Source organism: Pseudomonas sp. 13B_3.2_Bac1 (assembly GCF_025466205.1).
GTDB lineage: Bacteria > Pseudomonadota > Gammaproteobacteria > Pseudomonadales > Pseudomonadaceae > Aquipseudomonas > Aquipseudomonas fluorescens_H.
Genome location: NZ_JANLOG010000073.1, coordinates 1 through 50,609, shown reverse-complemented (window position 1 = coordinate 50,609; position 50,609 = coordinate 1). Strand labels below are relative to the sequence as shown.

45 protein-coding genes are annotated in these 50,609 nt (G+C 60.1%); 22 read left to right on the top strand and 23 right to left on the bottom strand.

The genetic code is table 11. The annotated features are described in order from the left end of the window. Positions 1-35 precede the first annotated feature (35 nt). From NTD85_RS11420 to NTD85_RS11410, 3 genes are all read right to left on the bottom strand, one after another. Positions 36-653, bottom strand: a complete 618-nt coding sequence (locus tag NTD85_RS11420) for an FKBP-type peptidyl-prolyl cis-trans isomerase (protein WP_003228367.1) — start codon at positions 651-653, stop codon at positions 36-38. A gap of 121 nt (positions 654-774) precedes the next feature. Further along, positions 775-1,080, bottom strand: coding sequence for a DUF6482 family protein (locus NTD85_RS11415; protein ID WP_262142186.1), 306 nt, complete (start codon positions 1,078-1,080; stop codon positions 775-777). Between the two features lie 135 nt (positions 1,081-1,215). After that, positions 1,216-1,704, bottom strand: coding sequence for a TIGR00645 family protein (locus tag NTD85_RS11410; protein WP_003228371.1), 489 nt, complete (start codon positions 1,702-1,704; stop codon positions 1,216-1,218). A 175-nt stretch (positions 1,705-1,879) separates the two neighbouring features. Between NTD85_RS11410 and NTD85_RS11405 the strand changes: the two genes are divergently transcribed. Further along, positions 1,880-3,712 (top strand): hypothetical protein, encoded by a 1,833-nt coding sequence (locus NTD85_RS11405; RefSeq protein ID WP_262142185.1) that lies wholly within the window; start codon positions 1,880-1,882, stop codon positions 3,710-3,712. Positions 3,713-3,718: 6 nt separating this feature from the next. Here the strand turns inward: NTD85_RS11405 and NTD85_RS11400 are convergent, their stop codons facing one another. Continuing rightward, positions 3,719-4,048: a hypothetical protein gene (locus NTD85_RS11400; RefSeq protein ID WP_003228378.1), complete on the bottom strand. Its 330-nt coding sequence runs from the start codon at positions 4,046-4,048 to the stop codon at positions 3,719-3,721. A gap of 262 nt (positions 4,049-4,310) precedes the next feature. After that, positions 4,311-6,749: a Lon protease family protein gene (locus NTD85_RS11395; protein WP_003228380.1), complete on the bottom strand. Its 2,439-nt coding sequence runs from the start codon at positions 6,747-6,749 to the stop codon at positions 4,311-4,313. 300 nt (positions 6,750-7,049) lie between these two features. Between NTD85_RS11395 and NTD85_RS11390 the strand changes: the two genes are divergently transcribed. The 4 genes from NTD85_RS11390 (at position 7,050) to NTD85_RS11375 (ending at position 10,801) form a co-directional block, all read left to right on the top strand. After that, positions 7,050-7,538, top strand: coding sequence for a DUF3015 domain-containing protein (locus NTD85_RS11390; protein ID WP_003228382.1), 489 nt, complete (start codon positions 7,050-7,052; stop codon positions 7,536-7,538). A gap of 269 nt (positions 7,539-7,807) precedes the next feature. Further along, a complete protein-coding gene (locus NTD85_RS11385; protein WP_103521671.1) occupies positions 7,808-9,661 on the top strand; it encodes a DUF4105 domain-containing protein in 1,854 nt (617 codons plus the stop codon). A gap of 218 nt (positions 9,662-9,879) precedes the next feature. After that, entirely contained in the window at positions 9,880-10,236 is a 357-nt protein-coding gene (locus tag NTD85_RS11380; protein WP_007963787.1) for a hypothetical protein, read from the top strand. A gap of 70 nt (positions 10,237-10,306) precedes the next feature. Next, entirely contained in the window at positions 10,307-10,801 is a 495-nt protein-coding gene (locus NTD85_RS11375; protein ID WP_226501097.1) for a GreA/GreB family elongation factor, read from the top strand. Here the strand turns inward: NTD85_RS11375 and gdhA are convergent. After that, the gene (gdhA, locus tag NTD85_RS11370) at positions 10,798-12,135 is read right to left on the bottom strand and encodes an NADP-specific glutamate dehydrogenase (RefSeq protein WP_003228389.1); all 1,338 of its coding nucleotides are present in this window, start codon (positions 12,133-12,135) and stop codon (positions 10,798-10,800) included. The two genes, NTD85_RS11375 and gdhA, sit on opposite strands and share 4 nt — an antisense overlap. 353 nt (positions 12,136-12,488) lie before the next feature. Beyond that, positions 12,489-14,153: an energy-dependent translational throttle protein EttA gene (gene ettA, locus NTD85_RS11365; protein WP_226501095.1), complete on the bottom strand. Its 1,665-nt coding sequence runs from the start codon at positions 14,151-14,153 to the stop codon at positions 12,489-12,491. Between the two features lie 295 nt (positions 14,154-14,448). Between ettA and morA the strand changes: the two genes are divergently transcribed. From morA to NTD85_RS11340, 5 genes are all read left to right on the top strand, one after another. Continuing rightward, positions 14,449-18,297, top strand: coding sequence for a cyclic di-GMP receptor MorA (gene morA, locus NTD85_RS11360; RefSeq protein WP_103485420.1), 3,849 nt, complete (start codon positions 14,449-14,451; stop codon positions 18,295-18,297). Between the two features lie 351 nt (positions 18,298-18,648). Next, on the top strand, positions 18,649-19,902 hold the full coding sequence (gene glyA / locus NTD85_RS11355; RefSeq protein WP_003228394.1) for a serine hydroxymethyltransferase: 1,254 nt from the start codon (positions 18,649-18,651) through the stop codon (positions 19,900-19,902). A gap of 326 nt (positions 19,903-20,228) precedes the next feature. Next, positions 20,229-21,542, top strand: coding sequence for a C4-dicarboxylate transporter DctA (locus NTD85_RS11350; RefSeq protein ID WP_003228396.1), 1,314 nt, complete (start codon positions 20,229-20,231; stop codon positions 21,540-21,542). Positions 21,543-21,626: 84 nt separating this feature from the next. After that, entirely contained in the window at positions 21,627-22,331 is a 705-nt protein-coding gene (locus NTD85_RS11345; protein WP_262142184.1) for a FadR/GntR family transcriptional regulator, read from the top strand. A 24-nt stretch (positions 22,332-22,355) separates the two neighbouring features. Next, on the top strand, positions 22,356-23,066 hold the full coding sequence (locus NTD85_RS11340) for a GntR family transcriptional regulator (RefSeq protein ID WP_262142183.1): 711 nt from the start codon (positions 22,356-22,358) through the stop codon (positions 23,064-23,066). Positions 23,067-23,182: 116 nt separating this feature from the next. Here NTD85_RS11340 and yjiA read toward each other — a convergent pair whose 3' ends face one another. The 3 genes from yjiA to NTD85_RS11325 form a co-directional block, all read right to left on the bottom strand. Further along, positions 23,183-24,154: a GTPase gene (yjiA, locus tag NTD85_RS11335; RefSeq protein ID WP_262142182.1), complete on the bottom strand. Its 972-nt coding sequence runs from the start codon at positions 24,152-24,154 to the stop codon at positions 23,183-23,185. A 153-nt stretch (positions 24,155-24,307) separates the two neighbouring features. Then, entirely contained in the window at positions 24,308-24,505 is a 198-nt protein-coding gene (locus NTD85_RS11330; RefSeq protein ID WP_003228401.1) for a YbdD/YjiX family protein, read from the bottom strand. Positions 24,506-24,520: 15 nt separating this feature from the next. Next, positions 24,521-26,587 carry a carbon starvation CstA family protein gene (locus tag NTD85_RS11325; RefSeq protein WP_003228403.1) on the bottom strand — a complete coding sequence of 689 codons (2,067 nt, stop codon included), beginning with the start codon at positions 26,585-26,587 and terminating at the stop codon, positions 24,521-24,523. A gap of 159 nt (positions 26,588-26,746) precedes the next feature. On the opposite strand from NTD85_RS11325, the gene NTD85_RS11320 reads away from it, so the two are divergent. Next, positions 26,747-27,115 (top strand): PilZ domain-containing protein, encoded by a 369-nt coding sequence (locus NTD85_RS11320; protein ID WP_103521675.1) that lies wholly within the window; start codon positions 26,747-26,749, stop codon positions 27,113-27,115. Positions 27,116-27,307: 192 nt separating this feature from the next. Here the strand turns inward: NTD85_RS11320 and radA are convergent, their stop codons facing one another. The 3 genes from radA to katB are packed head-to-tail and all read right to left on the bottom strand — an operon-like array spanning position 27,308 to position 30,857. Then, positions 27,308-28,675 carry a DNA repair protein RadA gene (gene radA / locus NTD85_RS11315; protein ID WP_007963764.1) on the bottom strand — a complete coding sequence of 456 codons (1,368 nt, stop codon included), beginning with the start codon at positions 28,673-28,675 and terminating at the stop codon, positions 27,308-27,310. 43 nt (positions 28,676-28,718) lie between these two features. Further along, entirely contained in the window at positions 28,719-29,255 is a 537-nt protein-coding gene (locus NTD85_RS11310; protein WP_262142181.1) for an ankyrin repeat domain-containing protein, read from the bottom strand. A gap of 60 nt (positions 29,256-29,315) precedes the next feature. Then, a complete protein-coding gene (gene katB / locus NTD85_RS11305) occupies positions 29,316-30,857 on the bottom strand; it encodes a catalase KatB (protein WP_262142180.1) in 1,542 nt (513 codons plus the stop codon). 286 nt (positions 30,858-31,143) lie between these two features. Between katB and mscL the strand changes: the two genes are divergently transcribed. Then, complete coding sequence (mscL, locus tag NTD85_RS11300; protein ID WP_003228412.1) at positions 31,144-31,557, top strand: large-conductance mechanosensitive channel protein MscL; 414 nt, start codon at positions 31,144-31,146, stop codon at positions 31,555-31,557. Between the two features lie 41 nt (positions 31,558-31,598). Here the strand turns inward: mscL and NTD85_RS11295 are convergent, their stop codons facing one another. Next, positions 31,599-32,375: a ferredoxin--NADP reductase gene (locus tag NTD85_RS11295; RefSeq protein ID WP_262142179.1), complete on the bottom strand. Its 777-nt coding sequence runs from the start codon at positions 32,373-32,375 to the stop codon at positions 31,599-31,601. Between the two features lie 320 nt (positions 32,376-32,695). Between NTD85_RS11295 and NTD85_RS11290 the strand changes: the two genes are divergently transcribed. Both NTD85_RS11290 and NTD85_RS11285 read left to right on the top strand, forming a co-directional pair. Continuing rightward, complete coding sequence (locus NTD85_RS11290) at positions 32,696-33,418, top strand: autoinducer binding domain-containing protein (RefSeq protein ID WP_262142178.1); 723 nt, start codon at positions 32,696-32,698, stop codon at positions 33,416-33,418. A 158-nt stretch (positions 33,419-33,576) separates the two neighbouring features. Continuing rightward, the gene (locus tag NTD85_RS11285) at positions 33,577-34,701 is read left to right on the top strand and encodes a methyltransferase (RefSeq protein WP_262142177.1); all 1,125 of its coding nucleotides are present in this window, start codon (positions 33,577-33,579) and stop codon (positions 34,699-34,701) included. Between the two features lie 74 nt (positions 34,702-34,775). On the opposite strand, the gene NTD85_RS11280 is transcribed toward NTD85_RS11285, so the two are convergent. The 3 genes from NTD85_RS11280 to NTD85_RS11270 form a co-directional block, all read right to left on the bottom strand. Continuing rightward, positions 34,776-34,943 carry a DUF2474 domain-containing protein gene (locus NTD85_RS11280; RefSeq protein ID WP_080963309.1) on the bottom strand — a complete coding sequence of 56 codons (168 nt, stop codon included), beginning with the start codon at positions 34,941-34,943 and terminating at the stop codon, positions 34,776-34,778. A gap of 83 nt (positions 34,944-35,026) precedes the next feature. Next, a complete protein-coding gene (gene cydB, locus NTD85_RS11275) occupies positions 35,027-36,034 on the bottom strand; it encodes a cytochrome d ubiquinol oxidase subunit II (protein ID WP_262142176.1) in 1,008 nt (335 codons plus the stop codon). A 3-nt stretch (positions 36,035-36,037) separates the two neighbouring features. Beyond that, the gene (locus tag NTD85_RS11270; RefSeq protein ID WP_003228422.1) at positions 36,038-37,480 is read right to left on the bottom strand and encodes a cytochrome ubiquinol oxidase subunit I; all 1,443 of its coding nucleotides are present in this window, start codon (positions 37,478-37,480) and stop codon (positions 36,038-36,040) included. 538 nt (positions 37,481-38,018) lie between these two features. Between NTD85_RS11270 and NTD85_RS11265 the strand changes: the two genes are divergently transcribed. The 3 genes from NTD85_RS11265 (at position 38,019) to NTD85_RS11255 (ending at position 39,938) form a co-directional block, all read left to right on the top strand. Then, positions 38,019-39,257, top strand: a complete 1,239-nt coding sequence (locus NTD85_RS11265) for an MFS transporter (protein WP_262142175.1) — start codon at positions 38,019-38,021, stop codon at positions 39,255-39,257. A 100-nt stretch (positions 39,258-39,357) separates the two neighbouring features. Next, positions 39,358-39,636 (top strand): type II toxin-antitoxin system RelE/ParE family toxin, encoded by a 279-nt coding sequence (locus NTD85_RS11260; protein WP_262142187.1) that lies wholly within the window; start codon positions 39,358-39,360, stop codon positions 39,634-39,636. A gap of 14 nt (positions 39,637-39,650) precedes the next feature. Further along, complete coding sequence (locus tag NTD85_RS11255; RefSeq protein WP_003228428.1) at positions 39,651-39,938, top strand: HigA family addiction module antitoxin; 288 nt, start codon at positions 39,651-39,653, stop codon at positions 39,936-39,938. Between the two features lie 5 nt (positions 39,939-39,943). On the opposite strand, the gene NTD85_RS11250 is transcribed toward NTD85_RS11255, so the two are convergent. After that, a complete protein-coding gene (locus NTD85_RS11250) occupies positions 39,944-40,495 on the bottom strand; it encodes a DJ-1 family glyoxalase III (protein WP_262142174.1) in 552 nt (183 codons plus the stop codon). A 67-nt stretch (positions 40,496-40,562) separates the two neighbouring features. Further along, positions 40,563-41,012, bottom strand: coding sequence for a YolA family protein (locus NTD85_RS11245; protein WP_262142173.1), 450 nt, complete (start codon positions 41,010-41,012; stop codon positions 40,563-40,565). 224 nt (positions 41,013-41,236) lie between these two features. Between NTD85_RS11245 and NTD85_RS11240 the strand changes: the two genes are divergently transcribed. Both NTD85_RS11240 and trmA read left to right on the top strand, forming a co-directional pair. Then, positions 41,237-42,532 carry an NCS2 family permease gene (locus tag NTD85_RS11240; RefSeq protein ID WP_003228434.1) on the top strand — a complete coding sequence of 432 codons (1,296 nt, stop codon included), beginning with the start codon at positions 41,237-41,239 and terminating at the stop codon, positions 42,530-42,532. Beyond that, positions 42,529-43,608, top strand: coding sequence for a tRNA (uridine(54)-C5)-methyltransferase TrmA (gene trmA / locus NTD85_RS11235; protein ID WP_262142172.1), 1,080 nt, complete (start codon positions 42,529-42,531; stop codon positions 43,606-43,608). Before NTD85_RS11240 ends, trmA begins: the two co-directional genes overlap by 4 nt. Positions 43,609-43,663: 55 nt before the next feature. Here trmA and NTD85_RS11230 read toward each other — a convergent pair whose 3' ends face one another. Further along, positions 43,664-44,110: a DUF2442 domain-containing protein gene (locus NTD85_RS11230; RefSeq protein ID WP_262142171.1), complete on the bottom strand. Its 447-nt coding sequence runs from the start codon at positions 44,108-44,110 to the stop codon at positions 43,664-43,666. Next, entirely contained in the window at positions 44,107-44,535 is a 429-nt protein-coding gene (locus NTD85_RS11225) for a DUF4160 domain-containing protein (protein ID WP_262142170.1), read from the bottom strand. Before NTD85_RS11225 ends, NTD85_RS11230 begins: the two co-directional genes overlap by 4 nt. Before the next feature lie 329 nt (positions 44,536-44,864). On the opposite strand from NTD85_RS11225, the gene aroQ reads away from it, so the two are divergent. Both aroQ and NTD85_RS11215 read left to right on the top strand, forming a co-directional pair. Continuing rightward, positions 44,865-45,314: a type II 3-dehydroquinate dehydratase gene (gene aroQ, locus NTD85_RS11220; RefSeq protein ID WP_003228440.1), complete on the top strand. Its 450-nt coding sequence runs from the start codon at positions 44,865-44,867 to the stop codon at positions 45,312-45,314. After that, complete coding sequence (locus NTD85_RS11215) at positions 45,311-46,165, top strand: shikimate dehydrogenase (protein WP_262142169.1); 855 nt, start codon at positions 45,311-45,313, stop codon at positions 46,163-46,165. The genes aroQ and NTD85_RS11215 overlap by 4 nt, the downstream gene beginning before the upstream one ends. Before the next feature lie 116 nt (positions 46,166-46,281). On the opposite strand, the gene NTD85_RS11210 is transcribed toward NTD85_RS11215, so the two are convergent. Further along, the gene (locus NTD85_RS11210) at positions 46,282-46,959 is read right to left on the bottom strand and encodes a TetR family transcriptional regulator (protein WP_201136521.1); all 678 of its coding nucleotides are present in this window, start codon (positions 46,957-46,959) and stop codon (positions 46,282-46,284) included. Positions 46,960-47,061: 102 nt separating this feature from the next. Beyond that, positions 47,062-48,963, bottom strand: a complete 1,902-nt coding sequence (gene quiC, locus NTD85_RS11205; protein WP_262142168.1) for a 3-dehydroshikimate dehydratase QuiC — start codon at positions 48,961-48,963, stop codon at positions 47,062-47,064. A 267-nt stretch (positions 48,964-49,230) separates the two neighbouring features. Here quiC and NTD85_RS11200 point away from each other — a divergent pair, with 267 nt between their 5' ends. After that, positions 49,231-50,568, top strand: coding sequence for an MFS transporter (locus NTD85_RS11200; protein WP_003228447.1), 1,338 nt, complete (start codon positions 49,231-49,233; stop codon positions 50,566-50,568). Positions 50,569-50,609: the final 41 nt, after the last annotated feature.

The following is a 50,609-nucleotide window of genomic DNA, read 5'->3' as shown; positions in this document are numbered from 1 at the left end:
TCCTACATTAGCCCGCCTTGTAGGCAGGCCAGGTCTTACAGAACGTCCAGCAGCTCGACGTCGAATACCAGAACGCTGTGCGGCGGGATGCTGCCAACGCCTTGAGCGCCGTAAGCCAGTTCGCTCGGCACGTACAGGCGCCATTTGCTGCCGGCATTCATCAGTTGCAGAGCTTCGGTCCAGCCAGCGATCACGCCGCCAACCGGGAATTCTGCTGGCTGGCCACGATCGTAGGAGCTGTCAAACACGGTGCCGTCGATCAGCATGCCGTGGTAGTGAGTACGCACGGTGTCTTCACGGGATGGCTTGGCGCCTTCACCCTGGGTCAGCACTTCGAATTGCAGACCGGAGGCCAGCGTGGTGATGCCTTCTTTCTTGGCGTTTTCAGCCAGGAAAGCACGGCCTTCGCCGGCAGCGGCTTCAGCTTTGGCGGCGGCTTCGGCTTGCATGATCTCGCGGATCACCTTGAAGCTGGCGGACATGGCTTCCTGATCGACACGGCTTGGCTTGCCGGCGAATGCGTCGGTCAGACCGGCCAGGATGGCGTCCAGGCTGACACCCGGTGGCGGGTTGTCGCGCAGCTGGTCACCCAACTGACGGCCGATGCCGTAGCTGACGCGAGTTTCGTCGGTGGACAGATTTACTTCGGACATGACACTGCTCCGCTGTGCGGACGGCCATCAGACTTGCCGTGCGTGCACAGCGCGTCCCGGCGCGCCCGGAACCAAAAGGGCGAGCAGACTAGCACAGATGCCCAGCGATGGCGCGCAAGGCCTACAGGGCCGAGCGCCAGGCCAGCGGTACTTTCAGGCTTTCATCGGCACTGGCGACCAGTCCGCACATTTCATCGTGCACCGAGGTGTGTACGAGGTTGAACGGCAGCACCGGAAAGTTATGCAATAGATCCCGCGCATGCTCCACCGAACGCAGCATCAGCATGTTGCCCTTGGGATCACTCAGCGGATACGCCGCCCCATGCATCCGCGCCTCGAGCAGATAAAGCCCGCCCTCCATGGAGATCAGGTTCAGCTCATCGACCTTCCTGGCGATGGCAAACGCATTCAACTCTTGCAGGTTCATGAACGCACCTCACACGGTGGCGAGCCAAGACCTCTACAGGGATATGCCCGGACGCACCAAAGCACAAGCCACAAACGACACCGCCCGTCTGTTTCGCAACAGACGGGCGGTGTTTTTGCAGCGATCAACCAATGATCAGTGCTTGGTGACCTTGTCCAGGTAACCCATGGCGAACGCCGAGATCACGAAGGTCATGTGGATGATCACGTACCACATCAGGTGCTCGGGATCGACGTTCTTGGCGTCCATGAAGATGCGCAGCAGATGGATCGAAGAAATCGCCACGATCGATGCCGCCACTTTCATCTTCAGCGACGAAGAGTCCATGGTGCCCAGCCAGTTGAGCTTTTCCTTGTTGTCGTCGATGTCCAGCTGCGAGACGAAGTTTTCATAGCCGGAAATCATCACCATCACCAGCAGGCCGCCAACCAGTGCCATGTCGATCAGCGACAGCAGCACCAGGATCAGATCCGATTCGGCCATCGAGAACACGTTGGGGATGACGTGGAAGACTTCCTGGAAAAATTTCAGTGCCAGCGCCAGCAGCCCGAGGGACAGGCCGAAATAGATCGGCGCCAGCAGCCAGCGCGAGGCGTACATTGCGTTTTCGAAAAAGCGTTCCATTGAATCTCACACAAGGGGGGGTTGTAATCGGAGGCGAGTATACCAGCCCCCTGTGACAGCCAGAAACCGCCCGGCTCGCACCTCCAATCACCGCCACCTGCGTGTGTATGTGATTTTTTTTCTGCTACTGTCCAAACCATTGAACACCTAGCGAAAGTGGACAGGACGACTGGAAATGGATGTGCGATTGCCGTTTAAGACTGCCGGGATTTGCCTCGCTCTGCTGCTGGGAGGCTGCTCTCCGGGTGATGAGAAAAAACCATCGGTCAGCCTCGAAGCAAAGACGGCAACGTTCGAACATTCACTGGACGCCATCGCCGACCCGAAGCTCAAGGAGGCCGTGACCGAGCTCGGCGGATCGTTGCTGCTGCTCGAACGCGCGCAGCTCAAACTTGACGGCGCACCGCTGAAAACCGTGTACGGCGAAGACATTCTCGGCGTCCTCAAGCATTACCCTTCACCGCAGGCGCTGGTCGATACCTTCATCAATGGCCTGTTCGTGCTGCACAAGGACGCCAGCTCCGACTACCTCACCGACCTGCAACCGGTGTTCCCCTTCAACCTGAACATTCCAGGCGGCTTCCTGTTCCCGCATGGTGTGGAATGGCAGTCAGTCACGCTGAGCAACAAACGCGTGATTGCCTATCAGCAGGAGTGGTCGGAAACCGATCCCGGCATTCAGCTGAGCCCGTCCAGCTCCAACGTCACCAACCCCGAAGACCTGACCGTGACCTACCCGTTCATCGAGGGTCTGGACGTGGACAGGAAGAGCCAGCCGCAGCCGGTGAGCCTGCAAGGCAAAGTGGAAGTGATTGCGCCGCGACGCTTGTTCAGCTTCAACCTGAACCAGAAGGATGTCGGCCAGACCCGCACCGACGACAACCTCAGCGTCACCCTGCTGAAGCTGGAAAGGAACTACGCCGAAATCGAAGTCAGCAACAGCCTGCCACTGGCTCCCGAGGTTGAGGGGGCACAGCTCAATCCAGTGATCGTTCAGGCTCGCGACACCAGCGGGCAATACCTGGAGCGCGCCGGCTCAATCAATGAAAGTCCGGCACAGGTTGCCTTCTACGAAAAACAACTGGCGTACCTGCAACAACAGAAAACCTGGAGCGAAGGTCTGGAAAAACAGCTCGAGAACGAACAGCATGCCTTCGAGCAGCAACACCCACGGCGTTACAACAAGATCTACTTCAACGGCCCTATCGACACTCTGGAAATCAGCGTGCTCGACTTCTCATCGGCGACCGTGACTCGCAAAGCCCTGGATCTACCGGTGCGCACCTTCAGTCAGCACACCACGGAAAAGGCCATCCAGCCGCTGGACCCGGGGGTGGTGGTGTATGACGATCTGGCGCCGAACTGGCTCAAGGGCGCGAGCCTCACCGAGGAAGCGTTGAAGGCCGGCATCCGCATCCATCAGTCCACGGAAGACCCGAGCGCTGCACGCATCGAGTTCTCCCACCGACGCACCTTCAACGATGAATTGCTCGGCGATGACTTCAGCCCGGGCGACAGCCCGGTGACGTTCTTCACCGAGAAACGCAGCGGCAAACTCGATGAACCGATCGAACTGCCGCCCGAGGCGTACCAGGTCGATCCGCTGCAAGCGACCATCACTTACGATTTGAATCTGTTTCCGGAAACCCCGGCGATTGCCGTGGGCTCGATGCCATTGTTTCTCGCCAGCGTGGACAAAAAAACCTACGACGCCAAGTCCTTGCCCAAAGGCCTGGAGATCAAGAACAACATGTTGGTGGTGGATCTGAAACTGTTCCCGGCCAACGCCTGGCGATTTTTCGTCAAAGATGACAGTGGCAACTACCTGAAACAGATTCTGTCGGTCAGTCACGACGCGAGCGCACAAGGTCCGGCGCTGTTCGGCGTGCATTACTTCTATGGCCGTCCAACGCACGTGGAGACCTACCAGCGAACCGAACTCAATACCGTGCAATACGGCTTTGAGGTCAAGCTCGACAAGGCGCAGCTGCCCGACACTGCGCCATGATGGCGCCTAATGGTCGAACACGCCGACCGTACGCCCACGCCCACCGTTGATCTGGCGCAGCTGTGCTTGCAGGTGCAGGCTCCAGATCTGCGGATCGTCGGCCAGTTCGTAGCCGTGCATCGTCAGGCTTTCAACAATGGTGTCGAGAATCGACTCGGCGGCGACCGGCCCGTGAAACGGACCTTGGGCCTTGATGGCGGAAGGTTGTTCGCCGGCCATGCCGGCAGCGAAGAGCAGCGTCCACATGCCGGTATCGCCGGCCAACGGCTTGATGACGCATTCGATGCGGGTCACAAGACCCAGGCATTGACGGGTGAGGCAGAGGTTGCGCGACATGGCGGCGACCCTCGGTAAAGCCTGTATTCAGCCTTCACGCGAAGGCTGTTTCGATCCAGTGATACTGTCGATGTCCTTGAGCTGAGAATAGAAGAAAAGTCCGCCCAGCAAGCCGGATAGAACCAGAAGGCGCCGAATGGTCATTGTGTGAATTCTGACGTCAGAGTAGTGGCACTTTTCCCGATGATCACCGCAAAATCCAATTTGAAAACAACTGTGGGAGGGGGCTTGCTCCCTCCCACAATGTTTACCACGTCAGCGTTCAGGCCGGTTTGGCCTCTGCCAACGCCTCCTGCGCCAGTTCCTTCTCGGCCTCTTTCAGGTCATCTTCGCTGATCATCTCGGCAATCACCCGCAGACGCTCGACCACGCGGGCGTTGACGCTGCCCTCCGGGAACTGGCCTTCGGCGTCCGGCTCACCGGCCGGCTCGCCGACCAACAGGCTCAGCGCTTCGTCAGCCTGACGCACCGCGTACACGTGGAACTGCCCGGCACGTACCGCCGCCAGCACCTTCTCGTCGAGCATCAGCGTAGCGACGTTGGCCTGCGGAATGATCGCGCCCTGCTCGCCGGTCAGCCCGCGCGCCTCGCAGAGACGGAAGAAGCCTTCGATCTTCTCGTTGACCCCGCCGACCGCCTGCACTTCGCCGAACTGGTTGATCGAACCGGTGATCGCAAAACATTGCTTGAGCGGAGTTTTCGACAACGCTGAAATCAGCGTGCAAGCCTCGCCCAGCGACGCGCTGTCGCCATCGACATAACCGTAGGATTGTTCCAGCGCGATGCTTGCGGAAATCGCCAACGGGAATTCCTGAGCGTAACGACTGCCCAGATACCCGGTGAGGATCATCACGCCCTTGGAGTGAATCGGCTGGCCGAGATTGACCTCACGCTCGATGTCGACGATGCCGCTGCCGCCCGGATACACCGTGGCGGAAATCCGCGCTGGCACACCGAACGCCGAATCACCGACTTCCAGCACGGTCAGCCCGTTGCACTTGCCGACCGCCGCACCATCGGTGTCAATCAGGATAATCCCGGCGAGCATGTCGTCGAGAATCCGCGCCGAGACACGACCGGTGCGGGTTGCCTTGGCTTTCAGCGCACGCTCGATGTGGCCGGCGTCGGTCATTTCATCGCCGGCCAGATGACGGATGAAGTCCGCTTCGCTGACTAGTTGGAACAGGTCGCCGATCCGCGCCGACAACCGCCCCTGATGCTCGGCCAGCCGTGCGCTGTAGGTCGCCAGACGCGCGACCGCATCGGCGGTCAGCGGCGCCATGCCTTCTTCCGAGGTACGGGTTTTCAGCAACTGGGCGAATTGCTCCAGGCTTTCGTCGACCATCGGGATGTCTTCGTCGAAGTCGACCAGCACCCGGAACATCTCCTGGAAGTCCGGATCCAGATCCTGCAGTGTGTAATACAACTGGCGTGCACCGATGATCACCACTTTGACCTGCAACGGAATGTGCTGCGGATTGAGGGTCACAGTGGCGAAACGGCCCATCTCGCCCAGCGGCGATTCCATTTTCAACTTGCGCGATTGCAGGGCGCGTTTCAGCGCGTCCCATACGAACGGCTCGCTGAGCATTTTTTCTGCTTCAAGAATCAGGAAGCCGCCGTTGGCACGGTGCAGCGCACCCGGGCGCAACTGACGATAAGTGGTGTAAAGCGCGCCCTGATCGGTGGTGTATTCGATACGGCCGAACAGATTTTCGTAGGTCGGATGCGGCTCGAACACCACCGGCGCACCGCCACTGTGCGGATGGCCCACCACCAGGCTCGGCGCGTATTGCTCCTCCAGCAGCTTGCGCGCCACAGCGTCGGTCTTGCTGTCGTCGACCAATTGCTCGACCACGGTTTTCAGCAGATACACCTGCATCGCTTGCAGGTAACCGCAGACCGCGGCGTTCTCCGCGTACTTCTCGGACAACGGCGAGAGCAACGGCTGCAAGGCCAGGGTGATGGTTTCTTCGTTGAGTTGGCGCAGCTGATTGTTCGACTCGCGCTTCCACTGCGGCAGGCTCGCGAGTTCTTCGTTCAGGCGTTCTTCGAGGCCGGAAATGTCCTCGTGAAAGCGTTCGCGCTCGGCTTCCGGCAGTTGCGAAAACTCGGCCTCGTCCAGCGCCTTGCCTTCAAGCATCGGGGTGAACGCGATGTTGCTGCTGTCGCGATACAGGGCGACGTCTTTTTCCAGGGCCAGACGCTCGATGACGTCCAGCGCCTTGTCGTAGCGCTGGTTGAAGGCGCGGTCGATGGCGCTTTTCTTTTGCTGGTAGGACGGGTGTTCGAACACCGCCGGGAAAGTCGCCAGCAGGTTGTCGATCAGACCGTTGATGTCGCCGATGAATGCGCTGGCGGTGCCCGAAGGCAATTCCAGTGCACGAGGTTCACGCGGTTCATCGAAATTGTTGACGTAGACCCAGTCCGCCGGGGTCTGCAGGCGTTTGCCTTCGGCCTTCAGGTAGCGTTTAACGAACGAGAAACGGCCGGTGCCGGGTTCGCCCATGACAAAGACGTTGTAACCGGGGCGTGGCATGGCCACACCGAACTGCAAGGCTTCGACCGCACGTTCCTGGCCAAGCACACCGCGAAAGGGCTCCAGATCATTGGTGGTAGTGAAGCTGAACTGTTCAGCGGAAAACGGACGGGTCAGCGCTTCGGGCGCTAGACGCAAGCTGGCAGCAACAGGATCAGGCATCGGGCTTCCTTAACAATCAGGCGGGGCAGATAGCGGCATTCTGGCGCTGCCCGTACCCCACTGGCAAGGCGCGCCACACGACAAAGCATAGACAAGCGCCCCGCTCCGCAGCCGGCCCCGTGAAACAGGGGACATCAACGAATAATCAGCAAAAAATCACGGAACCACAGGAACGTGCCTAAACTCCAAACTGCGCGGCTGGAACAATAACCGGCCCACTGGCTTCAAAAGAGTCTGTCTAGACAGCGCTTGGGGGGCCAGAACCCTGTCCATTGGTATGCACACAAAGAGAACAAAGCTATGAAACGGATTCTTCTCGGTACTCTCTTCACCGTTGTTTCCCTCAACGCCATGGCTCAGGCGCCAGGCGGTCCGGATTGCGGTTGGGGCAACATGCTGTTCGAAGGTCAGCGTGGCACCCCGGCACACTTCCTGGCATCCACCACCAACGGCACCTCCGGTAACGCTACGTTCGGTATGACGTCCGGCACCAACGGTTGCTCGACCAACGCGTCGCTGACCTACGGCGGTAAATCCTGGTTCGCCATGAATGGCATGATGAACGAGCTGTCCGAAGACATGGCCAAGGGCAACGGCGAAGCGCTGACGACCTACGCCGTGGTACTGGGCGTGGCGCCGGAAGACCGTGCGCACTTCGCGGCTGTCACTCACGAGCACTTCCAGCAGATCTTCAGCAAAGCTGACGTGACCGCAGAAGACGTGCATACCAACACTCTGGCCGTACTGAAAAACGATCCTCGTCTGGCCAAGTACGCAACTCAAGCTTAAGCTCGACCCCACCCGCTTCTTTCGGGAAGCGGGTTTTGTTTTTTATGGCCCGCCCTTTTTGAGCGATGCAGGTCAGTTGTGACATGCGCTGAACCCTGTGGCGAGGGAGCTTGCTCCCGCTGGGGCGCGAAGCGGCCCCAATCTTCAAGAAGAGGGAGCGCTGCGCACTCCAGCGGGAGCAAGCTCCCTCGCCACAGGTTTGGTGCAGTTTGACTTGTCTGTATTAACGCCCGGGGTCTTTGTTTTTCTTTCGACTTAAGTTGCCACCTATGCTCAAACGCCTTGCCTGGCTGGCGCTCTGTGTCTGCGCCCCGCTGTCCGCCGCGCCTCACGTCGACCCTCAACGTTTGCAGCAACTGGCCAACGACCGCTTCTGGATTTCCCTCGGTCACTACGAAACCGCCAAGCTCGGCGGCTGGCGCAGCTATGTCAGCGACAAGAAGTTCTTTCTCGCGCCCGATGGCAACGAACACCCCGACCATGAACTGGCCGCTACCGTGCAAGCGCTATACGCCCCGGCCAGTCTCGGCGAGCAACATGCCCAATGCGTCTACCCGGCGCGTACGCGCTGGCTGAAAGCACAACTCAACCTCACCGACCTGCCCGCCCCCGATTGCGCCGAATTCAAGAAGTGGTTCAAGGACGTCTCGCCGCACAGCGCGGTGATGATTTTTCCAGCGGCCTACCTCAACAGTCCGTCTTCGATGTTCGGCCATACCCTGTTACGCATCGACCAGGCCGACGTGCAGGCCGACAAGACGTCGCTGCTGAGTTACGCAATCAACTTCGGCGCCTACATCGAAGGCTCGGACAACAGCATCCTCTACGCCTGGAAAGGCTTGATGGGTGGCTACCCGGGGCTGTTCGCGCTGGTGCCGTATCAGGAAAAACTCTCCGAGTACCGCAGCCTGGAAAACCGCGACCTGTGGGAATACCGGCTGAACCTGACGCAAGAAGAAACCGCACGCATGGTCGAGCACGTGTGGGAGCTGAAACAGATCCAGTTCGACTATTTCTTCTTCGACGAAAACTGCTCCTATCGCCTGCTCGAACTGCTGCAGGTGGCGCGCCCAAGCCTGCGCCTGACCGAGCAATTCCCGCTGACCGCCATCCCTACCGACACGGTCAAAGCAGTGAAAGAGGCCGGGCTGGTGGAAAGTATCGAATATCGCCCGTCACGCGAGCGTGAACTGCTCAGCCGCGCCGAGCCGTTGAACAAGGAAGAACAGCAATGGGTGCTGAAGGTCAGCGCCGATCAACAGGTGTTGCAGGACCCGACGTTCAAGGCCCTGCCCCGGGATCGCCAGGCGCTGATCATCGACGCCGCGTATCGTCTGGAACGCTACCGCGCCAACGGTCAGGAACGTGATCCGCAACGGGCGCAGCGCAGCTTCGAACTGCTGCGGGCGATCAACAAGAACCCGGCGCCGGACTTGCAGATTCCACAACCGGGCCTGCCCGAAGACGGCCATGAATCGCGCACCTGGCAGGCCGGCATCGGCACCCGGGGCGATCGTGCCTTCGGCGAGTACGGCTTGCGCATGGCCTATCACGATCTCAACGACAACGCCGAAAGCTTCCCCCTCGGCGCGCAGATCGAAATCCTGCAGATGAAATTACGCCAGTACGAAGGTAATCAATGGCAGTTCCAGCAACTGGATCTCGCAACCATCCGCTCGCTGACCCCGCGCAATGAGTTGCTGCAGCCACTGTCGTGGCAAGTCACCGGCGGCCTCGAGCGCGTACCCGGCAAGCATGATGACGAAAATCTGGTCAGCCACGTCAACGGCGGCGGTGGCGGCACCTGGCAACTGGGCGAAGACACGCTCGGCTTTGCCCTCGGTACGGTGCGGATCGAACACAACAATGACTTCGCCGGGTTTGTCACGCCGGCCGCCGGTTTCAACAGCGGCGTGCTGTGGAAAAACCCGTTGGGCAATCTGAGCGTCGAGGCCAAGGGCGATTACTTCACCAACGGCGAGGTACGCCGCAGCCTGAGCCTGAACCAGCAGTGGGAACTGTCGCGCAACCTCGGTTTGCGCCTGACGGCACAGCGTGAGTTCAGCCACGTTGCCACACCGGAGACCGAAGTCATGCTTGAGGTGAAGTGGTATCACTACTGACCTAAAGCCCAATCCATAACCCCTGTGGGAGCGGGCTTGCTCGCGAAGGCGTCGTGTCAGGCGATTCAAATCTCGACTGACCCAGCGCTTTCGCGAGCAAGCCCGCTCCCACAGGGCCCTCCGGTGTTTAACGAATTACTCACATGCCTTTCACCTACGTCCGACGAATCCGCTTCTAGACTTTCCCCATAAGCCGAAAATCGGCGCGGGAGAGTGCGATGTGGCGGTGTGCGGGACTGTTGGGTGTTTTGCTGTTGCTCGGGGGTTGCCAGACCACCCACGAAGATTTGATCGCCAAAGGTTATCCGCCAGCCTTCGCCGACGGTTTTGACGATGGCTGCGTCAGTGGCCGGCAAGCCGCCGGTTCGATCAGTGGCGAGTTTCGCAAGAACGTGCCGCGCTATCTCAAGGACAAGCAATACGCCGAAGGCTGGACCGACGGCTTTCGCCAATGTCAGGCGATGCTGGAGAACAAGGACCGCGAAGAGTATCGCAACGAGCACTGGGACGAACGCGAGCGCGCCTGGCAGCAGCAGAAAGACCAGGACGCCGGGCGGGCTTATCGCTCGCAATAGGTCGTTTCCAGACATCCAGTGAAACCAAATGCCGGCGACCATGGCCCAATTCCTATAACAGGAGGACACCATGAGCCGCGCTTTCGTCAACGAAGACAACGCCGCCGCGCAAGCCGATCAGCCCGTCGAACGGCAGGTCAGTGCGCAGCCCAATTACGTCACACCGCAGGGATTGGCACAGTTGCAGGCCAAAGTCGCCGAGCTGCAAAGCCTGCACGCCGAGCAATCGGCCCAAGGCGAACAGGCCGACAAGCAGCGGCTGGCCGATCTGGAACGGGATCTGCGCTACTTCAATCAACGCCTCGCCAGCGCACAGGTCGCCGCCCCCGCGACCTCCACCGACAAGGTGCAGATCGGCAGCTGGGTGACCTACGCCGACGAACACAACACCGAAAGTCGGGTGCAATTGGTCGGCGAAGATCAGGCCGACGCCAGTCAGGGTTTGATCAACTGGGCCTCGCCGTTGGGCCGGGCATTGCTCGGTGCCCGGCTCAATGACGAAGTGCTGTGGCAGCGCCCCGCCGGCGATCAGGTGATTGAAGTGATTCGCATCGAACCGGCTTAAACCACACCCTGCGCGAGCATCGCATCCGCGACTTTGACGAAGCCGGCGATGTTCGCGCCTTTGACGTAATTGATCCGTCCGTTCTCTTCGCCGTAATGCACGCAGGCGTGGTGGATCGACTGCATGATCGCGTGCAGCTTGCTGTCCACCTCACCCGCCGTCCACAGCAGGCGCATGGCGTTCTGCGACATCTCCAGCCCGCTGACCGCTACGCCGCCAGCGTTCGACGCCTTGCCCGGGGCGAACAGAATGCCGGCTTCGATGAAGATATCCACAGCCTCCAGCGTGGTCGGCATGTTCGCGCCCTCGGCCACACACACGCAGCCGTTGCGCAGCAGCGTACGCGCAGCCTCGGCATCGAGCTCGTTCTGCGTGGCACACGGCAGCGCGATGTCGCACGGCAGCGACCACGGCAACTGCCCGGCGCGGAACTCCAGACCGAACGCCGTGGCCAGTTCGCTGATGCGTCCGCGTTTGACGTTTTTCAGTTCCAGCAGTGCCTGCCACTGTTCTTCGCTCAGTCCCGATTCGCAGTACAGCGTGCCTTCGGAGTCGGACAGCGAAATCACCTTGCCGCCAAGGTCCATGACCTTGCGCGCCGCGTACTGCGCGACGTTACCGGAACCGGAGATCGCCACACGCTTGCCTTCGACGGTCTGCCCGCGGCGCTTGAGCATTTCCTCGGCGAAGTACACGCAACCGAAACCGGTGGCTTCCGGGCGAATCAGGCTACCGCCGTAGGTCATGCCTTTGCCGGTCAACACGCTGGTGAACTGGTTGCTCAAGCGTTTGTACTGGCCGAACAGGAAACCAATCTCCCGCGCCCCGACACCGATGTCACCGGCCGGTACGTCAACGTCGGCGCCGATGTGGCGGTACAGCTCACTCATGAACGCCTGGCAGAAACGCATGACTTCGGCGTCGCTCTTGCCCTTCGGATCGAAATCCGAACCGCCCTTGCCGCCGCCCATGGGCAACGAAGTCAGGGAATTCTTGAAGGTCTGTTCGAAGGCGAGAAACTTCAGCACGCCCAGGTTCACCGAAGGATGGAAGCGCAAGCCGCCCTTGTACGGGCCGATGGCGCTGTTCATCTGGATGCGGAAACCGCGATTGACCTGAACCTTGCCCTGATCGTCGACCCACGACACGCGGAACACCACCGCCCGCTCCGGCTCGCAGATGCGCTCCAGAATGCCTGAGGTCAGGTAACGCGGATTGGCTTCGAGAAACGGCCACAGACTGCGCAGGACTTCTTCGACAGCCTGGTGGAATTCGGGTTGATCCGGGTCGCGTTTTTTCAGTCGGGCAAGGAAGGATTCGACGGATTCGATCATGGGAAAAGTCTCGGCAAATTTATTGTCGTTGGAAGCGATTGAGCCGGACTGTAGCAAACGATTTGCGCACAGCAACAGCGCAAAATGTCGCAGTTATGAAATTAAATGGTGCACAGGATATAAATCAGGTGGTTTTTTGGGCTGGTTTTGCACCTGATTGGGGAGATCAGATTGAAGTGATGCACCAACAGTTATACCGCCTTCGCGAGCAAGCTCGCTCCCACACTTGAAATGCGCTCCCCTGTGGGAGCGAGCTTGCTCGCGAAGGGTTCGACTCGGTTGCATCTGAAAAACCCAGGCAAAAAAAAACGGAGCCCGAAGGCTCCGCTCTTTTTCATCCAACCAGCCTGATATCAGGCCAGTTTCTTGTGGCGTACCCGATGTGGCTGGGCGGCCGCTTCGCCGAGGCGCTTTTTGCGGTCGGCTTCGTACTCGGTGTAGTTACCTTCGAAGAACACTGCTTGCGAGTCGTCTTCGTACGCCAGGATGTGCGTCGCGACGCGGTCCAGGAACCAGCGATCGTGAGAGATCACAATGGCGGCGCCCGGGAAGTCCAGCAGGGCTTCTTCCAGCGAACGCAGGGTTTCAACGTCGAGGTCGTTGGACGGTTCGTCGAGCAGCAGGACGTTGCCGCCCTCCTTCAGGGTCAGCGCCAGGTGCAGACGACCGCGCTCACCACCGGACAGGTCCTTGACGAACTTCTGCTGGTCGCCGCCCTTGAAGTTGAAGCGACCGACGTAAGTGCGCGACGGGATCTCGTAGTTGCCGATGCGGATCTGATCGGAACCGTCGGAGATCTGCTGGAACACGGTCTTGCTGCCGTCGAGGTCTTCGCGGCTCTGGTCAACGCAGGCCAGTTGCACGGTTTCGCCGATTTCGATGGTGCCGGAATCCGGAGTTTCCTTGCCCATCAGCATGCGGAACAGGGTCGACTTACCGGCACCGTTACCACCGATCACGCCGACAATGGCGCCCTTCGGCATGGAGAACGACAGGTTGTCGATCAGCACGCGATCGCCGTAGCCCTTGGTGACGTTCTTGAACTCGATGACCTTGTCGCCCAGACGCGGACCGGCCGGGATGTAGATCTCGTTGGTTTCCGAACGCTTCTGGAATTCCTGCGACTGCATTTCTTCGAAGCGTTGCAGACGAGCCTTGGATTTCGACTGGCGGGCCTTGGCGCCTTTGCGCACCCACTCCAGTTCTTCCTTCATGGCTTTTTCGTGAGCCGACTGCTGCTTGGATTCGGCCGCCAGACGATCGGACTTGGCTTCGAGCCAACCCGAGTAGTTGCCCTCGTAAGGAATGCCCGCGCCGCGGTCGAGCTCCAGAATCCAGCCGGCGACGTTGTCGAGGAAGTACCGGTCGTGCGTGATCGCGACCACGGTGCCCGGGAAGTCGTGCAGGAAGTGCTCCAGCCACGCCACCGAATCAGCGTCCAAGTGGTTGGTCGGTTCGTCGAGCAGCAGCATGTCCGGGGCGGACAGCAGCAGACGGCACAGGGCCACACGACGTTTTTCACCACCGGACAGGTGTTCGACCTTGGCGTCCCAGGCCGGCAGACGCAGGGCGTCGGCCGCGACTTCCAGTTGACGCTCCAGGTTGTGACCATCGCTGGCCTGCAGGATCGCTTCGAGCTTGGCCTGTTCGGCAGCCAGCTTGTCGAAGTCGGCATCCGGATCGGCGTAAGCGGCGTAGACCTCGTCCAGACGCGCTTGCGCGTCCTTGATCACGCTGACCGCTTCCTCGACCACTTCACGCACAGTCTTGGTCGGATCAAGTTGTGGCTCTTGCGGCAGATAACCGATGTTCAGGTCCGGCATCGGACGGGCTTCGCCCTCGAACTCGGTGTCGACGCCGGCCATGATTTTCAGCAGCGTGGACTTACCCGAACCGTTGAGGCCGAGTACGCCGATCTTGGCGCCGGGGAAGAACGACAGCGAAATGTTTTTCAGGATTTCCCGCTTCGGCGGAACAACTTTGCCCAGCCGATGCATGGTGAAGACGTATTGAGCCATGGAGAACCTTGGGTCAGTGACAGATGAATGATTGGAGCGCAGGCGATGCCCGGCCAGACCGATGCGCGTCGTTCACTAGACCACTTGATGGCCATCAATGCGTGCGCGCGGAATAAAGTCTGAGTCTAGGAGCTGGAACGCTCCCGCGTAACCGGCAAAGCTACCTTAATGACGGAAGGCAGTCCAGCCGAGTGGGGCTGGCACTTCGCCACAACTCAAGGCATGCTAGCCGCCCTTCGGGCGTCCGGCTTATAGTGCACGTCGCGCCAGTCCAGCCAAACCGCAGGATTACAGCTTGTCCAACGTTACCCCGCCAGCTTCTGTGAGCGCGTCCAATCCGGGGACCGGCTCGCCCCTGCGCGGAACACTGAAGGGTGCATTGGCGACGCTGGTACTTTTGCTGCTGGCATTGCTGTTCTGGCAGTTGCTCGATCAACTGCGCGAGACCCAGAAAAACCAGCGCCAGTACACCATCGACTACACCGCCGACCTCGCCTCGCAGGTCAGCCTGAACATGTCGCTGAATGCGCAGATCGCCCTCAACCTGTTACCGATCGTCGAACAGCCGCAGTCGTCCGACGAACAGCAGGCACTGCTGCGCAAGCTCCAGCAATCGCTGCCCGACCTGCGCAGCCTGGCCCTGCTCAGCCCGTCCGGGAAAATCATCAACGACAGCGCCAGCGACAGCCACGACGCCGATTACCTCGGTGAACTGGTGCGCCGCAGCCGCGCCCAGGCGCATTACTTCAGCAACGCCGACGACGGCTCGGTAGTGCATCTGTTATTGCATCAGGCCAGCGGCAGCACGCGCGGCTACTGGGTTTTGCGCCTGACCCCGACCTTCTTCGACTCGCTGACCAAGCAGGGCGAAACCGGCATCCGCCCGTTGTGGCTGGTGGAAAACCGTCTCAACCATCAGATCATCAGCCGCGACGAAGCGCTGTCCTCAGCCAGGCCCGGCGTGCTGAGTCCGGACGACATGGCCAACACCGTGCTCACCGTGCCGCTGAGCAGCAGCGACTGGCAGTTGCGCGGGCTGTTCGACCGCCAGCGCGTGCTCGAAGAACTGCTACCGGCGTTCATCGGCAAATGCCTGCTGGGTCTGGCGTTCTCGATGCTGCCGGTGATCGCGCTGCTCAACATGCGTCGCCGTCAGCGCCAGTTGCATGAAGGTCGCCGGCGCTATCAGGACATTTTCGAAGGCACTGGCGTGGCGTTGTGCGTGCTCGACCTGTCCGGCCTCAAGCAGGTGTTCGACAAGGCGCAGATCCAGACCAGCGACCAGCTCAAGGCCTGGCTCGACCAACCGGCCCAGCGCCAGCAACTGCTGCAAGAACTGCGCGTCACCGAGGTCAATCAGGTGGCGCTGCAACTGCTCAATGTCAATTCCTGCGAGCACGCCTGGCAGTTGCTGATCGACGGTCATCCGCACAGCCAGTGCGCCATCGGCAACCAGGTGCTCGACGCTGTTCTGCAGCAACAAAAACAGCTGGAACTGGAAATCAAATTGCCGGACATCAACGGGCGCGATCAGCACCTGTGGATGGTCCTGCGCCTGCCTGAAGAACAGCACGACTATAAAGCGGTGATCCTCAGCATCAACGACATCACCAGCCGCAAGCTGATCGAACTGTCGCTGCTGGAACGCGAAGGCTTCTGGTCGGACGTGGTGCGCACCGTGCCGGATCATCTGTATGTGCAGGACGTGATCAGCCAGCGGATGATTTTCAGCAACCACCACCTCGGCCAGACCCTCGGGTACAACCGCACCGAACTGCATCAGATGGGCGAGTACTTCTGGGAAATCCTCCTGCACCCGGAGGACGCCGACTACTACCATCGCTCGCGGCAGATGCAGCGTCACGCCGGTTACAGCCAGTTGTTGCAATGCCAACTGCGTTTCCGACATCGCGATGGCGAGTGGCGGCGCTTCGACATCCGCGAACAGGCGCTGGCCCGCGACAAGCACGATCAGGTCACGCGGATCATCGGCGTGGCCAAGGACATCACCGAGCAGATCGAGGCCAGTGAATCCCTGCGCGACAGCGAACAACGCTACCGCATGCTCGCCGAAAGCATCAGCGACGTGATCTTCTCCACCGACAGCAAGCTGTCGCTGAACTACGTCAGCCCGTCAGTGCAAGCGGTACTCGGCTACGACGCCGAGTGGATTTTCCAGAACGGCTGGCAATCGACCATCGCCAACCCGCAGCAACTGAGCGGCATCTACTCCTTGATGGATCGGGTCAGCAAAGCGCTCGACAAACCTGAACAACTGGCAGTGTTGCGCAACCAGGTGCAGACCCAGATGTTCCTGTTCGACTGCCTGCGCGCCGACGGCCGCAAGATCCCGATCGAGCTGCGTCTGGTGCTGGTGTGGGACGAACACGGCGCGTTCGAAGGCGTGCTCGGTGTCGGCCGCGACATCAGCCAGCAACGCCGCGCCGAGAAAGACCTGCGCATGGCGGCCACGGTATTCGAGCACTCGACTTCGGCGATCCTGATCACCGACCCCGCCGGTTACATCGTGCAGGCCAACGAAGCGTTCAGCCGGGTCAGCGGTTACGCGGTATCGGAAGTGCTCGATCAGTTGCCGAACATGCTCACCGTCGACGAGCAACAGGACGCGCACCTGCGCTATGTGCTCAAGCAACTGCACCAGCACAGCACCTGGGAAGGTGAAGTCTGGCTCAAGCGCCGCAACGGCGAGCATTACCCGGCGTGGGTCGGCATCACGGCGGTACTCGACGATGAAGGCGACCTCGCCAGTTACGTGTGCTTCTTCAGCGACATCAGCGAGCGCAAGGCCAGCGAACAACGCATCCACCGCCTCGCCTACTACGACGCCCTGACCCACCTGCCGAACCGCACACTGTTCCAGGATCGCCTGCACACTGCGCTGCAATCGGCCGAACGGCAGAAGTCGTGGGTGGTGCTGATGTTCCTCGATCTCGACCGCTTCAAGCCGATCAACGACTCGCTCGGCCATGCTGCTGGCGACCGCATGTTGAAAGACATGGCCACGCGGCTGCTGGCCTGCGTCGACGATGACGACACCGTGGCGCGCATGGGCGGCGACGAGTTCACCTTGCTCCTGCAACACCGCTCCAGCCGCGAAATGGCGCTGAACCGGGCGATTCACGTGGCCGAGCAGATTCTCGCCAGCCTGGTGCGACCGTTCGTGCTGGAAGGTCGCGAGTTCTTCGTCACCGCCAGTATCGGCATCGCCCTGAGCCCGCAAGACGGTAACGAACTCAGCCAGCTGATGAAGAACGCCGACACCGCGATGTATCACGCCAAGGAGCGCGGCAAGAACAATTTCCAGTTCTATCAGGCCGACATGAACGCCAGTGCGCTGGAACGTCTGGAGCTGGAAAGCGACCTGCGCCATGCGCTGGAGCAGAACGAATTCGTCCTGTATTACCAGCCGCAGTTCAGCGGCGACGGCAAACGCCTGACCGGCGCCGAAGCGCTGCTGCGCTGGCGTCATCCGCGTCGTGGACTGGTGCCGCCGGGGGATTTCATTCCGGTGCTGGAAGAGCTGGGTCTGGTGGTCGACGTCGGCGACTGGGTGATCAGCGAAGCCTGCCGTCAGCTCAAGACCTGGCACCAGAACCGCGTGCGCGTGCCGAAGGTCTCGGTGAACATCTCGGCGCGGCAGTTCTCCGACGGCCAGCTCGGCACGCGTATCGCCACCATCCTGCGCGAAACCGGGCTGCCACCGGCGTGCCTGGAGCTGGAACTGACCGAAAGTATCCTGATGCGCGAAGTCAGCGAGGCGATGCAGATCCTCGCCGGGCTGAAAAACCTTGGCCTGAGCATCGCGGTCGATGACTTCGGCACCGGTTATTCGTCGCTGAACTACCTCAAGCAATTCCCGATCGACGTGCTGAAGATCGACCGCACCTTCGTCGACGGCCTGCCGTCCGGCGAGCAGGACGCGCAGATCGCCCGCGCGATCATCGCCATGGCCCACAGCCTCAATCTGGCGGTGATCGCCGAAGGCGTGGAAACCCATGAACAACTGGACTTCCTGCGCGAGCACGGCTGCGATGAAGTGCAGGGTTACCTGTTCGGACGACCGATGCCGGCGAGCCGGTTCGAGGCGCAGTTCAGCAATGATGCCCTCTTCATGTTCGACTGAATTTTTGCGGTGCCGCTCATGACGCCTTCGCGAGCAAGCCCGCTCCCACAGTGGACCGCATTTTTCCTGAAGGAACCGGCTCAAAGGTGGGAGCGGGCTTGCTCGCGAAAGGGCCGGTACAGACGCATGAAAAATCTGCGGTGCAGTCATCCCCAGCAGGCTGGCTCGCCCAAGGACTTGCCGTAGATCAGTATTCTTCGGTTGAAACGCGGCCATTGTGGAGGCCTTCAAAAGCACCGCACATCTGTCATGAACGCCACTTGTCTGCGACATGATGTCGTTTCATATGCCATCCAAAACCCATTGGGTTAGAATGCCCCCCTTTTCTGCCCCCGATCCTTGAGGACCGCCATGTTCAGCCGTGATTTGACTATTGCCAAGTACGACGCCGATCTCTTTGCCGCCATGGAGCAAGAAGCTCAGCGCCAGGAAGAGCACATTGAGCTGATCGCTTCGGAAAACTACACCAGCCCTGCGGTGATGGAAGCTCAAGGCTCGGTACTGACCAACAAGTACGCCGAAGGCTACCCGGGCAAGCGCTACTACGGTGGTTGCGAGTACGTCGACGTTGTTGAACAACTGGCCATCGACCGCGCCAAAGAGCTGTTCGGCGCCGATTACGCCAACGTTCAGCCGCACGCCGGTTCGCAAGCCAACGCCGCTGTCTACCTGGCCCTGCTGCAAGGTGGCGACACCATTCTGGGCATGAGCCTGGCCCACGGTGGTCACCTGACTCACGGTGCCAGCGTTTCCTCCTCCGGCAAGCTGTACAACGCCGTGCAGTACGGCATCGACGCCAACGGCCTGATCGACTACGACGAAGTCGAGCGCCTGGCGGTTGAGCACAAGCCGAAAATGATCGTGGCCGGTTTCTCTGCCTACTCGCAGATCCTCGACTTCCCGCGCTTCCGCGCCATCGCTGACAAGGTCGGTGCCTACCTGTTCGTCGACATGGCGCACGTGGCCGGTCTGGTCGCCGCTGGCGTCTACCCGAACCCGGTGCCATTCGCTGACGTGGTCACCACCACCACGCACAAGACCCTGCGCGGTCCTCGTGGCGGTCTGATCCTGGCGCGCGCCAACGCCGAGATCGAGAAGAAGCTGAACTCCGCAGTATTCCCGGGCGCCCAGGGTGGCCCGCTGGAGCACGTGATCGCCGCTAAAGCGATCTGCTTCAAGGAAGCACTGCAGCCTGAGTTCAAGGCTTACCAGGAACAAGTGGTGAAGAACGCCCAGGCCATGGCCGAAGTGTTCATCGAGCGCGGTTTCGACGTAGTTTCCGGTGGCACCAAGAACCACCTGTTCCTGCTGTCGCTGATCAAGCAGGACATCTCCGGTAAAGACGCCGACGCCGCTCTGGGCAAAGCGTTCATCACCGTGAACAAGAACTCCGTGCCTAACGACCCACGCTCGCCGTTCGTCACCTCCGGCCTGCGCTTCGGCACCCCGGCTGTGACCACTCGCGGTTTCAAGGAAGCCGAGTGCAAAGAGCTGGCCGGCTGGATCTGCGACATCCTGGCTGACCTGAACAACGAAGCGGTGATCGACGCCGTTCGCGAGAAAGTCAAAGCCATCTGCAAGAAACTGCCGGTATACGGCGCGTAATCGCGACGTTAAATCCGCAGCATGAAAAACCGGCCAGCGATGGCCGGTTTTTTTTCGCCCGTCGGAAAGATCAAAAGATCGCAGCCTTCGGCAGCTCCTACATTTGGAATGCGCTCACCTGTAGGAGCTGCCGAAGGCTGCGATCTTTTGATTTCTGGCCACTGGTCAGACCGGTCATGCCAATTTAGCGATTTTCACTTGTCATCCCGAAAAAACCGAGCGTAGACTGCGCCTGCACTGGACATACCGGTAAGACCACAATAATTAAGTCCTGAATCTGATGTGCCCCGCACACGGCAGCCAGGACACCGACCAGGATTCCTCCCATGCTCAGATGGTGCTCGCGTTCAATCTTCCTCCAAGTGGTTCTCGGACTGGTGCTCGGCATCATCTGCGGGCTGACCCTTCCCGAATATTCCGCTCAGCTCAAACCGTTGGGCGACGGCTTCATCAAACTGATCAAGATGCTCATCGGCCTGATCGTGTTCTGCGTGGTGGTCAGCGGCATCAGCGGCGCGGGCGATCTGAAGAAGGTCGGGCGCATCGGCCTCAAGTCGGTGATCTACTTTGAAGTGCTGACCACCATCGCCCTGGTGATCGGTCTGGTGTTCGCTTTCAGCACCGGAATCGGCAGCGGCGCGAATATCCATCTGGAGCAGTTGTCCGCCGCCGACATGGGCGATATCGCCGAGCGCGGTCAGCACATGCACACCACCACGCAGTTCCTGATGGACCTGATCCCGACCTCGGTAATCGGTGCCTTCGCCGACAACAACATTCTGCAAGTGCTGCTGTTCTCGGTGCTGTTCGGCAGTGCGTTGAATCTAGTCGGTGAAGCGGCCTCCGGGATCTCGCGGCTGATCAACGAACTGAGCCATGTGATTTTCCGGATCATGGGCATGATCGTGCGTCTGGCACCGATCGGCGTTTTCGGCGCCATCGCCTTCACCACCAGCAAATACGGCCTCGATTCACTGCAACATCTGGGCAGTCTGGTGGGCTTGTTCTACCTGACCTGCATGGCATTCGTCAGCGTGATTCTAGGGCTGGTGATGCGTGCGTCCGGCCTGCGCCTGTGGCCACTGCTCAAGTACCTGCGTGAAGAATTGCTGATCGTCATGGGCACCGCTTCTTCCGACGCCGTGCTGCCACAGATCATGCGCAAACTGGAACACCTAGGCATCGGCAGCTCGACCGTCGGGCTGGTGATTCCCACCGGTTACTCGTTCAACCTCGACGGCTTTTCGATCTACCTGACCCTGGCCATCGTGTTCATCGCCAACGCCACCGGTACGCCACTGGCAATGACCGACCTGTTGACGATTCTGCTGGTATCGCTGATCACTTCGAAAGGCGCCCACGGCATTCCCGGCTCGGCGCTGGTGATTCTCGCGGCGACGCTGACGGCGATCCCGGCGATTCCGGTGGTCGGGCTGGTGCTGGTACTGGCGGTGGACTGGTTCATGGGCATTGGCCGGGCGCTGACCAACCTGATCGGCAACTGCGTCGCCACCGTGGCCATCGCCCGTTGGGAAAAGGACATCGATGTGCAACGCGCAAACAAAGTACTCAGCGGTCAGCAGGGCTACACCTTTCAACCGCGTAAAACCGGAACTCCGGCGCACCAGCAAGAGTTCTGATTTTCAACCCCGCAGGAGCTGCCGCAGGCTGCGATCTTTTGATCTCGTTTGCGGCATCCCCTATGGGCTTACGGAGCTAGACAAGTGATAACCACATCAACCGTCGTCAACTCAGTCGTAGAAAAACTGCGCGCAGCGCTGGCCCGCGGTCAGTGGCGCTCCGGCGACATGCTGCCGGGTCAGCGTGAACTGGCCGAACAACTGGGCATCAGCCGTCCGAGCCTGCGCGAAGCGGTGATCGTTCTGGAAACCCTTGGCCTGGTACGCTCGATGCCGGGCAAAGGCGTGGTGGTGCTCGACGCCCAACTCAGCGACAGCCAGAGCCACGACAGCGCGGTGGCCGGCGCCAGCCTCGAAGACGTGCTGCAACTGCGTTACACCCTTGAGCCGTTCATCGTCGGGCTGGTCGCGCAGTCGATCAGCAGCAAGGAAGTCGGGCAATTGCGCCTGACCCTGATGGACATGCGCGAAGCCCTTGAAGCGGGCGACAGCGAAGCCGGGGTGAGCGCCTACATCGCCTTCCACGAAGAGCTGTTCACCCTGACCTCGAACCCGATCTTTCAGAGCGTGGTGCAGCAGACCAGCAACGCGCTCAAGCAAAGCGCCGAAGTGCTGCGCAATTCACCTGAGCATCTGGCCGAACGCCTGGAAGAAAACGAAGCGGTGGTGCGCGCGATCCGCAGCAAGAACAGCGCCCAGGCCAGCGCCGAAATGCGCCGGCACATTCTGCGCGAAGGTCAGCGCATGGGCTTTGAGTTGAACATTCCGGATGACCACCTCAGCAACTGACTTTCTTCACACTGGAGACCGGCCATGAACAGCCTTGCCACGTCGCCGCACACTCGTCAGATGTCGGCGCCCCTGCCCTTCTCCCGCCTGCGGACGCCGGCAGATGATCTGTACCCGCGGCTGTTCGACGCGATTCTGGACCAGCGAATCGATCCGGCCAGCCGCTTCACCGAAGACAGTCTCAAGCAGATGTTCGGGGTCAGCCGCGCCGATGTGCGCCGGGTACTGACGCAGTTATCGCATGAGCAGGTGATTGTGCTGCGCGCCAATCATCGGCCACGGGTGGCCGCACCGGATGCCGAGCAGACCCGACAAACCCTGCATGCGCGGCGCCTGACCGAAGCGACACTGGTGCGCCTGGCTTGTCAGAATGCATCACCCGAGGGTTTGAAACGCTTGCGTGCACTGGTCGAACGCGAACGCCTGGCCGTGGTTCAGGAGCGGCGTGCGGCGGCGATTCGGTTGTCCGGCGAGTTTCATCTGCAGTTGGCGCAAATGGCGGGCAATGCACCGTTGGCGCATTTCCTTGGCAGCCTGGTGCCGTTGACGTCGCTGGCGATTGCGCGGTGTGGTGGATCGACGCCGGGGTGCTGCGCGTGGCAGGAGCATCTGGCGATTGTCGAGGCGGTCGCGTCTGGGGATGTGTCCATGGCTGAGCGACTGATGAATCAACACCTGGATCATCTTGAGCAGACTTTGCTGGGTACAGCCCTTGAGCATCGTGTCGCCGGTTAGATCGCCTTCGCGAGCAAGCCCGCTCCCACAGTGAATTGCATTCCTCCTGACAGAATGCGGCCTACTGTGGGAGCGGGCTTGCTCGCGAAGGCGTCAGCCCTGGCGCCGAATAACCATCAGGCAGAAGTCACTTTGGCAAACCCCGCCCGAATCTTCTCTTCCGGCAAATCATCGGCAATAAACACAATCACACTTTCCCGCGCTTCACCCTCGGCCCACTCGGTGTCCCAATCAAAGCCGTAGAGTTTCAGTACGCCCTGAAACACCAGCCGCCGATCCTCGCCAGCGATGTTCAACACGCCCTTGTAGCGCAACAACTGCTTGCCGTGTTCTTCCAGCAGCTCATTCATGAACTCGCTGAGTTGATCGATATCCAGTGGCTGGTCAGTGCGCAGCACCAGACTGGAGATGCGGTCGATGGAAGGCGCCTTGCTCACCGGACGCAGGCTCACCCCGCCGCCGAGGTCGGCATTGAGGTTGAAACCACGCACGTCGAGCAGTTCGGCCAGATCGATGTTGCCATGCTCGACCACGCGGATCGGCGCGCGACGATTGATCCGGGTCAGGCGTTCGCTCAACGCGGTGAACGTGGCCTCATCCACCAGATCGGTCTTGCTCACCAGCAGGCGGTCGGCGAAACCGATCTGCGCCTGGGCGATGGTCTGGGCCAGGTGCTGGTCGGCGTGAGCCGCATCCACCAGGGTGATGATGCCGTCGAGCAGATAGCGTTCGCGCAGTTCTTCGTCGATAAAAAAGGTCTGCGCTACCGGGGCCGGGTCGGCCAGACCGGTGCACTCGATCACCAGCCGGTCGAAGGCAATTTCACCGCTGTCCAGGCGTTCGAGCAACAGGTACAGGGCCTTGGTCAAATCGGTGTGGATGGTGCAGCAGACGCAGCCGTTGGCCAACGTCATGACTTGCACCGGTTCGTCGCCGAGCAACTGGGTGTCGATGCCGGCGTCGCTGAATTCGTTTTCGATCACGGCGATTTTCAGGCCGTGCTCGGCTTTAAGCAGATGGCGCAGCAAGGTGGTCTTGCCGGCACCGAGGAAACCGCTGAGTACCGTGACAGGTATGGGAGAAGACAAAACACGATCTCCTGAAAGAAACACAAAACAAATGTGGGAGCGGGCTTGCTCGCGAAAGCGGTGTGTCAGTCAAATCATTCATCAACTGACACTCCGTATTCGCGAGCAGGCTCGCTCCCACAGGGGGGATTGCATCAACCGCAGGCTGTCAGCTCAACAGCACTTCGGCCCACCCTTGCCACCGTAACGCGCTTCCTGACGTTCGCGGAAGAACATCTCGTAGCTCATCACCGGTTTGTCCGGGTGTTTGGTTTGCATATGCTCGACGTAGGTGTCGTAGTCGGGCATGCCGACCATCAGGCGTGCGGCCTGACCGAGGTATTTACCGAGGCGACTCAGGTCATTGAACATGGTGCAATCCTCTGGTTACGCGTCCGGCAGGGCCTGGAATGGCGATTCTTTATCCGTACGCTCTTTTTTGCCCCAGGCGGCGATGCCGACCTTGAGCGCATAGAACAGGATGCTGAACACCACGAACAGGAACAGCGCCGTCAGCGTTGCGTTGGTGTAGGCGTTGAAGATCACGTGCTGCATCTGATCGATGCTCTTGGCCGGCGCGATGATTTGTCCGGCGGCGAGGGCATCGCTGTACTTCTTGGCCAGCGACAGGAAGCCGATCGCCGGGTTGGCGTCGAACAGCTTGATGAAGCCTGCAGTGGTGGTGCAGATCAGCAGCCAGGCGGCTGGCAGCAGGGTCACCCAGATGTAGCGCTGACGCTTCATCTTGATCAGGACCACGGTGCCGAGCATCAGCGCGATACCGGCCAACATCTGGTTGGAGATACCGAACAGTGGCCACAGGGTATTGATGCCGCCCAACGGGTCGATCACGCCCTGATACAGCAACCAGCCCCACATCGCCACACAACCGGCGGTGGCGATCAGGTTGGCGGTCCACGATTCGGTACGTTTCAGCGCCGGCACGAAGGAGCCGAGCAGGTCCTGCAGCATGAAACGCCCGGCACGGGTACCGGCGTCCACAGCGGTCAGGATAAACAGCGCTTCGAACAGGATCGCAAAGTGGTACCAGAACGCCATGGTGTTTTCACCCGGCAGGACACTGTGCAGGATCTGCGCGATACCGACCGCCAGGGTCGGTGCACCGCCGGCACGGGCGAGGATGGTGGTTTCACCGATGTCATGCGCCACCGCTTGCAGCGCCTCCGGCGTGATCGCGAAGCCCCAGCTGCTGACCATTTGCGCCACCGAAGCCACGTCACCACCGACCACAGCGGCCGGGCTGTTCATGGCGAAGTACACGCCCGGCTCGATCACCGAAGCGGCAACCATGGCCATGATCGCGACGAACGATTCCATGAGCATGCCGCCGTAACCGATGTAACGCGCGTTGGTTTCGTTATCCAGCAGCTTCGGCGTGGTACCCGACGCGATCAACGCGTGGAAACCGGACACCGCACCGCAGGCGATGGTGATGAACAGGAACGGGAACAGACCGCCCTTCCACACCGGCCCGGTGCCGTCGACGAACTGGGTCAGCGCCGGCATTTTCAGCTCGGGCATGGTTACCAGAATGCCGATCGCCAGGGCGATGATGGTGCCGATCTTGAGGAAGGTAGAGAGGTAGTCACGTGGCGCCAGAATCAGCCACACCGGCAGCACGGCGGCAACGAAGCCGTAACCGATCAGCATCCAGGTGATTTGCACACCGGTGAAGCTGAAGGCCTTGGCCCACACCGGATCAGCGGCAATCTGCCCACCGAGCCAGATCGAACCGAGCAGCAGCAACACACCGATGACCGAGATCTCGCCAATGCGGCCCGGACGGATGTAGCGCATGTAAATGCCCATGAACATCGCGATCGGGATGGTCGCCATCACGGTGAAGATGCCCCATGGGCTCTCCGCCAGTGCCTTGACCACGATCAGCGCCAGCACCGCGAGGATGATGATCATGATCAGGAAGCAGCCGAACAGGGCGATGGTGCCGGGGATGCGGCCCATTTCTTCGCGCACCATGTCGCCCAGGGAACGGCCGTTGCGCCGGGTCGACATGAACAGGACCATGAAGTCCTGCACTGCGCCCGCCAGCACCACCCCGGCAATCAGCCACAGCGTGCCGGGCAGATAACCCATCTGCGCCGCCAATACCGGGCCGACCAGCGGGCCTGCGCCGGCAATGGCCGCGAAGTGGTGACCGAACAGAATGTGTTTGTTGGTCGGCACGTAGTCCAGACCGTCATTGTTGAGCACGGCGGGGGTGGCCCGACGCGGATCGAGTTGCATCACATTGTTTGCAATGAACAGGCTGTAGTAACGATACGCAACCAGATAAATGGCCACTGCCGCGACCACGATCCACAAGGCGTTGATCGCCTCTCCTCGGCGCAATGCCACTACGCCCAGGGCGCACGCTCCTACGATTGCCAGCACTAGCCAGGGTAAGTGGCGTAGCAGGCTATTATTATTTTTCATTTTATTATTCCAGCCAGGGTGGACAAGAAATACAGCCACCCCGAGTTTAGCGCTTACGGCGCCAAAGGCCATACCCCGACGTTGGTCTAGACGCCTTGTCGATTGGCCGCCACCCGCCGGTCGGGTCTATAGTCAGCGAACTCTTCCGAGGATTGCGCCATGAGCGAACACCCAGCCAATCGCCGTCGCTTCAAACGTATTGCGTTCGATGCCAGAACCGAGCTGAGTCAGGGCCACTTCATCTGGCCGGTGAAGTTGATCGACCTGTCGCTCAAGGGCTTGCTGATCGAGAAGCCGCAGCCGTGGCTGGGGGACAAGGAGCAGGATTTCTTCGTCGACATTCATCTGAGCGATGACGTGAATATTCAGATGGATGTGCATCTGGCCCATGAGGATCACGGGCAACTGGGGTTTGTCTGTCGGCATATCAGCCTGGAATCGATCCAGCGCTTGCGGCGGTTGATCGAGCTGAATCTGGCGGATGAAACCGAGCTTGAGCGCGAATTGGGTGCCTTGATCGAAATCTAAAATAATGCTGCTCAGGTAAGGGGGACGCTGCCACCGTGGCGAGGGAGCTTGCTCCCGCTGGGTCGCGAAGCGGCCCCTGCTCTTCACTAAAAAAGCAAGGGACTGCTGCGCAGTCCAGCGGGAGCAAGCTCCCTCGCCACAGTTTATTTTCGCGGAATGGGCAGAAATTGCGGCTGGAGAGAGCGTAAGCGGTTACTCGAACAGTGCGTCGAGCGCCTGCTCCAGGCGGGTCACGGCGATGATCTGCAACCCCGGCGGCGCTTCCTTCGGCGCGTTGCCCTTGGGCACGATCGCGCGTTTGAAGCCATGCTTGGCCGCTTCCTTCAAGCGCTCCTGACCGCTCGGCACCGGACGCACTTCACCGGACAAACCGACTTCGCCAAACACCAGCAGATCATGCGGCAACGGCCGGTTGCGCAGGCTCGACATCACCGCCGCCATCAACGCCAGGTCGGACGCGGTTTCCAGCACCTTCACCCCGCCGACCACGTTGAGGAACACGTCCTGATCGTGGGTCGGAATGCCGCCATGGCGATGCAAGACCGCCAGCAACATCGCCAGACGATTCTGATCCAGCCCCAGCGTTACCCGCCGGGGGTTCGCCAGATGGCTGTCATCGACCAGTGCCTGCACTTCCACCAGCATCGGCCGGGTGCCCTCCCACGTGGCCATGACCACGCTGCCCGGGACTTCTTCCTGAGCGCGCGTCAGAAAAATCGCCGAAGGGTTGGAGACTTCTTTCAGGCCCTTGTCGGTCATGCCGAACACGCCGAGTTCGTTGACCGCACCGAAACGGTTCTTCACCGCCCGCAACAGACGCAAACGCCCATCGGACTCGCCTTCGAAATACAGCACGGTGTCGACCATGTGTTCGAGAACCCTTGGGCCTGCCAATGCGCCTTCCTTGGTGACGTGACCGACGAGGAAAATCGCCGTACCGCTTTGCTTGGCATACCGCACCAGCAACGCCGCACTCTCGCGCACTTGTGATACACCACCCGGCGCCGATTGCAGCTGTTCGGTGAAAATGGTCTGGATCGAGTCGATCACCATCACCTTGGGTTTTTCCTGGCGGGCCGTGGCGATGATGGTTTCGATGCAGGTTTCGGTCATCACCCGCAATTGATCCTGAGGCAGCCCTAAACGTCGGGCGCGCATGGCCACTTGCTGCTGGGACTCTTCGCCGGTGACGTACAGCGCCGGCATGCTCTTGGCGAGGTTGCACAGGGTCTGCAACAGAATCGTCGACTTGCCGATGCCCGGATCACCACCGATCAGCACCACCGAACCGTCGACCAGACCGCCACCCAAGACCCGATCCAGCTCACCGGACGCGGTGGAGAAGCGCGGAATCTCCTCGATGCTGACTTCGGCCAGGGTCTTGATCTGCGCCTGCTGCCCGGCCCAACCGGTACGACCGGTGGGCGCCGTGGCCCCGCCGCTTTCGATCATGGTTTCGGTCAAGGTGTTCCAGGCGCCGCACTCGCCGCACTGGCCCGCCCACTTGGGAAAGGTTGCGCCGCACTCGGTGCAGCCGTACATGCGCTTGGCCTTGGCCATCTGGATCCCCCGGCAAAAACCGCGATGATAACGCAGCCACCGCTCAGCGCGGCGCGGCGGTGCGGATTTCGCCGTTGGCCAGACGCGCGGCACTGTTGCCCAGCGGGTCTTCGGCATTGAGGTCGGCACCCTTGGCCTTGAGTGCGTCGAGCAGTTCGACACGCTTGAACAACCCGGCGTACATCGCAGCGGTTTGTCCGGCGCCATTGCGCTGATCGGGGCTGCAATCAGTGGCCATCAACCGTCTGGCAATCTGCATCTCGCCTTTGAAAATCGCGCCCATCAGCGCCGTGTTGCCACGTTGATCCTGCGCGCAGGCATCTGCGCCCGCCGCCAGTAACCGATCAACTGCCGCGCCCTGGCCGTGATACGCCGCCAGAATCAAAGCGGTGTAACCCTTGCTGTCGCGGGTATCGAGGGAATAGCCGGACTCGATAAAGGTTTCGAGCATCGGCACATCACCACGCCGGGCGGCATCGAAATAGTAATCCTGCAACTGGGCCTTGATCGCCTCGGCGTTCTGTTCGGCCAGCGCTGTAAATGACAGGCAACCGAGCAGCAATAACAGACAAAATCGCATCAGCCGTCTCCTTGAGCAGAACGGGGCCTGAGTCAGGCCCCGCGTGATATGGCGTCGAGATCAGTCGACCAGTTTGGCCGCCAGCGCCTTTACCCGGCTCAGGTCGCCGTTGGCAACTTTGGCCACACCGCTGCCGTATTCCGGATCGGCCTTATAAAGGAAGGACAGAATGATGTGCTTGCTCTCGTCATCGGTGGTGGCCAGCGAGCCGCCGAAGCTGGCGATCAGGTCCTGACGCTCCTGCTGGCTGAACGAGCGATACAGATCACCGGCCTGCTTGAAGTTCTGCTCACGCTGAATCTTCGCCTGCTGGGTGCTGCCCGACAGCACCATTTGGCTGTAGCGCGCATTTTGTGGCTCATCACGCGGTTGCAGACGGCTCGGCTGATAATTCACCCCGGACTGCGTGGCAGCGAAGTTCATCGCACCGTCCTGATTGCCATTGTTGACGGCAACTTTGGGCGCGTTGATCGGCAACTGCAGGGCATTGGCACCCAGACGATACATCTGCGTATCGGCATAAGAGAACACCCGGCCTTGCAACAGACGATCTTCGGAAGGTTCGATACCCGGAACAACATTGGCCGGGGCCATCGCAACTTGTTCGGTTTCCTGGAACACATTGGCTGGGTTACGGTTCAACACCATTTGTCCAACTTTTCGCTCAGGAACATTCGGCCAGATCTTGGTAGCGTCCAATGGATCGAAATCAAACTTGGACAAATCTTGCGGATTTAGCACTTGGATGTACAAGTCCCACTTCGGGAAATCACCCTTGTTGATATGACTGACCAGATCATTAGTCATATGACTGTAATCTTTCCCCTGAACTTTTGTAACTTGCTCGGGCGTCAGATTTTTGATGCCTTGCAAACTTTTCCAGTGAAACTTCACGTAGTGCACTTCGCCCTTGGCATTGACCAACTTGTAGGCATGCACACCATTACCGTCCATTTCCCGATAACTGGCTGGAGTTCCCGAGTTGGAATACAACTCGGTCAGCGTGCGAGTGGCTTCCGGTACGTGGGAGAAGAAGTCGAAACGACGCGAGTCATCGTCCAGGTTGGTACGCGGATCGGGTTTGAACGCGTGAACCATGTCCGGAAACTTGATTGCGTCGCGGATGAAGAAGGTCGGAAAGTTGTTGCCCACCAGATCCCAGTTGCCATCTGCGGTGTAGAACTTGGTGGCAAAACCCCGTGGATCGCGCAGGGTTTCCGGGGAATGGTTGCCATGCACCACCGCAGAGAAACGCACAAATACCGGAGTGACCTGGCCGGCAGCGAACACCTTGGCCTTGCTCAGGTCGCTGAGATCATTGGTCACCGTGAAGGTGCCATGGGCACCGGTACCGCGGGCATGCACCACGCGCTCGGGAATGCGCTCGCGGTCGAAACGCTGGAGCTTCTGGATCAGTTGCACATCCTGCAGCAGCACCGGGCCGGTGGCGCCGGCGGTCTGCGAGTTCTGATTGTCGCCAACCGCTGCGCCGTTATCTCGGGTCAGGGGTGCGGCGTTCACGGAAAAAGTCAGCAGGCTGGCGATCAGTACGCCGAGCGTACGGCGATGGGGAAAAGCCCCCAGTCCAAGAGTGGAATTCATATCAGGTTCCTCTGGTTTTTTTGGGCGCATCCAGGTGCGCCAACCAGAGGCTAGAGGGCTATGCCGGTGAACATAAATAGAAAGTTCGCAACTCGACGATTGAAAAAAATGGCTTCCTGATCAGCGGTTTACGGCGTATTTCGCGCGCGATTAGTGGCACTTTGCAAACTAATCGTGGATTCATGTGTCGATAAAAACGGGCATTGTAAGAAGGTGTTTCGCGCAGGACGCGTTTTGCTGATTTACACTGCGTACACCAACCTCATCTGTAACAAGGAAATAACCTATGGGCGTGCTAAGTGAGTTCAAGGCCTTCGCGGTCAAAGGCAATGTGGTCGACATGGCCGTCGGTATCATCATCGGTGCCGCCTTCGGCAAAATCGTTTCGTCGTTTGTCGGCGACGTGATCATGCCGCCAATCGGCCTGCTGATCGGTGGGGTGGACTTCAGTGATCTGGCCGTTACGCTGAAAGCCGCCGAGGGCAGCGCCCCGGCCGTGGTATTGGCCTACGGTAAATTCATCCAGAGCATTCTGGACTTCGTGATCGTCGCCTTCGCGATTTTCATGGGCGTCAAAGCCATCAACCGCCTGAAACGCGAAGAAGCCGTGGCCCCTTCCCTGCCACCGGTTCCGACCAAGGAAGAAGAATTGCTCGGCGAGATTCGCGATCTGCTCAAGGCCCAGAACAACCGGCCTTGACCGCGTAATGAATGAAATCGGCGCCTGATGGCGCCGTTTTTCTACCAGTAGTTTTCCACCGCTACCTGCCCCGGCCGCCGCGACAGGCTCAGGCTCATGTGGCGTTTTTTCAGCAGTGCCCGAGTGTCATCGATCATCTGTGGATTGCCGCAAAGCATGACGCGCGAGTGCTCAGGGGTCAGTTCAACACCGGCTGCCCGTTCCAGCTCGCCGTTTTCAATCAGGCTGGTAATCCGACCGTGCAAGGCGCCACGCATTTGTTCGCGGGTAACCGTGGGAATGAATCGCAGTTTATGGGCATGTTCTGCCAGGTAATCACGCTCGGCCAACCCCGCAATCAAAGGCTGATAGGCCAGCTCCCGTGTCTCACGCACGCTGTACACCAGGATGATCCGCTCGAACCGCTCCCAGACCTCGAAGTCCTGCAGGATCGACAGAAACGGCGCGACCCCGGTGCCTGTGGATAACAGCCACAGATCCCGACCATCGACAAACCGGTCCAGTGTCAGGTAGCCAAAGGCCTGGCGCTCCACCAGCAAGGTATCCCCCACCTGCAAGCGGCTCAGCTCGCTGGTGAACTCGCCCCCCGGCACCACGATGGAAAAGAACTCGAGAAACTCGTCGAATGGCGACGAGACCATCGAGTAGGCGCGCCACACGGTACTGCCGTCGGCCTTGGTCACGCCGAGGCGGGCGAATTGTCCGGCGCTGAATCGAAACCCGGCGTCGCGTGTGGTACGCAGGGTGAACAGGCTGGGGGTCAAGCGCTGCACGTCGAGCAACGTCTGGGCCGTGAACTTATCTGCGCTGGCGGTCATGGGGCACTCCATTCAACGAATGCCCCCAGTGTCGCGCAAAATCAACAGCTTAAACACCGACAGTTTGTGCTGTTGTACGCTCGGCATTTCACAATTAAATTTATTTTCATATTGTGAATGTTAACTAACTGGAACCGCTCAGCTTTTGAATTAAGGATGACATTTTATAAATAACCCCACTAATAACCCTTTATTTAATTTTCAAAGCAGCCAAGAGCGAAAAGATCAGAACACCACGTAAGAAACATCCTACACTCGGGTTCGTGCCGGATCCTTTGGATCCAAACCGCACTCCCAGGAAAAGCCTCACGGAATTTGTAATGGAAATGTGGAAGGAGTCGCAACTGAAGCAACTGACTTTCGCAAAGGAGATAGAGACTGCCTATCCGATCCTTTTGAGATTCGCTGAGAATATCGGTTTTAATTTCTGCGCGATCTCGTTGACTTCGAATAATCGGAACGACAACTTAAACCCCTTGCAAATCAACAACTACCCTCAAGAGTGGAACGAACTCTATGAACTTGAACGCTACGGCAAGATTGATCCGGTAATATCACACTGCAATCACTGTATGTTGCCGGTGATGTGGAGCGAAGACCTGTACTCGCAAACACCAGAACTCTGGCAGGCCTTGCAAGAACATGGCTTGCGCCACGGCTGGTCACAGTCGTTCCATCATGAAGCATCCGGGCTCTGCACCACGCTGAGCCTCGCCAGAAAAAAGGGTCCTTTGAGCCCTCTCGAGCTGTACGAGCATTTCGGTTACATGTTCTACGTAACCGGCCATCTGAGCGAGTTGTTCGCCAGAACCTTGCCCAGGCACAGCGACCCTCTCACCCGACCGAAGCTTTCACCCCGGGAACTGGAAGTGCTGAAGCTTTCGGCCGTCGGCAAGACCGCTTATGAAATTTCGCGGATCCTTTGCCTCAGCGAACGGACTGTGAACTATCACGTGCAGAACGTGATTTCGAAGTTGAATGTGTGCAACAAGATTTCCGCAGTCATTGCGGCCACGCGCATCGGCCTGCTGGACACGCCGTAAACGCTAAAACCTGCGAGTATTCGAGCGCAAAAAAAAGTACCATTTGCGACCTTCCTGAGTGATGACGGCAACTTTGGCGTCGTGGTCCACTCGGACGGTTCCGCAGCACGCTCACCTGGGCCGCGGGCCACCCGTTGATTACCCAGAGTCCCCGTCCCATGCCCTTGCTCGATACGCCCTTTGCCCAACTCGATCTGATCCGCCAGCCTGAACAGCAGAATGAACCGCTGCAAGCCTTCGATGCGGCCGACGAATACCTGCTCAATCATCTGGCCGCCGAGCAACCGGCAGCGGATACCCGGGTACTGGTGCTCAACGACAGCTTCGGCGCCCTCGCGGCCAGCCTGGCGGGCAAGGTTCAGGTCAGCAGCAGTGGTGACTCGTTCCTGGCTTTTCAGGGCCTTGAGAAAAACCTGGTGCGCAATGGCCTGGCGTTTGATGCCGTGCGCGGCACACCGGCCAGCGAGCCGTTGGTCGGCCCCTACGACCGGGTGCTGATCCGTGTACCGAAAACCCTGGCGTTACTCGAAGAACAACTGATTCGCCTGCAAGGTCAACTGGCTCCGGGCGCGCAAGTGATGGCTGCGGCGATGGTCAAGCATTTGCCACGGGCGGCTGGCGACCTGCTGGAGCGCTACATCGGCCCGGTACAGGCATCGCTGGCGGTGAAGAAGGCCCGCTTGCTGATCGCCACGCCCGAAGCGAAAGCCCCGGCGGTCTCGCCCTACCCGTCGCGTTATCTGCTCGACGAACCGGCCATCGAGTTGCTCAACCACGCCAACGTGTTCTGCCGCGAAGGGCTGGACATCGGCACCCGCGCGTTCCTCCCGCACTTGCCGAAAAACCTTGGTTCGGCCCGGGTCGCCGACCTGGGCTGCGGCAACGGCGTATTGGCGATCGCCAGCGCCCTGCACAACCCTGACGCGCATTACACGCTGGTCGACGAATCGTTCATGGCGGTGCAATCGGCCGGCGAGAACTGGCGGGCGGCACTGGGCGCACGAGAAGTGATCGTGCGGGCCGGCGATGGTCTGGCCGGACAAGAGCCGCAATCGCTGGACGTGGTGCTGTGCAATCCGCCGTTCCATCAACAGCAAGTGGTCGGCGACTTCCTCGCCTGGCGCATGTTCCAGCAAGCCCGCGAGGCGCTGGTGGTCGGCGGTGCGTTATACATCGTCGGCAACCGTCATCTGGGTTATCACAGCAAACTGGCGCGGCTGTTCCGTGGCGTCGAGCAAGTAGCGGCCACACCGAAATTCGTGATTCTCAAAGCCCGCAAGTAAAACCTCAGGCAAAAAAAACCCTCCGTGGTACGGAGGGTTGTCAACCGTGCCCAGAGGCAACGGGACGGGATGTTTCAGTGCGTGGTCAGGCCCGCCGCGCTCATGAACAGGCGCATCAGGCTGGCCGCAATGAACAGCGCGCCGACGCTACCGATCCAGATCAGGGCCAACCAGCCGAGCCGCTGCCACAGCGGCTTTTTTTCGGCCTCTTCAATCTCGTGCAGGGAATGTTTGCCGTTCATTGCATCGTTCCTCTTGGGCGATGGCGTCGCTGAGGACGCCACCGCGAACAGATTTGCTCCCTCAGGGTGAGCAGAGCCGCAGATCAGTGGTAACCGTCTTCATGGGTGACCTTGCCGCGGAACACGTAGTAGCTCCAGAAGGTGTAACCCAGGATGAACGGGATGATGAACAGTGTACCGACCAGCATGAAGCCTTGGCTTTGCGGCGGTGCGGCGGCGTCCCAGATCGAGATCGACGGCGGCACGATATTCGGCCACAGGCTGATGCCCAGACCGCTGTAACCGAGAAAAATCAGCACCAGGGTCAACAGGAACGGCATGTAGTTGGCGTTGCGCACCACCGCGCGGATCAGCCCGTACATTGTCACCAGCACCAGAATCGGCACCGGCATGAACCAGAACAGGTTTGGCTTGCTGAACCAGCGTGTCGCGATTTCCGGGTGAGCCAGCGGCGTCCACAGACTGACGATGCCGATCACCGCCAGCAGCACGAACGCCAGCGGCCGCGCGAGATTGTGCATCTGTTCCTGCAACTTGCCTTCGGTTTTCATGATCAGCCAGGTGCAACCGAGCAAGGCATAGGCCACCACCAGCGCAGCGCCGCAGAACAGGGTGAATGGCGTCAGCCAGTCCAGTGAACCGCCGGCATATTGCCGATTGACCACTGGCAAGCCGTCGATGAATGCCCCGAGTGCCACGCCCTGAAAGAACGTCGCCGCCACCGAACCGCCGATGAACGCCTTGTCCCACAGGTGGCGCTTGTCGTCCTTGGCCTTGAAGCGGAACTCGAACGCCACACCGCGAAAAATCAGGCCGATCAGCATGAAGATCAGCGGCAGGTACAGCGCCGACAGCACCACCGAGTAGGCCAGCGGGAACGCGCCAAACAACGCCGCGCCGCCCAGTACCAGCCAGGTTTCGTTGCCGTCCCACACCGGGGCCACGGTGTTCATCATCACGTCACGGTCGGTCTTGCCCGGGATGAACGGGAAGAGAATCCCGATCCCCAGGTCGAAACCGTCCATGACCACGTACATCATGATGCCGAAGATGATGATCACGGCCCAGATCAGCGGAAGATCAATACCCATGAGTCAAATCTCCTTTTCCAGGCTGCGCTGCGAGTCAGCGTCGGTGCCTTCGTCATCGGCGGCGGACAACGGCCGCGCCGGTGTGCGTTTCTGGCCAGGACCACCGTCGTTGGTTTCCTTGCCTTCATCGGTTTTCGGCCCTTTGCGCACCAGACGCATCATGTAGCCGAGCCCGGCACCGAACAACGCGAAATACACCACGACGAACATGATCAGGGTGATGCTCATCTGCATGAAGCTGTGGTTGGAAGACGCATCCGCCGTGCGCATCAGCCCGTAGACCACCCACGGCTGACGCCCGATCTCGGTGGTGAACCAGCCGGCGAGGATCGCGATCAGGCCGGACGGTCCCATCCACAACGCCAGATACAGGAACGGGCGCGAGGTGTAGAGGGTGTCGCGCTTGCGCAGCCACAGGCTCCACAGACCGGTGAAGATCATCAGGAAGCCGAGACCGACCATGACCCGGAACGACCAGAACACGATGGTCGAGTTCGGCCGGTCTTCAGGCGGGAACTCCTTGAGCGCCGGTACTTGCTTGTCCAGCGAGTGGGTCAGGATCAGGCTGCCGAGATACGGAATCTCCACGGCGAATTTGGTTTTCTCTTCCTTCATGTCCGGCCAGCCGAACAGGATCAACGGCGTCGCTTCGTTGCCTTTGTTTTCCCAGTGGCCTTCGATCGCGGCGATTTTTGCCGGCTGATGCTCAAGGGTGTTGAGGCCGTGGAAGTCACCGATGACCGCCTGGATCGGCGCGACGATCAGCGCCATCCACATCGCCATCGACAGCATGGTGCGGATCGCCGGGTTGTCCTTGCCGCGCAGCAGGTGCCAGGCCGCCGACGAGCCGACGAAGAACGCCGTGGCCACGAACGCAGCGGTCGCCATGTGCATCAGGCGATACGGGAACGACGGGTTGAAGATGATCGCCAGCCAGTCGGTCGGGATCACCTGACCGTTGACGATCTCGAAGCCTTGCGGCGTCTGCATCCAGCTGTTGGAAGCGAGGATCCAGAACGTCGAGATCAGCGTACCGATGGCCACCATCACGGTGGCGAAGAAGTGCAGTTTTCGCCCGACCTTGTTCCAACCGAACAGCATCACCCCGAGGAAACCGGCCTCGAGGAAAAATGCCGTGAGCACCTCGTAGGTCAGCAACGGTCCGGTGACGGAACCGGCGAAGTCCGAGAAACGGCTCCAGTTGGTACCAAACTGGTAGGCCATGACCAGACCGGAGACCACACCCATGCCGAAGTTGACGGCAAAGATCTTCGACCAGAAGTGGTAGAGGTCACGGTAGGTATCGTTATGGGTTTTCAACCACAAGCCTTCGAGCACCGCCAGGTAGCTCGCCAGACCAATGGTGATGGCCGGGAACAGGATGTGGAACGAGATAGTGAATGCGAACTGAATTCGGGCGAGATCGAGCGCCTCTAAACCGAACATACGTCTTCCTCTGTCAGGTAATACCGGCGATGGGGCTTGCGGCCCCTGCACCTACTGCCCCCACGAATATCGAGTGCGGCGAATTCTGATTCGTTCTTTTTTAATAACCATCGCAACGCAGGGAGTCTGGCCATCGGGCCACCAGACCATGGCCCGGGAGGGTCTTGATCTGGATCAAGCAATGTTGAAAGAGTAGTCCCATTTCCGACGAAGAACGGCGTGGTCGTTTGCCGCGTGACAAGTTGCCTCATTGCCTGAGCAACGTTCTGAAAGACATTCCCGGAGCGGCGAAATCCCTTGTGGCGAGGGAGCTTGCTCCCGCTCGGCTGCGCAGCAGTCGTAAAACCTGCCACCATGACCTATCCAGAGAAATGCTCGGGAGTGCTTCGCCCTCCAGCGGGAGCAAGCTCCCTCGCCACAAGAAACTGAGGGTTTTGGACGATAGATGTCTGGCTAACTAAATTTTTTGTCATAGCAACTTCCTGTTACAGACTGGTGATAACCTCGCGGTTCCCCCCCGAGCCAGACTTGCCTTCAGATGCCCAGCCAAGAGCCCCTGCTGTTACGTCACCATCGTCCATTTCTCGCGTTCTGGTTCGCCCGGATCTTCACCGCCAGCGGTTTTCAGATGCTCACGGTGGCGATCGGCTGGAATCTGTATCAACTGACCGGCAACGTGCTCGACCTGGGTCTGGTGGGTCTGGTCGAGTTCGCGCCACGGGTGTTGTTCATGCTGCACACCGGGCATGTCGCCGACCGCTATGACCGACGCCGGGTCGCGGCGATCTGTCAGTCGTTGCAGGCGTTGATTGCCCTGGCGCTGGCCATCGGCAGTGCCACCGATCACATCACCCGGGAAATGATCTTCATCCTCGCCTTCCTGCTCGGCGGCGCACGCTCCTTCGAGCTGCCGACCACCCAGGCACTGCTGCCGAGCATCGTGCCCGCAGCACTATTCCCTCGGGCGGTCGCCGCAGCGCAGTCGGCACAGCAGTCGGCCACCATCGTCGCCCCGGCGATGGGTGGCCTGCTCTACGCGTTTGGCAGTGTCTGGGTCTACGGCCCGACGGTGTTGCTCTACGTTATCGCCTGCACCTTGATGCTCAATCTGCCCGCGCGGCAGACGCCGCTGAACAAAGGCAAAGCCACGCTGGACTCGCTGCTGGCCGGGATTCGCTTCATCCGCAGCCGCCCGGACATTCTCGGGGCGATCTCGCTGGATCTGTTCGCCGTGCTGCTCGGTGGCGCCACCGCGTTGCTGCCGGTGTTCGCCAAAGACATCCTGCTCACCGGCCCATGGGGCCTGGGCCTGCTGCGTTCGGCGCCGGCGGTTGGCGCGCTGGGGATGTCGCTGTTCCTCGCCCGGTTCTCCGTCGAACGCAACGTTGGCCGGGTGATGTTCACCGCGGTCGGCGTGTTCGGCGTGGCAACCATCGCCTTCGGTCTGTCGACCTCATTCTGGTTCTCGCTGGCGGTGCTGGTGGTGCTCGGCGCGGCGGACATGATCAGCATGGTGATCCGCGCCTCCTTTGTGCAACTGGAAACCCCGGACGAAATGCGCGGCCGGGTCAGCGCGGTAAACGGCCTGTTCATCGGCGCCTCGAACCAGTTGGGCGAATTCGAATCCGGCCTCACCGCGCACTGGTTCGGCACCGTACCGGCCGTGGTGATGGGCGGGATCGGCACGCTGGTGGTCACCGGGACCTGGATCAAACTGTTCCCGACCCTGGCCAAACGCGACCGGATGCATGTGCCGGTGGAAGAGGCGAAGGTCTGAGGCACATCAGCGAAATCAACACGCCAAGCACAAATTGATTGAAAAGGTGCGGTACATAGTTACCGCACAGAGTGTAATGTATCGCCTTACACTCGCCGCCATGATCAAATCCTTTCAGCACAAAGGCCTTCGTGGCTTCTATGAAACAGGTTCGACCCGCGGAATTCGCGCCGATCACGCAAAACGTCTGGCACGTATGCTGCAGTTCATGGATCGCGCAGCACTTTCCGCAGATCTTGATCTGCCGGGTTGGCGCCTGCATCCACTGAAAGGTGAACTGTCCGAATATTGGTCGCTCAGTGTTTCAGGCAACTGGCGGGTTATCTTTCGTTTTGTCGGTTCGGACATCGAATTGGTCGATTATCTGGACTACCACTGACAGGAGGCAGGCTCATGCCCATGCACAACCCGCCACACCCCGGTGAAACACTGCTCGTGGATGTCTTGCCAGAGTTAGGCATCAGTGTGAGTGAATTGGCCAGACATCTGGGCTTCGCCCGCCCTCACCTTTCCCGCGTATTGCACGGCCATGCACCGATCAGCCCGGATCTGGCAGTACGGCTGGAGCGAGCAGGCATTGGCAAGGCGCGTGTGTGGCTAGGCGTTCAAACCGATTACGATCTGTGGCAAGCAGAGCATCGGGAGCAACCAGCCATTACGCCTATCGCTGCCCACGCCTGAAGCCGTCACACCAACATCTCCCCCGCCACTTTCGCCCGCAACGCCTTGCCGCCAAGCTGCTCAACCAGCGTCAGGGAAAAGGCCAGTGCGGCGCCGGAGCCTTGGGCGGTGATGCAGTTGCCGTCGACCACCACCGGTTGATCAACAAACGTACAACCCGACAGTTGATGACTGGTAGCCGGCAGGCAGGTCATGCGGCGCTGACGCAGGACGCCGAAGGCTTGCAGGGCGATGGCCGGGGCTTCGCCTATGGCGGCGAACAGGCGTCCGGCGCTGGCCTGATCCTTGAGCAGTTGCTGCAGCGGTTGATGTGCTGCCAGATGTTGTGAACCGACCACCCCGCCGGGCAGGACGATCAGGTCGAAGGTCTGCGCCAGCACATCGACCAGCATGCCATCCGCCGTCAGGCGCGTACCGCGCGCGCAGGTCAGCATGCGCCGGCCTTCGATGCTGGCCGCTACCACTTCGATACCGGCGCGGCGCAGCACGTCGATCAGGGTCACGCTTTGCAGATCATCGATGCCCTCGGCGAGGGTAATCAGGGCTCTAAAGGTCATGGGCGCCATCCGCTGGGTGATCTTCCAAGCGTAGTCAGCTTTGTCCTGCCCCGTCCGGTGATAGCCGTTACTTGATGTAAAGCTGGGTCGACAGGGTGTTGCGCGGCGCGTTGAGCGAAGTGTTGCTGAAGCTGAAGGTGCCTTCCTGCTTGCCCGCCAGATCGAAGGTATACAGCGAGCCAACGGTTTTGCTGCCGGGCGTGCACTCGGTCAGATTGCCGTTATCAAAAGCGCACACTGGAGCCCGGGTGCCGTTGACTTCAAAACCGTCCAGCGTGGCATGCGGCTGGTTCTGGCCATAGCCGACTTCCAGTACATACACCTTGATGCTCGGCCCGGCGTGATTGCATTGGGTCTGAGTCTGTCCATCGCCGATGTCTTCCAGGCCGCAGGCCGGCGACTGAACCTTGATCACTTTCACTTGCGTCAACGCTGGCGCCGAGGCTGCCAGCGCCGCCGTCGACCCGGCCATCAGCCCCGCCATTACCCAGAAAGCCTTCATCCAGCGCTTGCCCATGTGATCGCGTTTCCCCGAAAAATTCAGCGCGCAGTATGGCGCAGATAACCCTCCGGCAAAACTTCGACGACGTTCGGCACCAACAACCGCCATATTCCTCACGCTGCTGGTATGATGCGCGGCTTTTTCCGGCCCACCACAAATTCCCAGGCGCTTGCGACGGTCTGTGCTTTGCTGTTGAGGTCGATACATTCACGGCGCCGCGTGCGCCACGGGGAGCAGACATGCTGGAAAGGCTGTTTCAACTCAAGGCACACAACACCAACGTGCGTACCGAGATTCTGGCGGGCGTCACGACCTTCCTGGCCATGGCCTACATTCTGTTCGTCAACCCGAGCATTCTCGGCGAGACCGGCATGGACAAGGGCGCGGTGTTCGTCGCCACCTGTCTGGCAGCCGCCATCGGCTCGACCATCATGGGCCTGATCGCCAACTACCCGATCGCCCTCGCGCCTGGCATGGGCCTGAACGCCTTCTTCACTTACACCGTGGTCCTGCACATGGGCCACACCTGGCAAGTGGCGCTGGGCGCGGTGTTCATCTCGGCAGTGTGCTTCTTCCTGCTGTCGATCTTCCGCATCCGCGAATGGATCATCAACAGCATCCCGCTACCGCTGCGCTCGGCGATTGCCGCCGGTATCGGCCTGTTCCTGGCGCTGATCGCCCTGCACAACGCCGGCATCGTAGTCAGCAACCCGGCGACCATGGTCGGCCTCGGTGACCTGAAAGCCCCGGCGCCGATCCTCGCCACCCTCGGCTTCGCGCTGATCGTCGCCCTCGAAGCGCTGAAAGTGCGCGGCGCAGTACTGATCGGCATTCTGGCGGTGACCATCATTTCCATCGCCATGGGCTTCACTCCGTTTGGCGGCGTGACCTCGATGCCACCTTCGTTGGCCCCGACCTTCATGCAACTGGACATCAAGGGCGCACTGGACATCGGTCTGGTCAGCGTGATCTTCGCCTTCCTGTTCGTCGACCTGTTCGACAACTCCGGTACCCTGATCGGCGTCGCCAAGCGCGCCGGCCTGATGGGCAAGGACGGCCACATGCCGAAAATGGGTCGTGCACTGATCGCCGACAGCACCGCGGCGATGGCCGGCTCGCTGCTGGGTACTTCGACCACCACCAGCTACATCGAATCCGCGGCTGGCGTCAGCGCTGGCGGCCGTACCGGCCTGACGGCGGTCGTCGTGGCGATCCTGTTCCTGCTGGCGCTGTTCTTCTCGCCACTGGCGGCCAGCGTTCCAGCGTTCGCCACCGCACCGGCGCTGCTGTTCGTCGCCGTGCTGATGACTTCCGGTCTGGCGGAAATAGACTGGGAAGACATCACCGTGGCCGCACCGGTGGTGGTTACCGCGCTGGCGATGCCATTCACTTACTCGATCGCCAACGGCATCGCCTTCGGCTTCATCTCCTGGACCGTGATCAAGCTGCTGTCGGGCCGCGCCCGTGAGCTGAACCCGGCGCTGGTGATCCTGTCGATTCTGTTTGTGATCAAGTTGGGTTGGTTCAACGCATGACTTTCGATTCCCAGGCCTACGCCACTCAGCTCGAAGACAAGGTCACGCGTTTGCGTGACCTGCTGGCCCCGTTCGATGCGCCAGAGCCGACCGTGTTCGACTCGCCGCTGCAGAACTTCCGCCTGCGCGCGGAATTTCGCCTGTGGCGCGAGGGCGGTGAGCGGCACTACGCGATGTTCTCTCAGGACGACAAACGCACGCCGATCCTCATCGAAGAATTCCCGATTGCCAGCCTGCGCATCAACCAGTTGATGCCGCAGCTCAAGGCGGCGTGGCAGGCCAGTTCGGCGCTGAGCCACAAGCTGTTCCAGGTGGAGTTCCTGACCACGTTGGCCGGCGATGCGATGATCACCCTGTGCTATCACCGTCCGCTGGACGAGCACTGGCATGCGGCCGCGTCGAAGTTGGCGGCTGATCTCAACGTCAGCGTCATCGGCCGCTCCAAGGGCAAGCGCGAAGTGATCGGCCACGATTACGTGGTCGAGAAGCTTGAAGTCGGTGGTCGCACCTTCAGTTACCGTCAGCCGGAAGGCGCGTTCACTCAGCCCAACGGCACCGTGAACCAGAAGATGCTGAACTGGGCGTACGAAGCATTGGGCGATCGTCCCGACGATCTGCTGGAGCTGTACTGCGGCAACGGCAACTTCACCCTGCCGCTCGCCACCCGCGTGCGCAACGTGCTGGCCACCGAGATCAGCAAGACCTCGGTCAACGCCGCACTGAGCAACCTCAGCGAAAACGCTGTGGATAACGTCACGCTGGTGCGTCTGTCCGCCGAAGAGCTGACCGAAGCGCTGAACGAAGTGCGTCCGTTCCGTCGCCTGCACGGCATCGACCTGAAAAGCTACGAGTTCGGCAGCGTGTTCGTCGACCCGCCGCGCGCCGGCATGGACCCGGACACCTGCGAGCTGACCCGGCGCTTCGACAACATCCTGTACATCTCCTGCAACCCGGAAACCCTCGCGACCAACATCGCCCAACTGCACGACACGCACCGCATCACCCGTTGTGCAATGTTCGACCAGTTCCCGTGGACGCATCACATGGAGTCCGGGGTGTTGCTGACCCGTCGTTGATGGCGAATGCCAGATACGAGAAAGCCGTCGTGATTGACGGCTTTTTTGTGCCTGCTTACGGTGCCGTGTCGGTTTTACGTGGACGCCCACCCTTCTTGCCATTCGCTCGTGCGGCTTCGGATTTTGCCGCACTGCTTTGACGACCGTTGCGCGAAGCTACCACCGAAGCCGCCATTCTCATGAGTGACGGGCTCGCCGAGATCATTCCGGAGATGGAAACGTCGAGGTCTTTACCCTCGTGACAAAGCGCAGTGCCTGCAAAATCGACTGTCAGGTTCGCATAATCGTCTGCCTCAAACCCTTCGAACTCCGGATACTGGCTTACCGGTAGCAACACACCGCTGCCGTCTTCAAAACGAATGACCAGAGAGGGGTTTTCAAAGGTCACGGAAACAGCCTGCAAGCTACCTGCTTGTCGCGCTTCGCCACGTTTTATCGCGGCATCGAGCATTTCTTCCGTCAGTGGACGATGCACGGACGGCTTTGCCTTGATGACATTCATAAATCGATTTCCACTCCTTCCAGTTTGCCGAGCAATGTCAGAAGAGTTTTGTCTGCTTCTGGCTCATAACGCGCCGAACTGATCCTGTAGGTCGTAGCGGTGACCGGTTTCACCACGGGGACTTCGTTTGACTCGCAGTCCCACACCTGATTGTCGAGACAAACTGTCTGCAAACCTGACCACCAGATCCCTCGTGCACGACGTAGATGAGCAGGTTGCCCAAGTGATCGACTCAAGCCTTCCAGCACGGCCAGCGCAGGTCGACGAGAAAGCGGCACGACATCCCACAGATCAATGTCGTTGTGCCAGAAACTGAACTGAGATCGGGCATTCCAGGCGCCTGCATTAACGTGAACATGGGGTGGGCAATGCTCATCTCGCAACATGATGCTTATCGACAATCCCTTGTAACTGCATACCTTCATGCTAACCCATCCGTTAGGTTAATAAGTTTCAAGATTCGATTTTCCTTGCAAATCCGACGGTCGGTGCTGCACAGCACCCAATGGCTTTCCCCCCTTTGAGACTAGCGGCGGCATGGGTGAGGAGGTGCTGAATCTTCAAGAAAAAACGTAAGCAAAGCTGTCGATACAACTCGAAAAAATTGAAATGAAAATGGCCAGTGTGCGATCACCGAACACAAAAACATCGGGCTCAATCAGTTCAATTGACCATGGTAACCATCTGGTACATTTTACCTCCACAGGCTGAAATCCTCGGCCCAAGCCAAAAACAATAAGTGGAGTTTGCCCCCATGCCCCCTATCGTTCTGGTGCTCAACGGCCCGAACCTGAACCTGCTCGGCACCCGTGAACCGGCGACCTACGGCCACGAAACCCTGGCCGATATTTCTGCACTGTGCGGGCGCGCCGCTGAAGAATTCGGCCTGACCGTGGAATTTCGCCAGACCAATCACGAAGGCGAATTGCTCGACTGGATTCACGCGGCACGCGGGCGTTGCGCCGGGATCGTGATCAACCCGGCGGCCTGGACGCACACTTCGGTGGCGATCCGCGACGCGCTGGTGGCCAGTGAGTTGCCGGTGATCGAAGTGCACCTGTCCAACGTGCATGCGCGTGAGCCGTTCCGCCACCATTCGTTCGTTTCGGCCATCGCCACGGCGGTGATGTGCGGCTTCGGCAGCCATGGCTATCGCCTGGCCCTGGAGCATTTCAGTCAACGGCTGAAAGGACGCGCAGCATGATCCGTAAGAACGTAATACTCGCCGGGCTGATTGGCGCGGGCATTCAGGCCTCGCGCACGCCAGCACTGCATGAACACGAGGGCGATGCCCAAGGCCTGCGCTACCTGTATCGACTGATCGACCTTGATCAGTTGCAACTCGACAGCAACGCGCTGCCCGACTTGCTGCTGGCCGCCGAGCGCATGCACTACACCGGCCTGAACATCACCTTCCCGTGCAAGCAGGCGATCATCCCGTTGCTCGATGAACTGTCGCCGGAAGCCCGGGGCATCGGCGCGGTCAACACGGTGGTGCTCAAGGATGGCAAGCGCATCGGCCACAACACCGATTGCCTGGGTTTTGCCGAAGGTTTTCGCCGAGGCCTGAAAGATGCTGCGCGTGAGCATGTCGTCCAGATGGGCGCCGGTGGTGCCGGGGCGGCGGTGGCCCACGCGCTGCTGAGCGAAGGCGTACAGCAACTGAGCATTTTCGACGTCGACCGCGAGCGTGCCGAGAGTCTGGCGAACAACCTCAACCAGCATTTCGGCTCAGGCCGCGCGGTGGCCGGGCGAGATCTGCCGGGCACGCTGAATCAGGCCGATGGTCTGGTGAATACCACGCCGATGGGCATGGCCAAACTGCCGGGCATGCCGGTGCCGGTGGAGTTGCTGCGCAGGGAATTATGGGTCGCGGAGATTGTTTACTTCCCGCTGGAAACCGAACTGCTGCGCAACGCCCGCGCCCTCGGTTGCCGCACGCTGGACGGCGGCAACATGGCGGTGTTTCAAGCGGTGAAGGCGTTTGAATTGTTCAGCGGCGTGGTGCCGGATGCGCAGCGGATGCTTGCGCATTTCCAAAGCATGAATAGCTAAAGATAAACATCGACCCTGTGGGAGCGGGCTTGCTCGCGAAAGCTGTGTGTCAGGCGCCAGATGTATAGGCTGACACATCGCCTTCGCGAGCAAGCCCGCTCTCACATTGGAGGGTGTCAGGCTTGCAAGTAGCGCAACACCGACTCGCAGATCATCTCGCGATGACGCTGCTTGATGCTTTCGTCCGGCAGGTCGATCTGAAAAATCTCACCGAACGTATGACGGTTCGAGACGCGGTAGAAGCAGAACGAGCTGATCAGCAAGTGCACATCCAGCGCGTCCAGCCCGGCGCGGAACACACCCTCCTCGGCACCGCGACGCAAAATCTCGCCCAGTGAATCGAGGATCGTATTGTTCATCGCCTTGATCGTGTCCGAACGCTTCACGAACTCGGCGTTATGAATGTTTTCGATACAGACGATGCGCACGAAATCGACATTGCGGTCGTGGTGATCGAAGGTGAACTCCACCAGTCGGCGGATCGCCACCACCGGCGGCAGCTCGGCCAGGTGCAGGCGGTTTTCGGTGCTGCGGATGTCGCCGTAAAGCTTCTCCAGCACCTCGACGTACAACTGCTCCTTACTGCCGAAGTAGTAATAGATCATGCGTTTGGAGGTGTGGATACGCTCGGCGATCGCGTCGACGCGGGCGCCGGACAAACCCTGCTGGACGAACTCGACGATCGCCTCCTGCAGGATGTTCTCGCGGGTCTTTTCCGGGTTGTTCTTGCGACTCTTGCGCGGCTCGATGCCAGATACGACGGGGGCTGCGGGGAGTTCTGAAGTCATTGTCATTGCGGGCTCACGGCCATCACTGCACAGGCTGGCGATTATGGGCCGCACAACTGCGCTAAGGAAGCTGCGCGACCCGTGTTTAATCCCGCGTTTACGAATTTCCTACAACTTCGCCTGGCGCACCGCGCCGCTGCGTGATTTGGCCATCGCCGCCAGACGCACCGCGACGTTCGCCGCACCATATCCGGCATAACCGTTTTTACGCTGGATGATCTCGAAAAAGAAGCGCCCCTCGAACGGCTCGGTGTACACGTGAAACAACTCGCCACCCTGCGCATCACGGTCGTAGAGCACGTTGTAATACGCCAGCTCACTGAGGAATTCGTCGTCGAAATCGAAGCGCGCGGCGAGGTCGTCGTAATAGTTGAGCGGGATATCCAGCAACGGCACACCGGCTTCTTTGGCGCGGCTGACTTCGGCGAAGATGTCATCACAATCGAAGGCGATGTGATGCACACCGGAGCCGCGATAACTCGACAGCGCGTGGGAGATCGCGGTGTTACGGTTCTCCGAGATGTTCAGCGGCAAGCGAATCGAACTGTCACGGCTTCTCAGCGCCCGGCTCTTCACCAGCCCATACGGATCGGGCAGCACCACTTCATCGTCGGCCTCGAAATCCAGCAGGCTCTTGTAGAACAGCACCCAACTGTCGAGGCTGTCGGCCGGCAACGCCATGGCCATGTGATCGATGCGCTTGAGGCCGCCACGAGCCTGAGCGTTCGGCAGCAGATTGAAGTCGGTGCCATAGACATCCGCCGCTTCATCCACCAGATAAATCAGGCTGCCGTCCGGCGCACGCACCGCGGCCAGTTCCAGTTCGTTGGGGCCGACCAGACCGCGATAGGGCTGGCCCTTGTAAGCGACCGCACGAGCGAGTGCGCTGGCGCTGTCCTTGACCCGCACGGCGGTGGCGCACAGCGACGGGCCGTGGGCCTCGAAAAAACTGTGGCCAAACGAATACGGTTCGGCGTTGAGGATCAGGTTGATATCGCCCTGACGCAGCAGGCTCACGCTCTTGGAGCGGTGCTGCCCGGCCTTGACGAAGCCCAGCCGCTCCAGCCAGTTGCTCAGTTTGGCGCCGAGGCTTTCGTCGACGGCGAACTCAAGAAACTCGATGCCGTTGTATTCGCTGGCCGGCGGCGTTTCGAAGAGGATTTCGCGGTTGGCCACCGGCGTTGCTTGCTGTTCCAGGCGCTGACGGGTTTTCTCTTCCAGATACAGCAGCGAACGCAGACCATCGGCGGCATTCGCCCGTGGCGGTGCGGCGCGGAAACCATCGTTGAAGATCTCCAGCGACAACGGCCCGGTGTAGCCGCTCTGGATGATCGGCGCGAGGAACCCCGGCAGATCGAATTCGCCCTGCCCCGGGAAGCAACGGAAATGCCGGCTCCATTCCAGAACATCCATGGCGAGGATCGGCGCGTCGGCCATTTGCACAAAGAAGATCTTGTCGCCGGGAATGTCGGCAATCGCTCTTGGATCACCTTTCAGCGACAGGGTGTGAAAACTGTCGAGCAGCACGCCGAGGGCCGGGTGATCGGCCTGGCGGACGATGTCCCAGACCTGTTGATAAGTATTGACGTGCCGGCCCCAGGCCAGCGCTTCATAGCCGATGCGCAACCCGCGAGCGCCGGCCCGTTCAGCCAGCAGGCGCAGGTCATCGACGAGAATCTGTTGATCGCCGATGCTGTCCGCCGAGGCGTTGCTGCAGACCAACACCAGATCGGTGCCCAGTTCCTGCATCAGGTCGAATTTGCGCTCGGCACGCTCCAGATTGCGCGCCAGTCGATCACGGCGGCAGCCCTCGAAATCGCGGAACGGCTGGAACAGGGTGATGGCGATCCCCAGGTCAGCGCACATCTGCCTGATTTCCCGCGGGCTGCCGTCGTAATACAGAAGATCGTTCTCGAAAATCTCGACGCCGTCGAACCCGGCGGCGGCAATGGCTTCGAGCTTTTCCGGCAGGGTGCCGCTCAGGGAAACGGTGGCAATGGAACGCTGCATGTTTCTACTCCCGGACTGCGCTGCAGTTTTTTACAGGGGATCGTTTTTTATCGTGAGGAAATTATTGGCTGCATCGTCTTCAGCAGCAATTTAAAGTGTACCAGCCGGTTAGTTTTGCGTGCGATTATCGAACACTATGGCGTTTCGACGAATTGACGATTTTTCGTCCACTGCCCACCATCGACTTCACATTGAGTCCGGAAATGAACCTTCGGTCGCAGTGCGTGCAAACAACACCACATAACAAATTCAAAAACGGGTGGAACAATGATTCCTTCACAGACTTCCCGCATGGCCCCGGCCATGAGCACTGCCACGGGTGGCATCGGCGACAAGATCCGCGGCGCCATGGCTGTCGGCAAGACCCGTTGGGGCATGCTGGCGCTGGTGTTTTTCGCCACGACCCTGAACTACATCGACCGCGCCGCCCTCGGCGTCATGCAGCCCATCCTCGCCAAGGAAATGAGCTGGACGGCGATGGATTACGCCAACATCAACTTCTGGTTTCAGGTCGGCTACGCGATTGGTTTCGTCCTGCAGGGACGATTGATCGACCGGGTCGGCGTGAAACGCGTGTTCTTCTGCGCAGTGCTGCTCTGGAGCCTGGCCACCGGCGCCCACGGTCTGGCGACTTCGGCCGTCGGCTTCATGGTCTGCCGGTTCATCCTCGGCCTGACCGAAGCGGCCAACTACCCGGCCTGCGTGAAAACCACGCGCCTGTGGTTCCCGGCCGGTGAACGCGCCGTGGCCACCGGCATCTTCAACGCCGGGACCAACGTCGGCGCCATGTTCACGCCGATGCTGCTGCCGCTGATTCTCCACGTATGGGGCTGGCAGGCGGCGTTCCTGTGCATGTCGGCACTCGGCGGAATCTGGCTGCTGTTCTGGGGCTTGAAATACTTCAACCCGGAAGACCATCCACGGGTGAAGAAATCCGAACTCGACTACATCCAGCAGGAAGTCGAACCGGAACAGGCCCGCGTACCGTTTTCACGAATCCTGCGCATGCGTGGCACCTGGGCGTTCGCCCTCGCCTATTCGCTGACAGCGCCGGTGTTCTGGTTCTACCTGTATTGGCTGCCGCCGTTTCTCAATCAGCAATACAACCTGGGCATCAACGTGACCCAGATGGGTATTCCGCTGATCATCATCTACGTGACGGCCGACTTCGGCAGCGTCGGCGGGGGCATTCTGTCGTCGTTCCTGATCGGCCGCGGCATGAACTCGATCAAGGCGCGGCTGCTGTCGATGTTCCTGTTCGCCTGCTGCATCATCGGCGTGATCATGGCCGCCGGTTCGAGCAATCTGTGGGTCGCCGTCGCGGCAATCTCTCTGGCCATCGGCGCGCATCAGGCCTGGACTGCGAACATCTGGAGCCTGGTGATGGACTACACGCCCAAGCACATGATGAGCACGGTGTTCGGTTTCGGCGGCATGTGCGCAGCGATCGGCGGGATGTTCATGACCCAGATCGTCGGCCACATCCTGACCGTCACCAACAACAACTACACCGTGTTGTTCACGCTGATTCCGGCGATGTACTTCCTGGCGCTGACCTGGATGTACTTCATGGCGCCGCGCAAGATTCCAGACGTTACCGAGTAACCTGCCTACACCACCCTCACCCTGTGGGAGCGGGGGGGGGG

Excerpts from the sequence above, each read along its gene's own strand:
- radA (WP_007963764.1), bottom strand. The coding sequence starts at position 28,675 with ATGGCCAAGGCCAAGCGCATGTACGGCTGCACCGAGTGCGGCGCAACC.
- NTD85_RS11290 (WP_262142178.1), top strand. The coding sequence starts at position 32,696 with ATGGAAATGTGGAAGGAGTCGCAACTGAAGCAACTGACTTTCGCAAAG.
- trmA (WP_262142172.1), top strand. The coding sequence starts at position 42,529 with ATGACTTTCGATTCCCAGGCCTACGCCACTCAGCTCGAAGACAAGGTC.
- NTD85_RS11415 (WP_262142186.1), bottom strand. The coding sequence starts at position 1,080 with ATGAACCTGCAAGAGTTGAATGCGTTTGCCATCGCCAGGAAGGTCGAT.
- NTD85_RS11260 (WP_262142187.1), top strand. The coding sequence starts at position 39,358 with ATGATCAAATCCTTTCAGCACAAAGGCCTTCGTGGCTTCTATGAAACA.
- mscL (WP_003228412.1), top strand. The coding sequence starts at position 31,144 with ATGGGCGTGCTAAGTGAGTTCAAGGCCTTCGCGGTCAAAGGCAATGTG.
- gdhA (WP_003228389.1), bottom strand. The coding sequence starts at position 12,135 with ATGATCGAATCCGTCGAATCCTTCCTTGCCCGACTGAAAAAACGCGAC.
- NTD85_RS11245 (WP_262142173.1), bottom strand. The coding sequence starts at position 41,012 with ATGGGCAAGCGCTGGATGAAGGCTTTCTGGGTAATGGCGGGGCTGATG.
- NTD85_RS11320 (WP_103521675.1), top strand. The coding sequence starts at position 26,747 with ATGAGCGAACACCCAGCCAATCGCCGTCGCTTCAAACGTATTGCGTTC.
- NTD85_RS11250 (WP_262142174.1), bottom strand. The coding sequence starts at position 40,495 with ATGACCTTTAGAGCCCTGATTACCCTCGCCGAGGGCATCGATGATCTG.
- NTD85_RS11400 (WP_003228378.1), bottom strand. The coding sequence starts at position 4,048 with ATGTCGCGCAACCTCTGCCTCACCCGTCAATGCCTGGGTCTTGTGACC.
- NTD85_RS11310 (WP_262142181.1), bottom strand. The coding sequence starts at position 29,255 with ATGCGATTTTGTCTGTTATTGCTGCTCGGTTGCCTGTCATTTACAGCG.
- NTD85_RS11410 (WP_003228371.1), bottom strand. The coding sequence starts at position 1,704 with ATGGAACGCTTTTTCGAAAACGCAATGTACGCCTCGCGCTGGCTGCTG.
- NTD85_RS11390 (WP_003228382.1), top strand. The coding sequence starts at position 7,050 with ATGAAACGGATTCTTCTCGGTACTCTCTTCACCGTTGTTTCCCTCAAC.
- NTD85_RS11230 (WP_262142171.1), bottom strand. The coding sequence starts at position 44,110 with ATGAATGTCATCAAGGCAAAGCCGTCCGTGCATCGTCCACTGACGGAA.
- NTD85_RS11280 (WP_080963309.1), bottom strand. The coding sequence starts at position 34,943 with ATGAACGGCAAACATTCCCTGCACGAGATTGAAGAGGCCGAAAAAAAG.
- NTD85_RS11285 (WP_262142177.1), top strand. The coding sequence starts at position 33,577 with ATGCCCTTGCTCGATACGCCCTTTGCCCAACTCGATCTGATCCGCCAG.
- NTD85_RS11225 (WP_262142170.1), bottom strand. The coding sequence starts at position 44,535 with ATGAAGGTATGCAGTTACAAGGGATTGTCGATAAGCATCATGTTGCGA.
- NTD85_RS11200 (WP_003228447.1), top strand. The coding sequence starts at position 49,231 with ATGATTCCTTCACAGACTTCCCGCATGGCCCCGGCCATGAGCACTGCC.
- NTD85_RS11380 (WP_007963787.1), top strand. The coding sequence starts at position 9,880 with ATGTGGCGGTGTGCGGGACTGTTGGGTGTTTTGCTGTTGCTCGGGGGT.
- katB (WP_262142180.1), bottom strand. The coding sequence starts at position 30,857 with ATGAATTCCACTCTTGGACTGGGGGCTTTTCCCCATCGCCGTACGCTC.
- NTD85_RS11255 (WP_003228428.1), top strand. The coding sequence starts at position 39,651 with ATGCCCATGCACAACCCGCCACACCCCGGTGAAACACTGCTCGTGGAT.
- NTD85_RS11340 (WP_262142183.1), top strand. The coding sequence starts at position 22,356 with ATGAACAGCCTTGCCACGTCGCCGCACACTCGTCAGATGTCGGCGCCC.
- glyA (WP_003228394.1), top strand. The coding sequence starts at position 18,649 with ATGTTCAGCCGTGATTTGACTATTGCCAAGTACGACGCCGATCTCTTT.
- NTD85_RS11350 (WP_003228396.1), top strand. The coding sequence starts at position 20,229 with ATGCTCAGATGGTGCTCGCGTTCAATCTTCCTCCAAGTGGTTCTCGGA.
- NTD85_RS11265 (WP_262142175.1), top strand. The coding sequence starts at position 38,019 with ATGCCCAGCCAAGAGCCCCTGCTGTTACGTCACCATCGTCCATTTCTC.
- NTD85_RS11375 (WP_226501097.1), top strand. The coding sequence starts at position 10,307 with ATGAGCCGCGCTTTCGTCAACGAAGACAACGCCGCCGCGCAAGCCGAT.
- NTD85_RS11330 (WP_003228401.1), bottom strand. The coding sequence starts at position 24,505 with ATGTTCAATGACCTGAGTCGCCTCGGTAAATACCTCGGTCAGGCCGCA.
- NTD85_RS11210 (WP_201136521.1), bottom strand. The coding sequence starts at position 46,959 with ATGACAATGACTTCAGAACTCCCCGCAGCCCCCGTCGTATCTGGCATC.
- NTD85_RS11215 (WP_262142169.1), top strand. The coding sequence starts at position 45,311 with ATGATCCGTAAGAACGTAATACTCGCCGGGCTGATTGGCGCGGGCATT.
- NTD85_RS11295 (WP_262142179.1), bottom strand. The coding sequence starts at position 32,375 with ATGACCGCCAGCGCAGATAAGTTCACGGCCCAGACGTTGCTCGACGTG.
- NTD85_RS11240 (WP_003228434.1), top strand. The coding sequence starts at position 41,237 with ATGCTGGAAAGGCTGTTTCAACTCAAGGCACACAACACCAACGTGCGT.
- quiC (WP_262142168.1), bottom strand. The coding sequence starts at position 48,963 with ATGCAGCGTTCCATTGCCACCGTTTCCCTGAGCGGCACCCTGCCGGAA.
- NTD85_RS11420 (WP_003228367.1), bottom strand. The coding sequence starts at position 653 with ATGTCCGAAGTAAATCTGTCCACCGACGAAACTCGCGTCAGCTACGGC.
- NTD85_RS11385 (WP_103521671.1), top strand. The coding sequence starts at position 7,808 with ATGCTCAAACGCCTTGCCTGGCTGGCGCTCTGTGTCTGCGCCCCGCTG.
- cydB (WP_262142176.1), bottom strand. The coding sequence starts at position 36,034 with ATGGGTATTGATCTTCCGCTGATCTGGGCCGTGATCATCATCTTCGGC.
- ettA (WP_226501095.1), bottom strand. The coding sequence starts at position 14,153 with ATGGCTCAATACGTCTTCACCATGCATCGGCTGGGCAAAGTTGTTCCG.
- NTD85_RS11395 (WP_003228380.1), bottom strand. The coding sequence starts at position 6,749 with ATGCCTGATCCTGTTGCTGCCAGCTTGCGTCTAGCGCCCGAAGCGCTG.
- NTD85_RS11270 (WP_003228422.1), bottom strand. The coding sequence starts at position 37,480 with ATGTTCGGTTTAGAGGCGCTCGATCTCGCCCGAATTCAGTTCGCATTC.
- NTD85_RS11405 (WP_262142185.1), top strand. The coding sequence starts at position 1,880 with ATGGATGTGCGATTGCCGTTTAAGACTGCCGGGATTTGCCTCGCTCTG.
- aroQ (WP_003228440.1), top strand. The coding sequence starts at position 44,865 with ATGCCCCCTATCGTTCTGGTGCTCAACGGCCCGAACCTGAACCTGCTC.
- NTD85_RS11325 (WP_003228403.1), bottom strand. The coding sequence starts at position 26,587 with ATGAAAAATAATAATAGCCTGCTACGCCACTTACCCTGGCTAGTGCTG.